Origin of the sequence: Azospirillum canadense (genome assembly GCF_025961225.1) — a bacterium.
GTDB lineage: Bacteria > Pseudomonadota > Alphaproteobacteria > Azospirillales > Azospirillaceae > Azospirillum > Azospirillum canadense.
Map to the genome: position 1 here is coordinate 502372 of NZ_JAOQNG010000003.1, position 55903 is coordinate 558274.

Here is a 55903-nt window from a genome sequence, read left to right on the forward strand (position 1 = left end):
CAGGCGGCGATCCGCCTCCCAATGAACCGGCTGCAGACCACCGCGCGCAGCACCCGCTCCACCTTCTCCTGGGTGCCGGCATCCCGCTTCCAGGCGATGACGACGAGGGCGCTGCGGTGTTCGACGCGCTCGACCGTGCCGGTCATGGTGGAGCCGTTCAGGCGGGCGAGCACCAACTGCCCTTCCCGGAAGTCATCCGTCTCGTCTAGATGGAAGGTGGCGTGATCCATGCCGACGCAGCGGCTGCGGGACGGCATGCCGTCCAGTGAGCCAGTCAGTGGAGCATGAACGCACTGGTCATGCTGAAGGGCGGGTCCGGAGAAGATCCGCGGGCGCTCCCACGCCCGTGTTTCCCTGGGCGGGGCGCCTTCGTGCAGGATGATCTTCGTCCAGAAACACGCGCGCAGCGTCATGTTGGCCAGCAGCAGCATGAACATTTTCTTTATGCATTCGAACACTCCCGTGATCCATTGCGCGGCCTTGCGCGCCGTCTACAAGCCGCAAACTAGCGGCAGGTCTTCGAGATCGGCTCGCGGATGGTCACGGTGAGTGGTGTCGAGCAGTGGTGTGGTGCCGGAAATAAAACGGCGCAGGTTTCCTTTTATGCCTCCAAACCTTTCCAACGCGCCCGAGACCAGGAACCGGATGCGAGCCGGAAAACAGTGATTTTCCGTGTTTAAGGACACGGAGGCCGTTTGCCCTGCCGAAGGTCCAACTCATGCTGCGCCGCTCAGCCATTGCTCCACCATTGCGACCACACGGACCGCGGGCTGATAGCCACGGGTGATCGCGGAGTATTGGTTGCTGACGCCGACACCGGCAATGAGCGTCGGAAATCCGGTGATCCCCGTCTGGTGGGAGATCCCGTAATCCCGCCATGTCTCTTGCTTTGCGTCCTCGCTGTCAAACGCTTCGAGAAAGCCGTCGCGTTTGACGCCGATCTGCTGCGCAATATTGGCGAGCACGGCTTTGTCGGTGACGTCACGGTTGTGCGCGTAGAAGGCCGCTTGAACGAGGCCGAGATAGTCGAGGGCCTTCTCCATGTTGCCACGGCGGACCACGACCACCGCCCGCGCGGCCGGGTCCGTGTCGTAGACGAATCCCTCGTGGTCGAAGAAGGAGAAGTCGAAAGGTTGGCCGGACGCTTCATGGACATGTTCCCAGTGTGTCCGGGTCGATCGTTTGGCGGCTTCGTCCATGGGCTTGGTGGTCTGTGGACGCAGCCCTCCCATCACAAGCCGGATGGGCAACGTGTCGGCGAACCGGTGACGGATGGCCTCGATCACCGGCGAAAAGCCCCAGCACCAGGAGCACATGGGATCAGCGAAATAGACGAGGTGCGGTCCGGCCATGTCTGCCTCCTATGACTTGTGGGTGGATGTGTGTCATCCGTTCGGCATCCCGTAAAGAAGCAAACCCTCGCGTGCGACCGTGTTTGACATCGTGCCGGAAACAGCCCGGTTGGCCTCGAAGGTGGAGCGCCGGCAACCGCGGACGTCGAACAGAACGCCGTGCTCGCGGAGGTTCTGCTGAAGGCGCTGGAGCGCGGCCGGCTGCGGCATTCGGTCGTCGGCCACGACAACAAATAGGTCGATGTCGCTGTCCGGCTGGGCGTCACCACGTGCCAGGCTCCCGATCAGGTAGACGGCCTTGGCCTCGGTTTCGGCGACGATCGCGCCCACCGCGGCGTAGAGCAGGTCGTCACTCGGAAGAGTGTCGTGCTGCCAGCCCACGATCGGAAACGCCCAGCGCTGAACATCCTCGTCGGGCTGCGGCACGGCATCGGCTGGCGCGCTCTCGAAAGCGGCCTGCCGAACGCCGCGCAGCAGGGCCAGGTAGCGCTCGACCATCATGATCCAACGGTCGCCCTCATCACGATCAACCATGGACCAGCCGGTCTCAGAGCCGCTCAGCGCGTATGTCTTGCCGTGGACGCGCACCGCCACGGCGAACTCGTCGGTTCCGAATCTCGGGCTCGGCACCGGTGCGATGGCGAGAACCTCGATGTCGGTTGGTGCAATCGGCATCCTGGTTTCACGCGACAGCGCGCGGGCGATGCCGACGACCTCGAGTTCGGACAACGAAGGATTGGTTTCAGACACGATCGTTTTCCCCGGTGCCGGAGAAGTCAATGTACGACGGCGGCACCGTGTCGGTCAGCCAGACACCGTTCGCCGATCGGTAGAACGCGTGTCCGGCTTCGTGCATGGCCAAGGCATTCACGATCAGGATAATCGGCGTGCCCCGACGGCGCCCGACGGCCCCGGCGGTGTCGCGATCGGGTGACAAGTGGACGTGGTGGCGCTTGCCTTTGATCAGCCCTTGCGAGCGGATGGCCCGCAGGAACGTGGCAATTGTGCCGTGGTACAGCCACTGGGGAGGGAGCACAGGCATCAAACCGAGGTCGACATCCACAGAGTGGCCCTGATTGGCCCGGATGCGTTGTTCGTCCGGCGAGAACGCGTAGCGGCCCTTGGCGTCGGCCGCGACGAGCGCGCGCAGGTCCTCCAGCGTGAGATGGTGTCCGGCCTTTCCGAGCCCCTCCAGCACATCTTGCACAGGCGCCCAGCCTTTCGGGTCAAGCGTCAGGCCCGCCGTTTCCGGCTTGTGCCGGAGGATCAGCGCCAAGTAGCGGCTCGTCCGGCTCATATGTTCCCCCCGTGGTGGTTCTGGTCAATGCGCCCCGTAAGAACAGTCGGTGCGGGGCCACATCCTGCAACACGGGCCTGGCTCGCGTGGTTACGAGACCGTGTGCGGCAATGTCCGGAAAAGCTTCTTGTCGGACGGAAATGTAACTGCCGGGGCCGCCGCGGGCCGGCAACCGCTCGTCTGCGGCGGAAGTGCGCTCCTGGAGGGGATGTGGGGAAGGTCTGAGGGTCAGGAGGTGCCCACCGATCCCAGTCCGAGACCACCAATCCTGGCGTCGCCCGTCCAGCGATCCTGGGCCGAAAACCAGTCGTTTTCCGCGATTGCGGGCCCGAGTCCAGTGATCCTGGAAAACCGACAACAACGACAGGGTCAATCCGCGTTAGAGCGCTACCGATAAGTCGGCGTTATCGGAAGCCAGCTGCCGTGCCTCTTTAAATACGTCAATGCACGGTTTAGCGCTTCAAATTGAAGCGCCCATCCACAGCGACGGCCGACACGTTCAGAGTACCGTCCTGGTCAGGGTCGAAGGCGTGTAAGGTGACAGGGCAGTCTCCGGTTAAGGTGATCCCCAGATTGACGAGATGACGCCCCCGGGCAACATATTCTCACCGCAAGCGTGGCGGTTCGGAAGGGGATATGTGCCGTTTGGACACGGAGGCTCGCATGACCGTGCACAGCCTGCGCGCCGGGCCGGCCACTGCCGCTGCCTAAGGCGTCCTGCTGTACCAAACCTTGGAGTCGTTGAGTTTCTTGGCCGTGCTCGGAGGTACCGCCAAAGAATGCGTGAAACCTAAACCGTTTTCGGGCGATCAGCAAGGAGAGCTGTGGGCGACCGGACCTCCGCGCTTGGCGTCGGATTTTCTGAATGGCTGCCGACGACGTGACGCCCGCCACGAGCGGTGATGTCCCATCCCGAGTAAGGCCCGGCGGCAAACCCTCTCACACGCGGGTTGTGATCAACCGCGTCAAACACGTCCGCCACGCTCATTCCGAGCACTTCGGCCACGTCGCCGGCCGTCAACTCCCCAGCGTTCGGTTCGGCATAATGGGCAAGAATGTAGTTGGCAACCACGTCTGGTGAGGGTTTGGGGGACTGGTCCATGACGGAACGACCTCGAAGCATCGAAGCAATGAATGCCTCATTATAGGCGAGCCCGTGCCTGGATTACACTTTTTGAGCGCGCACGATAGCGTGAGCCGGTTTTCCGTCCCGCGACGATGCGAACCGGTTGCTGGCCGACCAACGAGTCAGGCGTCTGCGCGGTCTGGCAGGCCTGGGAGTGGCTGTCCTGTCCCGCGGGACTGATGCATCCGAAGCCGCAGACCCGGCATAGGTTGACCGGGGCCTTGTGCCCGCTGGGGAATGGGCGCGATTGGATCGCACTTCCGTGACGCGCCAAGAGCGGACGTGTGGGCTCCGCCACAGCGGCGGGGGATAGGAGCACGCAGGATTGTGGTGTCCACATCGCCAGGAGCCGCCACCATGAGCGTCATCCCGTTTGCTCGCACCCGGTTCACCCCGGCCGACATTGCGGCCTTTAACGAGATCGCGCTGCCGCGCCTAGCAAGCGGCCACTGGAGACACTGTTGGTCACACCGCGTGCCGGCGTCACGCGGCTGGGAGTACTGCGGCGGCTGGGAGCACTGCGATCAGGCGTGACTGGCGCGTCCGCGCCAACGGTTGCTCGCGCAGCCACGCATCCACACGCGTGAGGTTCAGGGCCGCCGCGGTGAAGACGTGCTGGAGGTGGGTTTTCGCCTGCCCGAGGTAGCGGCCGTGGCGCAAGCCGAAGCCGCGAATGCCCTGGGACAAGGTGCCTTCGATCCCGGCGCGACAGGCATAGCGTTTCTTCCAAGGCTCACTGGTCTGTTCCCGACGGCGCGCCTGCAAGGCCTCATGCGCCCGCTGCTCCAGGACCCGCAGACGCCGGGCGTTCGCCCGTCGCCCGGGGTGCGCGGCGGGAGCGCAGGCGTCGTGGTGCGGGCAGCCGCCACAAACCTTCTGGGAAAAGCCGATGTGCACGACAGCAGCGCCCCGCTCATCCTGACCTTCTTTCCAGCTCGCGCTGATCTGGCCAGCCGGGCAGCGGGCGACGCGCTCGGACCAGAGGATCGTGAAGGCGCTGAGGTCAAAGCCTTGCCCGGCGTGAGCCTGCCGGCTGCTGTCCGGCAGCGCCGGGCCGAGCAGGTCGATACCATGATCCGCGTGGCTGGCCACCAGCAGGCCGGCATCGACATAGCCGCTATCGACCACGTGGGTGCTCGGCAGCAAGCCGCGTGCGGCCAAGGCGGCTTGAACCGTCGCGGTCATCGCGACATCGGCCAAGCCCGCGGCCGTGGTCTGGACATCGGTGATCAGGTGCGGCCGATCGGCGTCGCATGTCTCGGTCAAATGGACCTTGTAGCCGATCCAGCCGGTGTCGCGCTTCTTGGCGTAGCGGGCGTCCGGATCATAGGGGGAGTGCAGACGGTCGCTCACCGGCGGCTGGTCGGCCGGCTCGCGCAACCGGACGCGACCCTGGTCATGGTAGAACTGCTGAATCCAGACGAGCCGCAGCACCTCCACCGCGGGCAGCCGGCACAGCCAAAAGCAGTCCCGGTCGGCGAAGAGGGCGGCCAGCACCTCGTGGCCATCCGCGCCGATGGCTTCGGCCAGAGCCTGACGCGCGCTCAGGCTCTTGGGCAGACGATACGGCTCGACCCGCGGGCCATAGCGCTCGGCCCACGCCGCCCGGCCATGCTCGGCCAGCCAGGTGGGAGCGGAGAGAGCAACGGCGTTCAGAGCGGCCCGCATGGTCTCGCCGATAAACTCCAGACGATTGAGGGTGCGGACCGCCGCCAGGACGTGCGTGGAGTCGGTGCGTTGCTGGCCGCGTGCCTTGATGAGGCCGCGCTCGCGCAGGCCCTCCAGCATGGCATCAAGCAATCTCTGTTCCTGGCCGCCGGCGAGCAGGCGGGCGCGGAACTCACATAGAACCGAGAAGTCGAAGCCCGGATCGGTCAAGTCCAAGCTGAGAGCATACTTCCAATCGATGCGACTACGCACCGCCTCGGCGGCTTGGCGGTCGGACAAGTTTTCGAGGAACTGAAACAGCGTGACCAGGGCCAGCCGCCACGGCGCAATCGCCGTCTGCCCGCGGGCATCGTAAAGACCGGCGAACATCGCGTCCTCATACAGAACCCCAATCTCATCGCGCACCCGCATCAGCAGGGTGCCTTTGCGGAAGGCCGCCCGGGCAACCCGAGCCGTCTCTTCGGGGACAGGGGCAATCGGGGACGGATGCATCGCCATGGAAACCTCCAGCCTTTCCAGGGCTCAACATTCCGCCACGCAGTGTGACCAACAGTGTCACTGGAGCGCGGTTGCGCGCCACTCCTGCGATTGGAGCGACCGCATGGCGATCATGGTTGCCGGCCGACAATCGCCTCTTTTCACGTTCGAGCGCGACACGGCCGGTCGCTACGCCTTGTACTTCCATGACCGGGAGGGGGCCGTGCGCATCGGCACCGCCGACAGCGCGGTGGCGTGCCTGGCGATTTGGTCCAGCACGCCCCGTCGCCGCACTAAGTCCAGAGGAGCGGCCTGAGGCGGAGAACAGCGAGCTGTTCCGTTGTGGCACGGGCTTTGGGCATGGGCAGACGCCCCCCAAGCGGTAAGGAACGGGGCGAACCCGATCAGGCGTTCGGCGCCCCGCGATCCTGCTCCAGAGCTTCGCGGATCAACTCCATTTCGATGCCGGCCGCTTCCAGGCGGTCGTGCAGTATCTTGGCCGTGTGGGGAGCCTCGGCGACCGCCGTCAGATAGGCCGCGCTGAGCCGGAGCATCGCGCTTTCCAAGCGGTGCAAGCGTGTCTCGTAGGCGTTGGTGCAGCGAGGTTCGGGATTGCCGGTCCTGGGTCATCGTGTAGAAGGGCGCGTCTCTTGATTACCGGATTGGTCAGCCTCGGCATGCCGAACAAACACAACGACGCGCGGCGCCATCACATCCCGAAGATGCGGTTCAAAGTAACGAATTGGGCGTCGTACGAAGCCGGACTGCGCCGGCGCGGCAGTCTGACGCTGTGGGTCAGCGACGCGGCGATCGCCGCCTGGCGAGCGGCGCCGCGGACGACGCCCGGTGGGCAAGCGCGCTACTCGCAGACGGCTATCGAAACAGCCCTCATGGTCCGCTTGGTGTTTCATCAGCCGCTGCGCCAGACCGAGGGGCTGCTCGGCTCGTTGCTGGATCTCCTGGGCGTGGACCTGCCGGTTCCCGACCACACGACGATCAGTCGCCGGGCGGCGCGCTTGACGCCGGTGTTGGCCACGGCCCTGCCGACGGGCCCGGTCACGCTGGTGATCGACAGCACCGGCTTGAAGGTCTACGGGGCCGGCGAGTGGCACCGCGACAAGCATGGCGTGCGCGGGCCGCGGACCTGGCGCAAACTCCATCTCGCGGTGGATGCCGCCAGCAGCGCCATCGTCGCGGCCACGCTGACCACCACCAGCGACGGGGACGCCTCCCAGGTCGGACCGCTGCTCGACCAGATCAGTGGCCCCATCGACACCGTCATGGCTGACGGCGCGTACGACGGCGAACCGATTTACCAGACCATCGCCGCCCGGGATGCCGGGGCTCGGGTGATCATCCCCCCGCGCGCCACGGCGGTCGTGAGCGAGGCCGCCACAACCGCCCCGACCCAGCGGGACCGCCACATCCAGAGCCTGGCCGAGCACGGGCGCTCAGGCTGGCAAAAGCAAACCGACTATGGCGAGCGGGCGAAGGCGGAAACCGCGATGGCGCGTTACAAGCGCATCCTCGGCGACCAGCTGCGTGCACGCACGTTGCCCGGCCAACGAACTGAAGCCGCCACCGGCGTCATCATCCTGAACCGGATGATCGATCAAGCACGCCCGAACTCCGTCCGCATCGCCTGATCAAAGGTCGTGTCAGGCTTCACTGCGTCTGTGCGGACCTCGCTGCACCAACACCTGCAGGACGCGCTCATCAAGGGCGAGACGGTGAAGCTGCCCGGCTTCGGGAAGTTCGAAATCGCCGAGCGCGGCGAGCGCACCGGCCGCAACCCGCAGACCGGAGCCGAGATCACGATCGCCGCCTCCAAAGCGCCGAAGTTCTCGGCCGGCAAGGCGCTGAAGGACGCTATCAACAACGGCAAGGCGGTGTGACCGTCGTCCGCTGAGCGGACGGCGCGGGGGCCGTCGGAAGGCTGCCCCCGCTTTGCTGTGTCCAGAGGGCACGCTCGCGCGCCGAGAGACACCGGTAGCCCACGGCCGAACTTGTCCAACCATGCAGCCTCCGGGGATCGCCGTGAACCGCGCCGAACCCCGCCGTGGCCGTGCTGGAACCTGAGAACACGGTCGTTTGTTGAAAAACCGGCTGCGATCTTGCGCGACCGAGTGCGCCAGGTGAAGGATCGGAGTTGTGCCATGGGCTTGTCAGCCGCTCAGCGGAAAGCCTACGAGACAGGTGTTGGTGCAGCGAGGTCCGCACAGACGCAGTGAAGCCTGACACGACCTTTGATCAGGCGATGCGGACGGAGTTCGGGCGTGCTTGATCGATCATCCGGTTCAGGATGATGACGCCGGTGGCGGCTTCAGTTCGTTGGCCGGGCAACGTGCGTGCACGCAGCTGGTCGCCGAGGATGCGCTTGTAACGCGCCATCGCGGTTTCCGCCTTCGCCCGCTCGCCATAGTCGGTTTGCTTTTGCCAGCCTGAGCGCCCGTGCTCGGCCAGGCTCTGGATGTGGCGGTCCCGCTGGGTCGGGGCGGTTGTGGCGGCCTCGCTCACGACCGCCGTGGCGCGCGGGGGGATGATCACCCGAGCCCCGGCATCCCGGGCGGCGATGGTCTGGTAAATCGGTTCGCCGTCGTACGCGCCGTCAGCCATGACGGTGTCGATGGGGCCACTGATCTGGTCGAGCAGCGGTCCGACCTGGGAGGCGTCCCCGTCGCTGGTGGTGGTCAGCGTGGCCGCGACGATGGCGCTGCTGGCGGCATCCACCGCGAGATGGAGTTTGCGCCAGGTCCGCGGCCCGCGCACGCCATGCTTGTCGCGGTGCCACTCGCCGGCCCCGTAGACCTTCAAGCCGGTGCTGTCGATCACCAGCGTGACCGGGCCCGTCGGCAGGGCCGTGGCCAACACCGGCGTCAAGCGCGCCGCCCGGCGACTGATCGTCGTGTGGTCGGGAACCGGCAGGTCCACGCCCAGGAGATCCAGCAACGAGCCGAGCAGCCCCTCGGTCTGGCGCAGCGGCTGATGAAACACCAAGCGGACCATGAGGGCTGTTTCGATAGCCGTCTGCGAGTAGCGCGCTTGCCCACCGGGCGTCGTCCGCGGCGCCGCTCGCCAGGCGGCGATCGCCGCGTCGCTGACCCACAGCGTCAGACTGCCGCGCCGGCGCAGTCCGGCTTCGTACGACGCCCAATTCGTTACTTTGAACCGCATCTTCGGGATGTGATGGCGCCGCGCGTCGTTGTGTTTGTTCGGCATGCCGAGGCTGACCAATCCGGTAATCAAGAGACGCGCCCTTCTACACGATGACCCAGGACCGGCAATCCCGAACCTCGCTGCACCAACGCCCTCCATCGGCGCTTCCCCGCGACAACAGTGTCTGCCCGCTTCCATTCGGCTCGGCTGTGCCCGGACATCGACCGCCCGTGGAATTCGCCAGCGGTATCGAGTTTGCGGAAGGACCAGTTTCTCACGTCGCCTTGTATGTGGGCATCAAAGTCAAGGGGTTTGCAATATTTCCTCCATTCCTTTGTTCGACCGCAACGGACCATTCCTTCGTCCCGACCTAATTTCTCGACAGCACCGCGCGCAAGGGCGGTCAAGGATGCCCGTAGGGCACCGCGCAGCGGCGCGAAGCGTTCTTGACGGCCCTGAGCACGGTGCTGACCTCCCTTCGGTCGGGCGGGACGCGGCAATCCGGGGGAGCCGGGTTGCGGTGACCGGGGAGGGGCGGATGGGTGTCAGCAAGGCCACGCAGCACCTCTCCTTCTTCGAGACGTGGTTGACGAGTCCGGCCGAACGATGCGAAACCGAGATGGAGCCTTTCACCGACGGGCGCGGTCCTCCCGCGCCACAACCTTGTATCCGGCGAGCCTGAAAGCCCGAACCCATGATGCGCCCATGCGCATCGGCGGCGAGGCTCCGAGGCGACGAGCCCCATCTGACAAGCGGCACGGTGGCCATGGCGACGTACGGGCTGCGCCCCCTCGGATCGTCATCGGAACTCGGCCGCACCGCCGCCGAGCTTCGAAACCGTTGACGGAACCGGATCAAATCGCCTGCATGGTGACGCCTTCCGGAGTCTGTCCGGTCGTCGCCAAGCGCCACAGGTCGACCAGCAGCTTGCGCGCCAATGCCACGATCAGCGTCTTGCGCACGCCGCCCTTGGCGCCGGTGGTGCGCCCGCGGCACCACGCGGCCAAGGTGCTGTCTTTCTGAAACAGGAGCCAGCGCCACGCCAGTTGGATCATGCCGCGCCGCACCCGGGCATTGCCCGCCTTGGAAAGTCCCTTCTCCCGCCGCCGCGACCCGCTCTCGTCGGGCGTGCCGGTGAGCCCGGCGTAACGCGCCACCGCCCGCCGATCCCGCAGATTCCGCCCCAACACCTCGCGCACCAGCATGGCGGCGGTCTCGACGCCAACGCCGCGCACGCGGGCGAGCAGGTGCACCATCGCGTCGGTTCCTTCCTTCGGCGCCTGCGCGAGCCGGTCCAGACGCGCCGCCTCAAGAGCCGCGATCTGCTCTTGGATGACGTGGCATTCGACGCCGCGCACGCCCAACCAGCGCGCCAACCAGAAACCGTCGCGGCCCGCCTCGTAGGCGACGAGGAGACGCGCGATTGTCCTTCCGGCGTGAGCGGCTTCGCTCGTCCAGCGCCCGAACAGGCGCAGCAGCGCGTCCTGATCGGGCATCAGCTTCTGCAACGGCCACCGCTCGACGCCCGGGACGACGGCGGCAACAAGCCAGCTCGATTGGCTCATCTCAATGACGGCAACAAGCGTGCTCTCGTGATCGAAGGCAACGGGAGGCTGGGTCGAATCCAACGGCTTGGCCATGGTGCGCTCCTCCGTTTGTTGGCGCTACGATGGTGCCACGATCTCGTCGTTACCCAACGCCCCCATAGCATCTGACACAAGCGCGGTGGTCGGGGAGCAGCGCACCGTTCTGTTCGCGGCCGACGCCCTGCTGAGCCGCTGTCGGCGCTGGCGCGCTACGCGCCTGGGACCGACGCCGCAGGACGTTCGTTGGTCTGCACAAAGCGCGGGTTCCGGTGGCCCATTGGGTGGCGGTGCGGACGCCTTGGTTATGGATGGACGGCCGCGCGTGCCGCTGGGCGATCAAGCAGGCCCGAGTATGGCCCCTTGAACGTTGCCTCCGATCTGTCGCAGCCGCGCCGAAGTGTCCCGGCCGGAACGTAACGCTGGCCGTTTCGCGACGTTGCTGGCCGCCGTCCTCCCGGGTGAACGCGCTGCACACCTCAAAAGACCGGGGCGTTCAGACGCCATGGTGAGGCGGGCCCGTGTGAGCGGACCAGGAAGGGAAGTCGTCACCGGTGAGGAATTTGCCGGTCGGGAACCGCAGCGGAGGCGGCGGGTCGCGCTCGCGAACCCCTCACCGGTGACGAATCTGTGGACACCGCGCCGCACCAGGACGATTTCGCGCAAACACACCCTCAAAGGTCTTGACGGGACCCAGAGCTCTGCGGCACACCAGCCGGACCGAATTCGCGCCGAGGACCCCAACAATGGCTCCTGACCGCCAGAGAACCAAGCGATTGCTGCATTTGTCGCCAAAGGGAGGATCCGGGAAATCCGGCCTGTCGCGGCTGCTGATGTCAGCGGCGATTCGTGACGGGCTGCGCGCCATCGGCTTGGACGCCGATCCGCAAGGTACCTTCGCGGGCTGGATGAGCAAGCGGGAGAGATACCGGAAGAAGGCTCCCGAGGTTCCCTACGCAGAGGTGCGGGTGGCGGCGTTCGCCGACGCCGCCCGGGCGCTGGACGAGATCGCCGCCGACTTGGTGGTGGTCGACACGCCGACGGCGCTGGAGAACGATCCGGTTGCCACCAAGGCGCTCATCCTGGCGTCCGACCTGGTCCTGATTCCCTGCCAGCCGCTCGACGACGACGTCCGTTCGGTGAAGACCATCATGCTCACCGTCCAGGAGCTTGGGCGGCCGGCCTACTTCGTGCTGAACAAAGTGAAGCGCACGGTCAAGGAGGCCGAGAGCTCACGCCGGGAACTCGGAAAGGTCGGCCCCGTGATCGCGGCGAGCATCCCCGACAGCATTCAGATCGCGCGCGCCATGGCGCACGGCTTGGGCGTTGTCGAGACCAACGGCACCGGCGCCGACGACGTGAGCAGTGTGTGGGCCGAGGCGAAGCGCCTGCTGGCCATGACCTGACGACGAACCCCGAGGAGAGAAACGAGATGGCGAAGAAGCTCAGGCTCGCCGACAGCTTCGACGGCAGCGAGGACGACGGTGCGCCGGCGCCGGCGCCGGCGCTGAGCCGGGTTGGCACGGAGCACCGGGACACCCGCGGCTTGGCCGTCGTTGAGGCGGTCGTGCCGCTGTCGAGCCGCGCGGAATACGTCCGGGAGATCTCGGACCTGTGGAGGCGGGCGCAAAAGACATTCGTGGACATCGGTCGCCACCTGAACAACGCCAAGGACCGCATCCCGCACGGCGACTTCATGGACATGATCGACGCTGAGCTGCCGTTCGGCGACCGGGTGGCCAACAAGCTCATGGCCGTGGCCCGCGCGATCGACGCCGCCGTGTTCCCGGTCGAGCGCCTGCCGCCGCACTACTCGATCGTCTACGAGCTGGTGCAGATGCCGGAGGATCTGCGGGGCACGGCGCTCCGCGAAAATGTCATCCGGCCGGACGTGACCCGCCAGGAGGTCATCGCGTTCAAGCGCCGCTGGATCGCAAAACCTTCCGCCCCCCCCAGCAGGGCGCAGCTTCGCAAGCGGCTCCAGCAGCTTCTTGAAAACCGCAGGAAGCTCGATGAAGTGATCGCGGCCCTTCAGGACGAACTGGGTGAGGCGTAACGCGGCCCAGGAAAGCCGGGTCAGGGGCGGGCGGCGCCCCTCCCGGAGCCCACGGGCGCCGGTGTTCACCACGGCCCGCGCGCGTCGTCTCGCCTTGGCCAGCCGCTCCACGGCCACGGACCTTGCACAAGCGCCGGCTGGTTTCTCCCGTCCCTGTTGGCCACGGCGGCCCGGTGTCCCGCAACCGCCGCCACGGTCCGGCGCACGGTAAGGCGCGGCCAGACGGGCAGGGGAGGGCAGCCTCGCCCGAACGCCTCCCCCTCGAGGTTGCGGTGCCGTGGGTCGCCGTCCATGGCGACTTCCCAATCAGGCGCGGGAAGCAGCACCATTGCGCGTGCTGGGACACGCGCCTGAAACGTGTGGTCCGGCAGCGCCGCACCGGCGGGACCCGCGGAACAGGCACGCCAGCTTGACACTGGGAGCGCGGCACCTCCACCGGAATCACAGCCACCAGCCGTGCTTCCGCTTGGTTTTGTGATGCTCGCGTCCGGTGACGGGGAGCGCGACGGCCGCCCATTCACCCCCGACCGAAGCGGTCGGGCCCCGTTTGGTGACCCGCAAGCATCACGCCAGGAAACGACACAGCCGGCTCACCCAACGGCTCCGCCGGGGGTGAGTCCTCCATGAGCGTTGACGCCGCCCGTGTCACGACGGTTCCTCAATCGCCTGTAGTGCGGCGGTCCCTCCCTGTGGGAGGTCAGGCCGTCTTCACAGACGGCGCCTCCTTGCTGCCGGTCGGCAGCGCCCTCCGCTCCCGCCTCACCGCGTTGGCGGTCACCCGGTCCAGAACGATCGGCCGACGGGGGCGTCCTTGCGCGTCAACATCGTCCGGTTTGGCAAGTCGCTTGAGCGACCGGGCGTTCTGTTCGGCGATGGCCTTGCCACGGCGAATCTGCTCGCAGAACGCGTCGGAAGGATGGAACGCGTACAGCACATCGACAATTTCAGAACCGCTGCCGTACTCCGGTTCCTTGTCGTAGCCCGCCAGCACTCCCTGCGTCACCAGCGCCTCCACAGCCACCCGGATGGCGCGCAGCGTGTCGCGATGACGCTTGCTGCGATTCATCCCGGAGTTGGTGATGATGTCGCTGGCCCGCATCTCCACAGGGTCCACGCTGGAGGTCGTGTGGTAATGCAAAGACAGGCGCTTGTAGAGCCACCAGCTGACCGGGTTCCTGATCTTCATCAGCATCTCGTAGGAGATGCTCTGGAATTTCAAGGAGAGGATGGCCATTGCCACCAGCGGGTTGAATTCGAGATAAGTTTCGGTGTTGCCGCTCACGTCGTCGCCATCGTCAAGCCGGACCGAGCCACCCTTTCCACGCATGGCTACCACCGGGAAAGGGTGTTGGTGCAGCGAGGTCCGCACAGACGCAGTGAAGCCTGACACGACCTTTGATCAGGCGATGCGGACGGAGTTCGGGCGTGCTTGATCGATCATCCGGTTCAGGATGATGACGCCGGTGGCGGCTTCAGTTCGTTGGCCGGGCAACGTGCGTGCACGCAGCTGGTCGCCGAGGATGCGCTTGTAACGCGCCATCGCGGTTTCCGCCTTCGCCCGCTCGCCATAGTCGGTCTGCTTTTGCCAGCCTGAGCGCCCGTGCTCGGCCAGGCTCTGGATGTGGCGGTCCCGCTGGGTCGGGGCGGTTGTGGCGGCCTCGCTCACGACCGCCGTGGCGCGCGGGGGGATGATCACCCGAGCCCCGGCATCCCGGGCGGCGATGGTCTGGTAAATCGGTTCGCCGTCGTACGCGCCGTCAGCCATGACGGTGTCGATGGGGCCACTGATCTGGTCGAGCAGCGGTCCGACCTGGGAGGCGTCCCCGTCGCTGGTGGTGGTCAGCGTGGCCGCGACGATGGCGCTGCTGGCGGCATCCACCGCGAGATGGAGTTTGCGCCAGGTCCGCGGCCCGCGCACGCCATGCTTGTCGCGGTGCCACTCGCCGGCCCCGTAGACCTTCAAGCCGGTGCTGTCGATCACCAGCGTGACCGGGCCCGTCGGCAGGGCCGTGGCCAACACCGGCGTCAAGCGCGCCGCCCGGCGACTGATCGTCGTGTGGTCGGGAACCGGCAGGTCCACGCCCAGGAGATCCAGCAACGAGCCGAGCAGCCCCTCGGTCTGGCGCAGCGGCTGATGAAACACCAAGCGGACCATGAGGGCTGTTTCGATAGCCGTCTGCGAGTAGCGCGCTTGCCCACCGGGCGTCGTCCGCGGCGCCGCTCGCCAGGCGGCGATCGCCGCGTCGCTGACCCACAGCGTCAGACTGCCGCGCCGGCGCAGTCCGGCTTCGTACGACGCCCAATTCGTTACTTTGAACCGCATCTTCGGGATGTGATGGCGCCGCGCGTCGTTGTGTTTGTTCGGCATGCCGAGGCTGACCAATCCGGTAATCAAGAGACGCGCCCTTCTACACGATGACCCAGGACCGGCAATCCCGAACCTCGCTGCACCAACGCCTCAGCGAGGCGAATGACGAGAGGATCAAGGCCGGGCTCGGAACCGTCACGCGGCCTGGAAGTTGAGGCGAGCAGAAAACTTGCGGAGGGTGGCCCATGCCGAGCGAGACTGTCTGTCCCTTGCGCCTTGCGGCGGCGCTGGCCGCTTGCTTGGTGCTGGCCGGATGCACCGGAAACGCCACCGGCCTCGGGCTGAACCTTGGGTCGCAGGAGCAACTCGTTGATCTCGGTCGGCAGGACTGGCAGCGCCTGTTGGCGACAACCCCGACCTCCAACAACCAATCCTATCAGCGCCGGGCCGAGCAGGTGTCGATGCGCCTGCTGCGCGCCGCCGGCCTCAACGCCGGTGAGTGGGAGGTGCGCGTGCTCAAGGACGACCAAACCAACGCCTTCGCCCTGCCCGGCCAGAAGATCGGCGTCTACGAGGGCCTGTTCCGCTACGCCAAGACCGACGCACAGCTGGCCGCGGTCATCGGGCACGAGATCGCCCACACTCTGGAAGGTCACGCGGCCGAACGCGTCAGCACCCAGATGGCCACGGAGGCGGGCACCGGGATCCTCGGTGCCGTGCTGGGGGCAAGCGGCCTCGGCGGCAGCGCCCTGATCGCCGCGGCTCTCGGCACCGGGGCTCAGTACGGCCTGATCCTTCCCTATTCCCGCAACCAGGAGCTGGAGGCCGACCGCATCGGCCTGCTGATGATGGCGCGTGCCGGCTACGACCCGCAGGCGGCGATCGAGCTGTGGCAGAATATGAAGGAGGCAGGGGCCCAACCGCCGACCTTCCTGTCCACGCACCCCGGCACCGAGGACCGCATCGCCGCGCTGCAAAAACTGATGCCCGAAGCGAAGGCGGCCTACAAGCCAAGCTGATCGGATCAAGGACGCCAAGATCACATCCACCGCGTACTGCGTTGAGGAGGATTGCTGGGTGGCGGATTTCCTGAAGCGGCGCCTCGATGCGAAGCGGGACTTTCTGTTCGGTGACCCGCAGGCAAAGACCAGGCTGGTTTGGTACGTGGACTACACCTTCGAGCCTGCTCGTCGCGCCCGTGACATCGTGCGCCGCTCGGTCCACCGTTTCGGCCGCGAAGGAGCGGTCATCGCCATCCGGCAGAACCCATTGCCGCACCGAGCGCCCGAAAGCGAAATCGCCGCTCGTGCCGCTGTCGCGGCCGGTCGGCAAGGCAAGTTTACGGAGATGCACGATGCCCTGTTCGCGCATGAGCACGCCTACAACGAGGCCACCGTCACCGCCCTCGCGGAGCGCATTGGCCTCGATCTTGAGCGCTTTACAGACGATTTGAACGCGCACGAGACCGTGGAACGCGTCGAGCAGGATCGTGCCTCCGTGGTCGATGCGGGATACCGGTCCGCCCCGCTCCTCTTCATCAACAATCGTCTCTACAAGGGTGCGTGGGACGAAGACGCGTTGATCGAGGCTTTGGAAAAGCCTTTCGGTGTCAAGCTTCGGCTGGCCAGCACCGACTTCTTCGAATGGGCCGCGTCCGCCGGCGTTGTCCTGGTGCTGGCGACCATCGCCGCATTGGCCTTCGCGAATCTCGGCGGTTACGGAGCGTACGAGCACATTCGCGGCACGCCGGTCGGGCTGTCGTACGGCGAGCGGGTGTTCACCCTGCCCGTGATGACGTGGGTCAACGATGGCCTGATGGCAATCTTCTTCCTCGTCGTCGGCATCGAGATCAAGCGCGAGTTGCTCACGGGCGAGTTGTCGGACCCGCGACGCGCCGCACTGCCGTTCATCGGCGCGGTTGGCGGTATGGCGATGCCGGCACTGATCTACACGGCGTTCGACTGGGGGCGCGGCACGATCGGTGGGTGGGCGTGCCGATGGCGACCGACATCGCGTTCACCCTCGGCCTCATGGCGCTGCTCGGCCGCCGCGTCCCGACTTCGCTGAAAGTCTTTGTCTCGGCGCTGGCGATCGTCGATGACCTGGGTGCGATCATCGTGATCGCGCTGTTTTACAGCGAAGGTTTGCACGCCTCCGCTCTGGTCTGGGCGAGCGGCATGTTTGCCGTCATGCTCGGCCTGAATCGGGCGCGCATCTACTCGTCCACCCCCTACCTCGTTCTCGGCCTGCTCCTCTGGGGCTTCATTCACGAGTCCGGCCTGTACGCCACGCTCGCCGGCGTCTTGACTGCGTTTGCCATTCCCTCCCGACGCAGCGGCGACGTGCGCGGCATCGCCGCGCAGACGGCCGTCATGTTCGATGCGGAGCTGCGTCGCACCGATGCGGGGCAGCATGAGCCGGCGACGATTCGTCCGACGACCTTGAGAATTCTCGAAAATGCCCTCACTCGGCTGCGTGAGCCTGGTTATCACCTCCAGCATCGGCTGGAGAACTGGTCGAACTTTTTGATCCTTCCGCTCTTCGCCTTCTTCAACGTCGGCATTCCGATCACCGGCTCCGGCATGAGCCTGAACGCTCCAGAGGCGTTCGGCGTCATCGCGGGGCTGGTCGTTGGAAAGCCGCTTGGCATCCTGCTTGTGTGCTGGCTCGCGGTTCGGCGGCGCGTTGCAGCCTTGTCGTCCGAGATCGGTTGGATGCAGATGCTGGGTGCCGGGGCACTGGCCGGAGTCGGCTTCACCATGTCGATTTTCATTGCGGCGGCCACCTTCGAAGGGGCGCAGTTGGACATGGTGAAGCGTTCCATCCTTCTTGCTTCCGTATTGTGCGCGGCCATTGGTGCCGCGATCTTGTTCACTGCGGCTAAGGCGTGACCTTGTGCTGAAAGCTCCCTGTACTCCGGCACGAGCACGAGGTGGCGAGTGCCCCTGTTTCGATGGCCACCAGCACGGCGGTCACGGACGGACGGTCACCGTGGCGTTGGTCGGCGCCAAGCGGACTTGGCTTCCGGGGGGCCTAGAACCGACAGGCATGTCCATCCGCACCGGTGCCGGCTCGGCGGAGGAGAGGTCTACAGTTCCGTGCGGACCCTAGGTGTGCCTGTGCTGATCCGGCTGGGAGGGAGCGATGCACCGAGCAACCCAATACCGCCAAGGCGATGTTCTTCTCGTCGCGGCCACTGTCCTGCTGCCCGGCAGCCGGCCCGTGGAGGCGGCCGACGGGCGGGTGATCCTCGCCCGTGGCGAGGTGACCGGCCATGCCCACAGCATGGCCGCCGAGCGCGTGCGCTATTTTCGCGAGGATGAGACCGGACGCGGCTTCATCCAGGTTCACGGCCCTGGCCCGGTCGCGCTTCGGCACGAGGAACACGCCCCGGTCAACGTCGAACCGGGGCTGTACGAGGTGCGCCGCCAGCGCGAGTACCGGCCGCGCGCCCAAGCCGGCCTGGTTGCCGACTGAGCGATACGGCCGAAACTCGGCATGAGCGGTGGATTACCCGGACCCGACCACCATGGATGATGGGCTTCCCGCGCCTTGGCCGTTGCTGCCAAAGGGCGATCGGGTCAAGGCGGAGCAGAGCATCCGCGACGTCTATGATGCCGCGGGGCTGGCGGCGCCGCGGTTCATCGTGTGGCTCGCCGGCCCGCGCGACGCCTACCGGGTGCTCGCCTGGGTCACCTGGCGTCGGTGGGTGCTGTCGATGGCTCTGGTTTTGGGATTGGCCGTCAGCGTGGCTCCGCTGCTGACAACCAGCCCGGCAGGTCTGGGAGAAGCTGCGTCCTCATCCACCCGCGTCCCGTGGATTGGCAGCGCCATGGTCCTGGCGCTCGCAGGCCTGATTGGCGGCTTGGACTGGCGCTGGCGGGACGTGCGGCACAGGGTCCACACCGCGCGGGGAGCATGCCTCCTCATTCTCCTGGGTGCGGCGACGGCAGCCCCTTTCGTTGTTCCCCAGCTGTCAGCCGTCAGCGCGGCGGGTGGCGGAATCGCCACCCTGGCTCTGGGCGGTCTCGTCACCCCTCCACCCGCCGGATCCGCGCCCCTGCCCCACCGCTTCGGCCCGCTGCTCAACGCGCGTATGAGCGATCTGCTGAAACGAGCTTCTCCTGGCCCACGGCTGCCGGACACAGCGTTGCACGCCGTCGTGCGATGGCTGCGCGGCCGGTTGATGCCGGCTCCGTTGTGTCCCGCCGAAGCGTGTTTCTCCGGTCAATCCACGACGGCCCGGGCCTGTCCACGCCCGTCCACAATGCAGCGGGTGGCGATTGGTTTGCTGAACCATGTCGGTGCCCTGTGGATGTATCGGAACGTGGCCCTCGTGTTGGCGCCACCAACCGAGTGCCACGTGAACGGCGAGGGCGCTCTGCACAACAGCACCGGGGCGGCGGTGCGCTGGGCGGATGGCACGGTGCTGCTGGCCATCGACGGCGAGGTCGGAGGCGATCTCGATCTGGACCTGGATCGCCTGTCGGCGGAGGCCGTTCGGCAGGAGCCCAGCCCGGCCTTGCGCCGCGTCCTCATCGAGTGCTTCGGCCCGGAGCGTCTGATGCGTGCATTCGGTGGCCACAAGATCGCTGAGGACGCCGCCGGCCAGCTCTGGTGCGCGCCGCAATTCGATGGTGAGCCGCTGGTGATGGTGCGGGTGCGGAACGCCACGCCGGAGCCCGACGGGCAACGCCGGGTCTATTGGCTGCGGGTGCCGCCCACCACAGCCACACCGCGTGAGGGCGTCGCGTGGACCTTCGGCCTGGATGCCGACGCCTACCGGCCGACGCGCGAGACATGACGCGGACGGACGACGCACACATCCCTTGGGGTGCTCCCGGCCGGTGCCGATGTCGGCCGTGCCGGGCCGCGCCCAGAAAAGCCGACATCGGTCCCACGCCGCCGTTGGCCGCCCATTCACGCCGTCTTGGCGGCGCTCAGTGCCTCACGCGGCGCGCGGCGCAGCACCAGCCAGCCGGCAAGCGCGGACAGCAGGGAGCCGCCGAGAACACCGACCTTCACGGCGTCCGCCAGCTCCGGGGACGTCGGAAACGCCAGCGCGCCGATGAACAGGCTCATGGTGAAACCGATGCCACAGAGCAGGGCCACGCCATAGAGTTGCCGCCAGCTGGCCCCTGCCGGCAGGTCGGCCAGCCCGCTCCGAATGGCCAGCCAGGAGGCGGCAAAGACGCCGCATTGCTTGCCGACAAACAACCCGAGCGCGATGCCCAGAGGCACCGGCCCGACGAGCGCCGACGGATCCATGCCGGTGAACGACACCCCGGCGTTGGCGAAGCCGAAGATCGGGACGATGCCGAACGCCACCCAGGGGGTGATCGCATGCTCCAGACGGTGCAGCGGCGAGGTCAACTCGTCGCGCCGCCCCGGCGTGGCGCGCACCGGGATCGTCAGGGCCAAGGCCACGCCCGCCAGGGTGGCGTGCACGCCGGACGCCAGAACGCACGCCCAGAGCGCCACGCCAACCGTCAGGCACGGCCACAGCCGGGTCACCCCGAAGCGGTTGAAGGCGATCAGCACGAGCAACGCCGCCGCCGCCAAGCCGAGCGCGCCCAGCGAGAGGTCGGCGGTGTAGAACAGCGCGATGATCACCACCGCGCCCAGATCGTCAAGGATCGCCAGCGCCGCCAGGAACACCTTCAGCGAGGCCAGCACCCGCGGCCCGATGAGCGAGATGAGGCCCAGCGCGAAGGCGATGTCGGTCGCCGCCGGGATGGCCCAGCCGCGCAGGCCGACCGGGTCGCTCGCGTTCACCGCCGCGTAGATCACCGCGGGCGCCAGCATGCCGCCGGCAGCGGCTAGGCCGGGAAGCGCCCGCCGCGGCCAGGAGGCCAGCTGCCCGTCCAGCATCTCGCGCTTGATCTCCAGCCCGACCAGCAGAAAGAACACCGCCATCAGGCCGTCGTTGATCCAATGCAGCACAGCCAGGCCCGCCACCGGGGCGTGGAGAGCGGAAAAGTATAGGGGAGCGAGTGGGGAATTCGCGACCACGAGGGCGAGGGCCGCGGCGGCCATCAGCAGGAGGCCGCCGGAGGCCTCGCTGTCCAGGAAATCGCGAAGGAGGGACAGAGGGCGCATCCGCCTCCGGCCTTTCTGGTGTGTCATGCGGCGCAAGATCCTTTTTTTGTTGCAACAGCACGTGTAAGGGACTTTGGCGCACAAATCGGCGTGGTGGCGGAGTCCACCGTTGGGCCGCGGTGATCAGGCGGTCTTGCGGGAGATCGGCAGACCCAAGCGGGTCATGATGTTCATGACCTTGCAGCCGACGGCGGCCTCGACCTTCTGGGCCGGCAGACACCGAGCGCGCAGGCTGCGCCCGATGAGTTGCTTGTCGCGCATCATCGCCACCTCGGCTAACGACCGGCGGCCGTAATGAACAGCCCTTTGCCAGCCGAGCCGTCTGCGTTGTGCGATCAGTTGGATATGGCGGTCGCGTTGACTGGGGGTGCTCCCGGCCGTGTCGCTCGGCACCGCGGTCGCGCGCGGCGGGATGATCACCTCGGCGTCTGGCGTGTGTGCACTCACCGCACGGTACACGGGCTCGCCGTCGCAGGCTCCGTCCGCCAGCAGCGTGCCGATCGGGCGGGTGATCTGATCGAGCAGCGGGCCGACCAGAGAGGCATCGCCTTGCTCCGTGGTCGTCAGGTCCGAGGCAAGGATCTCGCCGGTATCGGGAATGACGGCCAGATGCAGTTTGCGCCAACTCCGGCGTGCTTGGCCGCCGTGCTTTTCCAGATGCCACTCGCCCGTGCCGAACACCGTCAGCCCGGTGGAGTCGATGACCACCGCCACCGGTCCGTCCGTGCTGGTCAGCGCCGCCGCGACCGCCAGATCGGCGCTGCGCCGGGAGAAGGTCGTGTGGTCGGGAACCGGCAGGTCCAGGCCGAGCAGGCGCATCAGCGAGCCCAGCAAGCCCTCGGTTTGGCCCCACGGTCGACCAAACGCCAGGCGCAGCATCATCCCTGCCTCGATGGCGATGTCCGAGTAGAGCGCTGATCGGCCGCGCCGTCCCGTGGCGGGCGGTGTCCAGGCGGCGATCGCCTCCGGCGTCACCCAGAGCGTCAGGTCACCGCGCCGGCGCAGCGCCGCATCGTAGGACGCCCAGTTCTCAACCCGGTAGCGGGCGTGTGGGATCTTGTGACGTCGGCTCTGGTTGGCTTTGTCCGGCATCGGAAACTCGGCTTCTGCAAAGCCGCTTCTCTAACCGCCAAGGTGCCCTACGCCAACCATCATCCGGTTTGTGCGCCAAAGTCCCGTGAATGGGCACCACATCCACACCCGCCTGCCATCCCGCGCACGTTTGGTGACATAGCGGCACCGGACCGGGGCCGCGCGTCGGGTTTGCACCGTTCCGCTGGAGGCCTGCGGTGCGAGGGGAGAAGCCAGCGCCGCGTCGCTGCCGGCACATGCACGGCGGCTTGCCCGTTCCAGCCAGCCGCCGTGCCGGAAGCCGAACGTCAGGCGGCCTTCTTGCGCCGGCCCTTCGCGGGAGCGGGTTCATTCGGCGTCACCGCCGCGGCCGTGACACGCTTGTTGGTTCCAAGACCGGACTGCTTGGCGAACGCGCTGCGCCTGGCAGCGTAGTTGGGCGCCGTCATCGGGTAGTCGGGCGGCAGGTTCCACTTGGCCCGATATTCCGCAGGCGACATGTTGTAAGCAGTGCGCAGGTGCCGCTTGAGCATCGTCAGCTTCTTGCCGTCTTCCAGGCAGACGATGTAGTCCGGCGTCACCGACTTCCTGACCGGCACCGCCGGTTCCTGCTTCACCGCCTCAACCTTCGGCTGGCCAGTGCCGGCCAGGGCGTCGAACACTGCGTTCACCACCAGCGGAACATCGCTGGAAGCGACCCGGTTGGCGCTGACATAGGACGCGACGATTTCGGCGGTCAACGCGACCAGCTTCTCACGCTCCATCACACTCTCCTGACTGTCCTTGCGCGACCCTTTTGCTGCGGGGTCATTGGTCCATGTGGCAAATTTCATCGTCTCTCATACGGGTTTTCGAATAGTCAGGCAACCCTCGCCGATGCCATATCTTGAACCGCTTCTTCGTATTCCGATCACCAAAGGCCTCGGGACTTGGGCCAATGTGCGTTCATTGAACAAGCACTGGAGCCTCTCCGCACGTGGTGGCATCGGGGCAATGCCCCGCCCAGGCGCAGAGGTTTCAGCGACGAACAATTTTCGAAGTTCAGACCTCACGCTCATCAGGGTAAATACAAAGAGGGGTTTTCATTCCAACGCCGTGCTCCACATGTCAGGCAATGAGACGGCGCTGACTGGACCGAGGCAGACATGACAGAAGACCGCGACGCGCGCATCCGGGAGCGGGCGCACAGCCTCTGGGAACGCGACGGCCGCCCAGAGGGCATGGCGGAGGTTCATTGGATCCAGGCGCGCCGGGAGATCGAGGCGGAGGAACAGGCTGCCGACGCAGCGCAAACCGCCCCGGTGGCGAAGCGCCGCCGCAAGGCGGCAACGCCGGCCCCAGCCGCCGCTCCGCCCGACAAGCCGCGGCGTTCACGCAAGACGAAGACTTCGGAGAACACGCTCACGGACGCCGCTCGCCAGATGGGGCGGATGGTCGCCGAGACGGTGAGCGACGCCGTCGCCGCGGGAGTGGAAACCGTGTCGGACGCCGTGGAGGCGATCGCTCAGCCCAACAAGAAAACACGACGGACAACGGCGGCTGCGACGAAGACCGACACGCCAGCCAAGGGTCGCAAGGCGGCGTGGTCGCCAACCGACGTCGCGAAGGCAGCAGCCAGTCCGGCCAAGGGTGAGCCGGCCGCGAAGCGGAAGACAGCGGCTGCGACCGGTGCGACCAAGGAAAACGGAACATCCTCGCCGGTGACGCCCACGGCCACGGCGCGCCGTGCCACCGGAAAGCGCCGCTCGTCCGCAAGCGTGCATTGACGGACTCCGACCAGAACGCCCGGTGGCGCAAAGCGGCGGCGCGTTCGGGTCAACGTCCTGAACATCGGTCTGGCCGACACACGAGCCCGAACGGCTGCCTGATCACATCGGCCGTGCCCATGGCCCATAGACCTCGGCGGCCGTGCACGGCGGCACCGTCAGTCCGCTATCATACCGGTCTCCGCATCGGCCAGAAAGGGGCGGACGACCGCCAGAACCTCCTCGAGCCGGTCGTGGTGCAGCCAGTGCCCCGCGTCGGCGATCGTCACCGCCCGTGCGTTCTGAAAATGCGGCAGGAGGCCGAGGATCTGCGGATCGGCATGCCGGCTCGTCGCGCTGCTGAGCAGGAGCATCGGGCCGATGAGGCGCGACCACAGCGCGATCACCTCCGCCGTGGGAAACCGGTTCGGCGCGCCCGGATGTGGGGGCCAAACGTCCAGCTGAGCGTGCCGTCCCCGTTCCGCCGGATCCCACGCACCGCCAGAGGCCACACCTGCTTGACTGACGGGTGTGGGTTCGCATGGGGCGCGTCCGACTCCTCCACGCTGTCCCAACGGCTCGACCCAGCCGGTCACCCGTTGCTCAACGGGGTGGTAGGAACGCAGGGTCAGGGTGGGATCAAGCTGCCGGGTGTCTTCGATGGCTGCGAGCCTCGGCAAACCGGCCGGCGTGGAGCAACCAAGCCATGCGAGGCCTCACCGCGTTCGACGATGCCGGAGGTCGCCACGCCGGTGATCTCGGCGCGCGACGCCAAGCGCTTGGCCCCCAAGGGCGTTGCCATCGAGCCCGGCACCCGGCTCTCGGCCGCGACCACGCGTCGGTGTGGGCATCCCTTCCGCCACCTGGTGGTGAAAGCGTCCCAGAACCACGCCGCTCTGCGCCATGCCCGTCTTTGGTCAACCGACCGGGAGAAAGGCAATGGGCGCTGTGAGGACACTTGGCCCGTCCGCGAAGGCGAAACGACGCCGACGCCGGAAGAGGACGGCGCAGCTTGCCAAGCTGCCGGGGTCCTCTCACGGAGCGCCGTGCGACCGCTCGGTTCCGTGTCGCGGCGGAGAAGGCGGAAGCGGCCACGGCCCAAGCGGTCGCGGCAGGCGCCAGCCAGGCGTCACCGCATCCTCCGGATCGCTCCAGCTGTCGGCGCCCTGCCCGCGCCGGCCTGATCCGCTCGGCCGGCCCGAACGACCGCCTGAAGCCGCTCGGCCAACGCGCGCTCTCCCGTGCAGAGAGCGTCGCACAGATCCCGCATCTCCGCGATGGACGGCCGCCATTTTTTGGACCGCCGCCACTGCCGGGCCGCGGCGTCGATGGCCCAGGCCGGGTATTCGCCGAGATCCTCGGCCCAATCCAGAGCTACCAGACGCTCGACATCAGGGGTCATGGCCTTCGACGGGAAGTGGCTCAGAAGCGTGAGGACGCGGGCGAGGACGTGGTCGGTGGGGGCTGGAGGCAGCGCCGTCATCCTCAGGTCGTCCAAGGCACGTTGCGCCAGGGCGGCGTGCTGGACCGTAACGCCCACCGGCGGCGACCAAGTTTCGGCCATGCCATCGAAGCCGTTGTCGGAAAACCGCGGGCGGCGTTCGGTATGGCCGGCGGCCAGCAACTCCTGAAGGGGGGCTGGCAACGCCCCGACCAAAAGCGTTCGGCCGCGGGCATCGCCGGGTTGAACGGCAGTGGCGACCGTGTGCTTGGGACTGCTGCGATGTTGCGCGCTGGCATGCCGGTCTTCCTCACGACCAAGGTGACGGTGTGGCGGCGCGCTGGCGCAGTTCGGCAGCTGTGGCCGCCCACGCGTCAACGCGCTGCGCCGCGCTGTCCCGGGCGCGCCGTGGCTGACCGGCTGGCGTGTCGGTCGCGGACGTGTTGCGCAGGACCGGTGCCTTGCCGGCGGCAACGTCCTGAGCCAACCACGCGCGCCATGCCGCGGACACGTCCCGATAGCGATAGCCATGAGCTTGGCAGCGCAGGACGAACGCCTCGACATGGCGGCTGAGATCAATGTCGGTGTGCCTAACCCGGGCCCAGGCCATGTCGTCGGCCGTTGGCATCCAGTCCACCGGTACCGTGCGCACCGGAGCCTGCGCGCAGGAGGCGAGCGAGTCTGGAATCTGTTTAGGATGGACCTGTTTCTGACTCGGTGGCGGACAGGGGGCGTTCGTGGCTGAGTCATCCCTGTCGGCGGCCCGCCTAAGGCCAGAGGCGGTCGCCGCCGGCTCCTCCCCCTCTCCCTCCGGGACGAACCGCAGGCGGTAAAGGCACGACAGGCGGGCGCCGTCGCGGCCGCGGCGATGCTCGATGCTCACCAGGCCGATGTTGCTGAGCCCTTGGAGGATGCGGTTGATCGTTGGCCGCGAGCGCTTCAGCTTGGCGGCCAACGTCGACTGCGATGGCCAGCACAGTCCGGTCTCGTCGGCGAAGGTGGCCAGGGCGGCCAGCACGGCAAAGCCGTCGGCGTCCAGGTCCGGGTGCTCCAGCCACCAAGACGGGATACGGCCCCAACGCCCGGTGTCGGGCAGATCGGCAACGCTTGCGGTCGGCATCGAGACACTCCCCAACGTGTGGTGCCGGACAGGCCGGCGATCGTGCGGAGCAGGATTCCCGAGCGGATGGCGGACTCCCAAGCGCGCGCGACTCCTCCATGGAGGGGTGGCGCGCGCTCCCGGAGGATTGGTGCGCGCCTCTGGAGGAAGCGCGCGCGGCGTCTGGAGGATCGGTGCGCGGTGTGGAGGATCGGTGCGCGGTGTCCGGAGGATCAGTGCGCGGGAAGACCGCGAATCGGATTCTTGAGGAATGGATCGCGCCCTCTGGAGGAACGGTGCGCGCCCTGGCCCTCAGAAACCGGATGTCCCGCCGTTCTGGAGGAACGGTGCGCGGGGCGGGGACCTTTCAAGGCGCGCACCCGTCCTCCATGGTCGCGCTTGGCCGGGGAGCGGGGGGCAAGGGTGAAGGAGCGGTTCGCGGCCATTCGGCGGTCCATCGCGAACAACCTGGAGGAACGGTGCGCGCTTTGTTTGTTGCCGGCGGAGAACGTCGCGGCCCGCGGCGGCTGCCGGTCTCGGTGCTTCCGAGTCGGGTGGGCATACGGCGCGCCGGGGCAGGCCCGCGCACCGTTCCTCCAGGGCCGCGAACCCGTCCTTCATGGGAGCGCACCGTTCCTCCATAGAGGCGAGCCAAACCTCCATAGGGGCGAGCCGTTCCTAACCACCCAAATGGTCGTCCTGGCGGAACGTCGTTGTCGGCAAGCGACGCACGCCGGTACTCTGGATGGTGAAGGAGATGCCGATGAGCACAGACGTGGCGACGGGCCAGCAGGGATCGACCCTGCAGTTCGCCCTGTGGGAGCACGAGCCCGAGCAGGACGACGACGCCCGGCAGACGAACGCGGTGGGGTTGTACGATCTGGCGCCACGGTTTGTTTTCGCGTCCGGAGAGCGCGGCGGCGACGAAAAGCGCGACATCACGCATGTGGAGTCGGTGACACGTTCGTTCTTCTACAACGGCGAGCCCTACGTCATCACCCTTGACCCGGCGCGCATCAAGCGCCGCGTGCGCGTCGACAGCAACGGGGACGGGGTCTCCAAATACAAGGTGATGCGGGTCGAAGCCCTGCCTGGCGAGCGCGAGCAGTTGGTCGAAGAGGTCATCCGGCGGCTGGCGACCGAGCGGGCGCGGCTGGTGCTGGTGGACGGCGACAGCTTGCGCAACGCCAAGGTCCAGATGCGTTTTTCCTTCTACGAGATCCAGAAGGAACTCGCTCGGGTGCGCCGCACGCTCAGCATCTCGGAGATCCGCGAAGCCCGGCGTTGGTGCAGCGAGGTTCGGGATTGCCGGTCCTGGGTCATCGTGTAGAAGGGCGCGTCTCTTGATTACCGGATTGGTCAGCCTCGGCATGCCGAACAAACACAACGACGCGCGGCGCCATCACATCCCGAAGATGCGGTTCAAAGTAACGAATTGGGCGTCGTACGAAGCCGGACTGCGCCGGCGCGGCAGTCTGACGCTGTGGGTCAGCGACGCGGCGATCGCCGCCTGGCGAGCGGCGCCGCGGACGACGCCCGGTGGGCAAGCGCGCTACTCGCAGACGGCTATCGAAACAGCCCTCATGGTCCGCTTGGTGTTTCATCAGCCGCTGCGCCAGACCGAGGGGCTGCTCGGCTCGTTGCTGGATCTCCTGGGCGTGGACCTGCCGGTTCCCGACCACACGACGATCAGTCGCCGGGCGGCGCGCTTGACGCCGGTGTTGGCCACGGCCCTGCCGACGGGCCCGGTCACGCTGGTGATCGACAGCACCGGCTTGAAGGTCTACGGGGCCGGCGAGTGGCACCGCGACAAGCATGGCGTGCGCGGGCCGCGGACCTGGCGCAAACTCCATCTCGCGGTGGATGCCGCCAGCAGCGCCATCGTCGCGGCCACGCTGACCACCACCAGCGACGGGGACGCCTCCCAGGTCGGACCGCTGCTCGACCAGATCAGTGGCCCCATCGACACCGTCATGGCTGACGGCGCGTACGACGGCGAACCGATTTACCAGACCATCGCCGCCCGGGATGCCGGGGCTCGGGTGATCATCCCCCCGCGCGCCACGGCGGTCGTGAGCGAGGCCGCCACAACCGCCCCGACCCAGCGGGACCGCCACATCCAGAGCCTGGCCGAGCACGGGCGCTCAGGCTGGCAAAAGCAGACCGACTATGGCGAGCGGGCGAAGGCGGAAACCGCGATGGCGCGTTACAAGCGCATCCTCGGCGACCAGCTGCGTGCACGCACGTTGCCCGGCCAACGAACTGAAGCCGCCACCGGCGTCATCATCCTGAACCGGATGATCGATCAAGCACGCCCGAACTCCGTCCGCATCGCCTGATCAAAGGTCGTGTCAGGCTTCACTGCGTCTGTGCGGACCTCGCTGCACCAACACCGCCTTTACCTGCCTCAGACCTGGGCGGACGATCCGGAGCGGCGGCGCACCGCTGGCGTGCCCGCGGCGATCGGCTTTGAGACCAAACCGCAGCTCGCGCTCGGCCAAGTGCGCGCGGCCCTGGCCAAGGGTGTGCCCTGCGGGCTGGTGCTGAGCGATGCCGGCTACGGCATCGACACGGACTTCCGCACGGAGCTGACCGAGCTTGGTCTGCGCTACGTCGTCGGCGTGCAATCTTCGATCAGCCTGTGGCCCCCCGGCCAGGAGCCATTGCCAGCCAAACCGTGGAGCGGTGTGGGCCGGCCTCCCAAGTTGAGGCGTCGGGATGCGGAGCACAAGCCCGTCTCGGCCTTGGACTTGGCCAAAAGCCTCTCGGTTCAGGCGTGGCGTACGATCACCTGGCGCGAGGGCACAAACGCTCCTCTGGCCTCGCGCTTTGCCGCGGTGCGCGTCCGGCCGGCGCATCGGGACGACTGGCGAAGCGACCCGCACGCCGAGGAATGGCTGCTGATCGAATGGCCCAAGGGGGAAAAGGAGCCGACCAAGTATTGGCTGTCCACCCTGCCCAAGAGGACCACGCGGACTGAGTTGGTGGCCGCCGCCAAGGGGCGGTGGCGCATCGAACGCGATTATCGCGAACTCAAGCAAGAGGTTGGGCTCGGCCATTTCGAAGGGCGGGGCTGGCGCGGCTTTCATCATCACGCCAGCCTGTGCATCGCCGCCTACGGCTTTCTGGTCGCCGAGCGATGTCTTTTCCCCCCTGAGCACCGCTTCCAGCCCGGGCCGCGCCCGACACCTGTCGTTCCCGCAGAGTACAGGCCCCGAGGAGCTCGTGCGCCCTGAACGCCACGTGCCAACCTCGATCGCCTCCGTCCGGCGCCTTATCTCAGTCGGCTTGGCCCGTCGCCTGCCCAGATGCCCGTGTTGCCTTCAGGCCTGCTCCCTGCAAAAGCACCGTTTATGACACAGTAGTACTATATGGCCACTCTCCGCGTAACCACGACGCTACATGCTAAAGGTTGAAGGCATTGTCGCATTCAACCGCCGATTGGCCACATAAAACTTTCAAGAACCCGGATTTCGATAGCGCAGTCACCACGAATTGCACCACATGAATGGAGGGCGCTCGGGCAATTGGGAGGGCGCGGAGATGACTGTTCCGAAGAACGCGGTGCTGCTGCGGATCTTCATCGGCGAGGACGACCGCCACGACGGCAAGCCGCTCTACGAGTGCATCGTCACGAAGGCGCGCGAGATGCACCTCGCCGGAGCCACCGTGCTGCGCGGCGGCATGGGCTTCGGGCACTCCAGCCGGGTGCACACCACCAAGATCCTCCGGCTCTCGCAGGATCTGCCGCTCGTCGTCGAGATCGTGGACAGTGAGGACAAGGTGAGCGCCTTACTCCCGGTTCTCGACAGCATGATGACGAGCGGCCTCGTCACGCTGGAGAAGATCCAAGTGCTCCAATATGGCCAGGAAACCATCCGCGAGCCGACGCGCCTGACCTGAGGCCAGCGAGCGGTTGATTTCCAGGCGAAGCCGGGTACCCTGCTTGGCGATGGGGATGGGGTCCCCCGAAACCGCCCGCGAGGGCCGATGACTCCTGCTGCGCATGTCCGCGGTAGGAGACTGCCTGAGCCCCGCTGTTCCGGCTCTTCCCGCGTCCATGCGTCCACTCACGAGGAGACGTCGCTTGGTTGCGCATTGGACACCGGCCCATCCGTCTCATCGTCGGCGGCAGAGTCCTCCCACCCACCATCCTCCGTTTCGTCCGAGAAGAACAATGTTCCTGACCTACTCACTGGTTGCCCTTGGCGGCGCCATCGGCAGCGTTGCTCGCTTCTGGTGCTCCGGCTTCGTCGCCAACGCCCTCGGGCCAACGTTCCCCTGGGGCACCCTGGTGGTGAACATCGTTGGCTCGTTTGTCATCGGCTTCACGGCCACGCTGACCGGCCCAGATGGTCGCCTCTTCGTTTCCTCGGACGCACGTACCTTCGTGATGGTCGGCATCTGTGGGGGCTACACGACCTTCTCGTCCTTCTCCCTCCAGACGCTCAGCCTGATGCAGGACGGCGAGTGGCTCCAGGCCGGGTGGAACGTCGTGCTGTCGGTCGTGCTCTGCATGATCGCGGTCTGGCTCGGGCACATGGCCGCGGCCAGCCTCAATCAGCTGAAAGGAGCCTGATTCATGCGGCCTCAACCGAGGCCGTGCTGCTGCGCGTCCACACCAGCGAGCAGGACATCTGCGGCGGAAAGCCCTTCTACGGGTTCCGTTGCAAAGTTTGACGGTTGGTGCGGAGAGCCGCGGCGTCCGTGTCGTCAGCCGGCAACACCGAACAGACCGGCGATGAAGGTCGCCTGGGCGGGCATGTCGTTGGCGGGAATGGCGGCGACTTGTCCTTTGCGCACCATCGCCATGATTTCGTAGCCGGTGATCGTCCGACGCGGCATGTGGAAGCCCTGAAACCCGAGCCCCGACCGAACCAGCCGCTTGATGCGCCGGTGATCTTGTTCAACAATATTGTTAAGATACTTCACTTGACGGAGCTTGGCGAAGCGCCACAGCTCGCCGTCCTTCTTCATCGCCATGGTCGCGCTCGGATAGGCAGCGTTCTTGCCGACGGTGATGGTGCGCGGGTTGACCGTGTGGGCCTGCCTCAGGGCTTTGCGGAAGAAGCGCCGCGCGGCCGCGTCATCACGCTTGGCGCTGAGCAGGAAATCGATGGCCTGTCCGCGCCCATCGACGGCACGGTACAGATACACCCACCGCCCCTTCACCTTGACATACGTCTCGTCGACCCGCCACGAGCCGGTCGTCATCCGCAGGTGCGGGCGGAGGCGCCGGTCCAGTTCCGGGGCGTAGGCCTGGATCCAGCGGTAGAGCATGGTGTGGTCGACCGAAACGCCGCGGTCGGCCAGCATGCACTCGAGATCGCGGTAGCTGATTGGGAACTGCAGGGACCAGCGCACCGCCCACAAGATGACGTTGGACGTGAATTGCCGTCCTTTGAACGGGTTCCTCTTCGACCGCATCACCCTGTCACCCCAGCTGCCGAACCGGCCAGGGTTCTACGCGATCTGGCCTGCGTGGCAAACCCTGCAACAGAACCGACCTCCATACCCAAGACCCGTAGGCACGACCAGGCAGTACGATGATGCGGGAGAAATCGATCGTGTTTCAGCGGCCCATGTGCCAGTGAGCGGTTGATCATCGCTCACCGGCGGGACGAACCAACGCGGGTGAGGGGGCGAGGTCCTCAGCCCGAACGGGCCAAAAGGGGCGTGCGCCACGGGCCAAGCTCAGTAACAGCGCCCACCCCTAAAGGGCCAATGTTACGGCATTAGGCCGTCCGGATGGCACCGAGGAACCGCTCCACCTCACCCCGCAGGCGGTCCGTCTCGGCGGTGACGCGGCCGGCGGCGTCGGTGACCTGCCCGGCGGCGCTGCCGGTCTGACCAGCGGCTTGGCGCAGGGTGGCGATGTTGTCCGAAACCTCCTGCGTGCCACGGGCCGCCTGCTGGACGTTGTCGGCGATCTCCTGGGTGGCGGCCCCTTGCTCCTCGATCGCCGCCGCGATGGCCGTGGCGATCTCGTTGAGCTGGCCGATGGTCGCCGCGATGCCCTGCATGGCCTCGGCGGCCCCGGTCGTCGCCCCCTGGATCTCGCTCACCTTCGCCTGAATCTCCTCGGTGGCCCGCCCGGTCTGGGTGGCCAGAGCCTTGACCTCCGAGGCGACCACGGCGAAGCCTTTGCCGGCCTCCCCGGCTCGCGCCGCCTCAATGGTGGCGTTCAGCGCCAGCAGGTTGGTTTGTCCGGCGATGGAGTTGATCAGACCGACCACCGTGTCGATCTGCTGGGCAGTGTCCGCCAGGGTGCTCACCAGCCCGTCGATGCGCCGGGCGTCCTCCACCGCTCGCGCCGAAATGGTCGTGGAGGTGGTCACTTGGCGCCCGATCTCCTGGATGGACGCGGCGAGTTCCTCGGTGGCCGCGGCGACCGTCTGCACGTTCGACGAGGTTTGCTCAGACGCGGCGGCGGCGTTGTTGGCCTGCCCGCTCGTGTGCTCCGCCGTGCCGGACATGGCGTGCGAGGTCTGGGCCATGGTGGAACTGGCCGTGCCCAGCGCCAGCAACACCGCACCAACCACCGCCTGGAAGTCGGCCACTGCCGCCTCAAGGGCCTCCCGCCGCCGCTCGCGCGCCTCGGCCGCAGCCGCTTGCTCGGCTTCGAGTTCCTGGCTGTGCAACGCTTGCCGGCGCAGTTGCTCCAACGCGAGGCTCATGCGGCCAAGCTCGTCCTCGTAGCCGGTGGAGGGGACGGGGGCGGTGTAGTTCTTCCGTGTGAGCTGGTCGACCGCGTGGGTGAGCGCACCGATGGGCCGGCGGAACCGGCGGACGAGGAACACGGCCGTCCAACCGGTGATCAGGACGGCCGCCAGCAACAGGCCACTGGCGATGAGCAGGCGCGTGCGTGCCTCGGCGACGTCCTCGTCGGCCAGACGGCCCACCTCGTCCAACGCACGGGCGCCGATCTCCATGAGCGGGCCCAGGGACGACGTGCAGAGCTTATTCCACGCATCGGCTGCCATCGCCGGCTGGCCCGACCCATCGAACTTGGCGAGGACAGCGTCCTGCGCCGCCCGGTTGGCCATCACTGATGTGTAGGCCGTTTCCAAAAGGCCGCGCACCGCCATGGGGGCGCCGGGACGGCTCAGCAGATCCTTGAGCTTGTTCCACGACAGGTCGGCCCCACCGCGGTTCGCCGCAAAGGCGCGAAGCTGGTCGGTGCTCAGCGGCTTGCTGGTCACGACATTGCCCCGCACCTGCGAGCACTCACGGCCGGTGAAGTCGCGCGCATCCCACGCGGCTTGGCGCACCAGAATCATTTCCGCGATGCGCGGGCTTTGCATCCGGGTCTCGTTGGCCATGGCGAGCGACGCCGCGGCGATCGCATCGATGACGCCGCCCATCGCCTTGTACCAAGCGTCGGTGTTCTTGATGTCCCGCTGCGTCTTCGGTCGATCCGCTTCGGTGAGAATGGCTTGGTAGGTGGAAGCGATGGCGCTCCAGCGGCTTTCGATCTCACGGCCGAGTTGCGGTCCGTCGGGCAATCGAGCTCCGGCAATGGCCTCCACGACGGCGCGCATGTCCGCTTCCGAATCCTTGTGCACCGTCTCAAGTGCACCGCGTGGTGTGTCGCTGGCGAGCAGCAGGTTCTGGACGTCCCCCCGGCGCAGGCGGATCTTTTTCATACGGTCGAATGCGGCCCGATCGGCGGCTGTCAGCTCCTTGGCCCGCTGGCTGTGCCCCCAATCGGAGGCGGCGTCGACGATCGCGTAGCCGAGTACGGAACACAGCAAAAGGCCGATAGCACCCACGCTGGCGGTCATCACCGTCGTAAGGGATTGTCTCATGTCGCTTCCCTATGATGTCGCTGCTCTTTTTGGTGGCAGCTCGTTTCCCTTTGAAAAACAAATGGCCACAAATTTATAACGAATGATTACCAAATTTGGGCAAAGGAGCGATGTCACGGCCATCGCATGCCCGATGCGAACGTGCGAATCCTGGCAGTCTCTGTTGACCGCCATGGCCCCGTGGCGCCACGTGGGCTGCTCCCGCACGACCCGACACGGCATCGTCACATTAACTTGAGCGATGCCGTGAAAAGGCGTGCAGCGGAGCGGTGGCCGTCCTTATGCTGCGGTGCGAGCACACGTCTCCTCTTTCCAGACAGCGAGAGCCCCGGCGCGGTGTACACGATACTCGGCCGCACCCATCCGGTGTCGGCGAGGGTGGGAGTGCTGGTGAATGGGGCCATGTGCGGAGAGAAACTGCTGTGCTTGCCGAGGTGACTTGAACGTTTCATCCGTCGCTCGCGTAGCCGGGGCGGCGGATGCGAGTGCTCGCCCCGGGGGATGAGTTTGGCCTTGGCGGCTCCAGACGATTTCAGGCCGTCGGTGATGACGCCCCGCGGCACGTCGAGCAAGCCCTTCAACAGCTTCGTGAAAAAGCGCTTGGCGGCTTTGGTCGTGCGCCGGCTTTGCACCAGGATGTCGAGCACCGCGCCGTCCTGGTCGACCGCACGCCAGAGATCGTGCTGGACGCCGTTGATCCGGATGAAGACCTGATCCAAGTGCCAGTGGTCGCCGGGTTTCGGCCGCCGGCGGCGCAGCCGGATGGCGAAGGTCTGGGCAAACTTGCGGCACCAGGGCCGCACCCTCTCGTAGGAGACCTCGACACTGCGCTCGGCCAGGAGCCGCTCGACATCGCGGAAGCTGAGCGGGAACGTGTGGTACAGCCAAACGGCGTGCGCGATCAGCTCGGCGGGAAAGCGATGGCGGTAGTGGGGATCGGGATCACGTCTCATTCCGTCAGCATGCCCAACCCAGACCACGATCGCCATCCCCGAGGTTTCCGTGACAATGCCGCGCCAGCTTCGGTCCAGATCGCGTCGACCGCCTGCTGTCCGCGGCCATGGCCGCAAGCTCGGTCATCGCCTCATCCACGAAGGCATCGACGTCGGAGAACGCGTCCCACGAGGCCGGCGTGGTGCTTGCGGGATGAACGGCGGTGCCCATAGACTACGTTTCCAAGAGGTCAGAACGAAGCCCGCAGAGCTACCAGACCGCTCCGCCACCGCACCACCCTGTTCAGCTGAAAGTAGCATACTGCTCCGCGCCGGCCAGGATCCCTCGGCTACAAACATGTTCTCAGCGCCAACGCGACGAACCGGATAAACTCTTCCTGAAATGCCGCTTAAATGAGTCCGGCATCCTCATCTGGGAACCCTTCAGGCGCCGGCCGTATCACCGGCATCGACCTCGTGCAGGCGGTGTGGGCGCGACTGGGACCGGCCATGCCGGGGCTCATCCTGAGCGGCGACACTGGGCTTGGTCGCCTTCTCGCCATGAAGGCGAGCGGCTGCCATCTCCTGCACAAGCCGCTTTACCGGACCAGCTGCGGGCGGCCGTCGAGGAGGCGCTCACGGTGGTGCCGGCGGGCGCGGCTCCCGACCCGGTGCCGTGACCCTGTCCGCCGGCCGCCCTTGGCCACGCGATCGGAAGAAGGAAACGACACCATGACGGTGTGGCATCCAATCCGCACCCCTGGTGGCCGTCCGGGGGACGGGGCCTGGACGCGCCTGGGGAAATGACAAACCGAGGTCTTCCGCTGTGAAAGCTCGCCGGAGGAATGGTGGTGGGAGGCGCTGCAAGACGGTGACCGACGCGTGATGATGGGACGGGCGCACACGCGTGAAGCCGCGCAGGCGTTTGCGGAAGGTAGGATCCGTTTGCAAGGGCCGTGATGCTGCTGCGGACAGCGTGCGGCGCCTGCACGACCCGCCGTGAGTCGCTTGCCCGAACGGTGGCGCGGCTGGCCGCTGCGGGCCAGCCGCCGTGAGGACTCAAAAGTCCATGTCCCCCATGCCACCGCCGGGCATCGCCGGAGCGGCCTTCTTCTCCGGTTTCTCGGCGATCATGGCCTCCGTCGTGATCAGCAGGCCGGCGATCGAGGCGGCGTCCTGCAGCGCGACGCGCACCACCTTGGTCGGGTCGACGATGCCGAAGCCGAACATGTCGCCGTACCGGTCGTTCTGGGCGTCGTAACCCCAGTGCGCTTCGCCGCGGTCGAGCAGCTTGCCGACGACGATCGAGCCGTCCACCCCGGCGTTGGTCGCGATCTGGCGCGCTGGGGCTTGGAGGGCACGCCGGACGATGTCGATGCCGATCCGCTGGTCGTCGTTCTCCGGGGCGAGGGAGTGCAGCGCCTGAGCGGCGTAGAGCAGAGCGGCGCCCCCGCCGGGCAGGATGCCTTCCTCCACCGCCGCGCGGGTGGCGTGCATGGCATCCTCGACGCGGTCCTTGCGCTCCTTCACCTCGACCTCGGTGGAACCACCGACCCGCACGACCGCCACGCCGCCGGCCAGCTTCGCCAGACGCTCCTGCAGCTTCTCGCGGTCATAGTCCGACGTCGTCTCCTCGATCTGCGCGCGGACCTGCGCGGTGCGGGCCTGGATGTCCTCCTTGCGGCCGGCGCCGTCGATGATCGTGGTGGTCTCCTTCTCAATGCGCACGCGCTTGGCCCGACCGAGCATGACGATGGTCACGCTCTCCAGCTTGATGCCGAGTTCCTCGGAGATGACCTGACCGCCGGTCAGGACCGCGATGTCCTCCAGCATGGCCTTACGGCGGTCGCCGAAACCCGGCGCCTTCACGGCCGCGACCTTCAGGCCGCCACGCAGCTTGTTCACCACCAGTGTAGCGAGCGCTTCGCCCTCGACGTCCTCGGCGAGGATCAGCAGCGGCTTGCCCGACTGCACGACCTGCTCCAGCACCGGCAGCAAGGCCTGCAGGCCCGACAGCTTCGTCTCGTGCAGCAGGATGAAGGCGTCCTCCATCTCCGCGATCATCTTGTCGGCGTTGGTGACGAAGTAGGGCGAAAGATAGCCGCGATCGAACTGCATGCCTTCGACGACGTCCAGTTCGGTGCCGAGGCTCTTGGCCTCCTCCACCGTGATAACGCCCTCGTTGCCGACCCGCTGCATGGCCTGCGCCAGCATGTCGCCGATCTCGCGGTCGCCGTTGGCCGAGATGATGCCGACCTGGGCGATTTCTTCATTGGTGGTGATCTTGCGGGCCCGCACCGTGAGATCGGCCACCACCGCCTCCACGGCCCTGTCGATGCCCCGCTTCAGGTCCATGGGGTTCACCCCGGCAGCCACCGCCTTTGCCCCCTCGCGTACCATGGCCTGGGCGAGCACGGTCGCGGTGGTGGTGCCGTCACCGGCCTCCGTGCTGGTCTTGGAGGCCACCTCGCGAACCATCTGGGCGCCCATATTCTCGAACTTGTCGGGCAGCTCGATCTCCTTGGCGACGGTCACGCCGTCCTTGGTGATGCGCGGCGCGCCGAAGGACTTCTCGATGACGACGTTGCGGCCCTTGGGCCCCAGCGTCACCTTCACGGCATCGGCCAGAATGTCCACCCCGCGCAGCATCTTCTCGCGGGCCAGCGTGGAGAACTTCACCTCTTTGGCAGTCATGGCTCAACCCTCCCTTGGCAACGCATGGACCGCGACGCTCAGGCGGTTATGACCGCCATGATGTCGGTCTCCTTCATGATGACATTATCCATCCTATGGAACTAATTGGAAAGTGGCCGTGGTCTCTATCCGGAAGTGCAACTCTTGTATCAGTACAAGAGCTTACCGGCTTCGGGGGTCAGGATGGGCACGCACTCTTCCCACATCGATCTGGCGGAACAGCGGCGCCTTCAGAAGATGCGTGATGCCAAGGTGCCGGTGGCGGTCAGATCAACGAGGGGTCGGCGCGCTCGATGAGGCGTTTGCCATTGTCGCGCGCAACAGTGAGCGCTTCTACGAAGCGGAACTGCACCGACTGCAGGGCGGGATGGTTTCCGCTGATGCGGCTGCGGCGTGCTTTGCCGAGGCCCTTGCCGTCGCCCAGCGCCAGCGCGCCCGATGTTTTGAACTCCCGACCGCAACGACGTTCGCGCAACGGGGCGACGCGGTATCCGCGGCTCATTTGGAGGGCATTCTCGCATGGTTCAACGAAGGATTCGAGACCGCCGACCTGACCGAAGCCAAAATCCAGCTAAATGAGGGCATAGCGCCCATTGTCAGATAAACAACGCCAAGGCCGACTGATTCAGGAGCATGGAATTACGCGACCAGCTGTTGTGCATTGACATTAAGCGGTCGGACACTGTTCTCTTATGCGGGCTGCGGGGTCAAGTCCTCCGGGATGCCTCGGCTTTGCGGGTTGGCGTGAACTGACCGGTTTCAGTGTTCTCTCCGCGGTCGGCACAAGGCCGCCGCATGACGCCGTTCCGCTGGCCGAAGCGGAACTCGACGGATCCACACGCTCATGCCGCGGCTCCTTCCTGTGACCAGTGGAACTCCGAGCCGTCCGTCCACATGCGGTGCGGCACGATGCGACGTTGTTGCAGCGAGGCGGAGATTGCGGGTGGCGGGACGGCATCGTAGGAGAGGGGCCGCGGCTCACTCCAAGTTCTGATCCGACCGATGCCGTTCGAAGCCAGCACCGCTCGCCGCCACCACATCCCCAGGCAGCGGTACCGGGTTCGCAACTGGAGGGAGTGTGATGCGGCGCTGCGGACGCGTGGCAGCCTAACCGTCTGGTTCAGCGACGAGGCCGTGGAGCGTTGGCGTGCCGCGACGCGAGCCACACCGGGCGGGCAACGTACCTACTCCGACCTGGCGATCCTCACGACGTTGATGCTGCGCGCGATGTTCCGCCCCCACCAGCAACAACCTCGGAGCCGGTTCGCCTGTTGGTCGACAGCACCGGTGTGAAGCTGTGCGGCCGCGGTGACTGGCTGGTCGAGAAGCACGGCACGCGCCGGCGCCGCGCGTGGCGGAAGCTGCACATCGGCCTGGACGCCGCCACCGGGCGCATCGGCACCGCGACACTGACCGACCATGACGTGGACGACGCCTCACAAGTCGGCCGACTGCTGGACCGGATCCACGAGCCCCTCGATGCTGTCATCGCGGACGGCGCCTACGACCAGAGCGGCGTCCATGCGGCTGTGAACAAGCGGCATCCGGAAGCGGTCGTGGTCGTGCCGCCGCGCTCCACCGCGGTGCTGAGCGATACCGCGCAGAGCGAGCCAACACCGCGGGATCGGCATCCGCAGGCCATCGCCGAAGGTGGCCGCAGGGCATGGCAGGCGACGTCCGGCTACAACGTGCGCGCGCTCGTGGAGGCCTTCTTCAGCCGCTACAAACACGTGATCGGGGAGGGGCTCCGCTTCCACGCCGACGACCGGCAGCAGACCGAGATTGGTGTCGCCGTCCTGGTCCGGAACCGCATGCTCGACCGTGGACGTCCGGACTCCGTGCGCATCGCGTAATCAACAGCGCCAGCCACACCGTCAGAAGCTCCACCGCCTCGATGCACCAACGCCCCTTGGAGGCGTTCCAGCGCGGCAGCGCCTGACCGGAGGGCCGGAATCGGACGCAATCAGCGGGGTTTGGGGTGCGGCGTGTCGCGCAATCCGCGGATGGACTGCATCCGCTGCTCCAACTCCTCGGTAACGATGCGCGCGTCGTCCCGGTTACGGACGACCCGGGGCGTGATCAGGACCAGCAGTTCGGTGCGCTCGGCGGTCAGATCGTTCGATTTGAACAGGTTGCCCAGGACGGGGATGTCCGACAGGATCGGCAGCCCGCTGGTGCCGTTGCTCCGCCGGTCGCGGATCAGCCCGCCGAGCGCGATCGTCTCGCCGCCATGCACCGCGACGGAACTCTGAAGCTTGCGCTGCCGGATGGTCGGGGCGTCGATGTTGGACGTGGTGGTGGGAACGACGTCGCTCACCTCCTGCACGATGTCGAGCGTCACAAGGCCGCCGGTGTTGACCCGCGGCGTGACGCCGAGGATGACGCCGGTGTCCCGGAACTCGATGCTGTTCACGATGGGTGCGTCGGGGCTGATCACGCTGCGCGACGACTGGACCGGGACGGGAACCTGGTCGCCGACCTGCAGGGTCGCCGTCTGATTGTTGAGCACCATGAGCTGGGGCGACGAGAGCACGTTCACGCCCGTGATGCTTTGCAGAGCGTTCAGCGCCACCTGGATATTGGCCGCGCTGTAGAAGTAGGAGAAGCCGGGAAAGGCCGGGCTGACAGCACCATTGCCGTTCGGCGTCAGGCGGAACTGGCTGCTGCCGCTCTTGAAGAACCATTGCAGGCCGTAGCGCAGCTCGTCGTTCAATGAGACTTCCAGGATGGTCGCCTCGATCAGAACCTGCACCGGCACGACGTCCAGGCGCCGGAGGGCCGCCTGCACCATGCGGTATTCCCCCGCTCGGGCCAGGATGAGCAGCGCGTTGTTCGATTCGTCTGCGACGACCCGGATCGAGCGGCCCCCCGACGGCTGACCGCCGGTCGCGTTGGAGTCGCCCAGTTCCAGGTCGTCCGCGGACGGGGCGGCTGTGGATGAAGACGCCGATGGGGACGGCACAGCCGGCGCGGGCGAGGACAGGTCCGTCCCGCCGGACGAACGGGTGCTCGACGACCGCAGGATCTGGCTGCGCCCCATGGACGACGCGGCGGCCGAGGGGATCGACAGGGTCGACGGCGTCAGTCCCGGCGCCACGGCCGCCGGTCCGGTGACGGCAGTCTCGGCGGCGAAGATGCGGCCAAGGGCGCGGGCCAGGTTGGCGGCCCGGCCGTTCCGGACCGGGTAGACGTGCAGGGCGTATCCGGCGTCGCTCGGCTGGTCGAACTGGCGCACCCACAGCAGCGCCTCATCGAGGTAGGACGGCTGCCGGGCGATGACCACGACGGCGTTCAGCCGGTCGATCGGCACGAACCGGACCATGCCGCCGTTCGGCCCGGACTGGGGCGTGCCGAACATGCCCGACAGGTCCCGGGCCACCGCCGACGCCTCCGCCTCCTGCAGGGGCTGGAGTGCGAAGGACATGCCCCGCATCCAGTCCACGTCCAGCACCCGGACGAGGTCGCCGAGGCTGCGGATGTCGTCGGGGGAGCCGGTGAGGAACAGCAGGTTGCGCTGCTCGTCGGCCACGATCTGGACGCCGGCCGGCGACAGAGACTGCATGATCTTCTGCACGTCGCCGGTGGTCACGAAGCGAAGCGGCACGGCGCGGGTTCCGAAGCCGCCCAATGTGGCGCCGGACCGCAGCGACGCCTCGCGCGCGGCGCCGTCCAGGGGCACCACCTGGACCATCGCCCCGTCCTGGAGGAGCGTCGCCCCGTTCATCTTCAACGCCTGCTCCAGCGCCGGCAGCACGGCCTCGCGCGCCAGCGGCCCCCCGGTCTGCAGCGTGACCGTCCCCTTTACCCGCGGGTCGATGATGTAGCCGAGGCCCATAACGTCGCCGAGGACGCCGCGGGCGACCTCCCGCACGTCGGCATCCACGAAGTTGAGCGTGACGTCGCCGCCGTCCAACCGGGCAACGGCTGATCCGGCGGCGGGGCCGCCCGCCGGGGCTGGGGTGGAAGCGCCGGGGCCGCGCCGCACGAAGGGTGCGGGGGTTTCCCGCCGGATCGCATCGCCCTCCCGGCTTCCCTGGACATCGCCTGTCAGAGGCATGGGGGGGCGCCCGGCCGTTTGGAATTCTTCCGATTGACGGGCCAGCAGCCGGTCCGGGGCAACGCACCCCTCCAGCAGCAGCGGCGCCAGGACGAGCGGCAGCCAGGCGCGCTTGCTTCTCATCCGGGCACCACGTCCGTCCACCACGTCCGCATGAGGGCGCAAGCGTTGCTTTGGCGGACGGGGAGCGACGCGGATGGTGCGGTGAAAGCCAATCCGTGCTCCGTTACTCGGCGGAAGCAGGACGCGTGGCACCGGACTTTAGTACTAGGACAGATGTGTCGCCCTTGTGGGAGAATTTCACCCGGTCAGCGGCAATATCCGTTACCATCCAGCCCTCGATCTCTTGCCCAAGGCGCAATTGAACGTTAGCTTGGTTATCCAGGCGCTTCAACACGGCAATCCGAATATGCGGATCCAGGATCACTCCCGTTAGTGCTACCGGGGGCGTCCCGGCCGTGGTCGGTCCGGCTTCCTGCGCCTGGAGATCGGCGGGCGTGGGCCGTCGGCTGCGGTTGAACAGCGGCCGTTCGAGAGTCTCGGACAGCGCGGCGCGGTCGGGGATCGACGATCCGGCCGGCGCAGCCGATGGAGCACCGGGGGCGGCGGCATCGGCCACGGCCATGTCCGCCCCGGCGGTCTCCCGCGGCGCCTCCATTTCCAGCAGGAGGACCCCCGCGGCGAGGGCGCAGGCCAGCGCGAGGACGGCGTCACGCAGGGGAAGGGCTCCGATGGGCGGCCTCATGGTTGCTCGCTCCGCATGTAGCCGTACAGGCTGAAACGAACGACGAGGTCGTCGGAGGAATTGCCATCGCCGCCGCGCACGATCGCTCCGACATCGACGTCGTCCACGAACAGGACCGGCATGCCCGCTTCGAGGTCATAGAGCATGTCCTGCAGGCTCCGCAGGCTGAGTTGCGCGTCGGTGCGGATGGTGACCCGCTCGAACTTGCCTTCGATCCCCGAGGGAAGGGTCTGGATGCTCGCAGGGCGCCCCCCGACGCTCGCCAGAAGGTTCTGGAGACGGTCCTGCAAGTCGGCCGCGACCAGCGTCGCGTTGCGGCCGTCGAGCAGCGCGCGGCCGTCCCCCGCGCCGGCGACCGTGAGACGGTCCAGATCGGCCTTCAGGGCCGCCTCGTCCCTCTCCCGCGCCCGGTACTGGACCAGCAGCCGGCTCGACTGCGCGATGGAGTGGCGGGCGGACCTGTAGCGGTCGACGATCGGCGCAACGACCGCGGCATAGGCCGTGGCCAGCAGGGCGGCCAGGATGAGCACGGCGATCCCCTGGCGAAGCGGGCGGCTTGGCGTCGTCATGGCGCACCGGTCCGAAGGGTGGCGGCGATGGTGAAGCGCTCCAGCCCCGGCTCGCCGTCCTGGACGACCGGTGCCTGGAATCGGGCCTGACTGAAGACCGGCGAGCCTTCGAACCGCGCCAGGAGCAGCGCCGCCCGTTGCGAATAGCCGGAAAACTCGCATTGCCCGTCGGCGATCCGCAGGCTGGCCAGCCATGTGCCGTCGGGCATGACGCGCGTGAGTTCCTCCAGCACGACGAGGATCGGCGGTGTCTTCCGTCGTCGCTCGACGAAGATCTCGGCGTTTTCCGCCATGGTCGCGAGTTCGGTGCGCAGCCCTTCCACGCGCTCCGCCCGTTCCCGCGCGGCCGCGACCTCGGCGGAGAACGCCGCCGCCTGCCGTTGCAGGCGGACCAGGGGGTAGAGCGTCGCCGCCGACGCCAGAAGGAGGCAGAGAGCCGCCAGCACGGCGGTGCGGACCGCCGGCCCCCGCCGCCCCGGCCCCTCCGCGGCGAGGAAGTCGATGGGACGCTTGTCCGCCCTCTGGCTGGCGACGCCGACGCCCACCGGCATCAGCCCGAGCGCGTCCGCCCGGCGCAGGGCCTCGGTCATCGTCGCGCGCGGCAGCAGCCACAGCGTGACGACGACGCGGTCCGCTCCCGCGCCGCCGGACTCGACGCGATGGTCGAAGGCGACCTCGTCGGCCCGGAACGGCGTCAGGCGATCCATGTCGAAGCGCAGCACGCCGCGCAGGTTTTCCGCGGCGGCGGCGGGCAGTGTGACGGTGCGGGCCAGGACCAGACCATCGGGCACGCCTAGGACGACCGGCAACCGCTCGGCCCCGGCGGCGCGAAGATGAGCCCGGACCGCGGTCCGCGGCTCGCTGCCGCTGGACAGGTCCACCGGTCCCAAGTCCTGCACGTCCCGGCGCCGCTTCACGGCGAATGACGGACCGCCATCATCCGACAAGTCCACCCACAGCCGGGCCGAATCCTGGTCGAGAAGGCGCAGGAGCGGTTGCGGAAGGAGGTCGCGCAGTTCCCCCACCCACCAGGCCAGCAGGGCCTTCGCGCCGGTGCCCAGGGAAGCCAGATGAAACGAGGCCGCCATATTGTTGTCCTCGCCACGGTCAAGGCCGGATGCAGGCCCGCGGCTGCGCCGCCATGAAGCAGGGGGAGTCGCCGTCGAGCATCGGCGTCGCCACGAAGTCCGGCCAGAGACGCCCGTCGCCGGCCGGGAAGCTCACGGACACGCGGATCAGGCGGGGGAGGTGTGCCGGGTCGGGCCAGGCGTCCCACCATCGCGCCTCGCCCCCCTCGCCGGACGCGCCGAAATAGCGGAAGCGGAGGCCGCCCACCCGTTCGATGAGCGTCCGATCGCCCGGCGGTCCCGGGGAGGTCAGCGGTGTCCAGCGCAGGAGAAGGCGGCGCCCGGAGCCGGCATCCCCCCCGGTATCTGTGGTCCGCAGTTCGATCACGCCGTCGCCGTCGCCGAGCACCGAGGGGAGGGTGGTGACGAAGGCCAGCGCATCCGGGCGTCCGACGAACGGGACCGGGGCGGACCGCGGAGCGCCAGATGGTGGAGCGGCGGCCGGCGGCCGTGCCCCTTCTAGGCTTCGGCGTAGGAAGGACTGCGCCGCCTCGATGGTCATTGTGGCGTCGCTGTGAGCCGACGCCGCCTCCCAGGTCCGCGCGCTGAATCGCAGGCCGCCGTACATCACGGTCGTTAGCAGGCCCAGGAGCGACAGGGCGATCAGCAGTTCGAACAGGGTGAAGCCGCGCTGCCGGTCCATCATGTTCCGGCCCCCAGGCGGACGGTGGCGAAGACGATGGAGCGCTCCCGCCACGCGTCGTTCCAGGCGACCGTCACGACGACGTCGTAGGGGACCAGCGCCGGCCGCGCCCGTCCACTTACGACGGGGCCACTCACGAAGGGGCCTCTGGCGAAGGGCAGGGGCGGGGCGGAGGCCGGGGCGATGGCGACTTGCCAGCGGTACCCCTCGGGCGTGGCGCCGGTCCACTGGCCGGCGGCCAGCGGCCGGACCGTGCCGACCTCCGCGATCCGGCTGCGGGCGACGCCGGTGGCCGCGATCATGCGGTCGGCGGCGCTCGCCACGCCGAGCCCGTCGGCGAGGACGCGAAGGACGGCCCCGAGGACCAGCGCGAGGATGGCAAAGGCCACCAGCACTTCCAGCAGCGTGAACCCTTGCTCGTCATGCCCGCGCATCCGCCGTCACTCCCCGACCGACACGCGGCCGCTCAGCCAGTCGATGGACAGCGAAGCGCCGCGCGATCCCTGGCGGAGGGTCAAGCTTCCCCCGGTCGACATGCCGTTGGGGAAGAAGCGGATAGCGCCCGTCCGGGCGTCCAGCCGCTCCTCCGCCGCGGAGACGATCGTCATGGTCGTATCCGGCGGCAGGCTGCGGGAATCGGCGGCACCGGCGACGCCGAAGCGCCCGGCATCGACGTCGAAGGCGACCACAACGTCCCGGTTCGTCGCGATGGCCTGGCTGCGGGCCTGCCGCAACACGGCGGCGATCTCCTGCGCCGACGCGCGCGTCGCAACGCCGCCCAGGCCGTGCGGTCCGAAGACCGGCGCGAAGCGCAGCAGGATCGCCAACACGGCTAGGACGACCAGAAGCTCCAGGAGGGTAAAGCCAAGTTCGGATGAGGCCGACTCATCGGGACTTGATATCGGCGGCGACCACCGCCGCGCGGGCTCGTGCCCGCGGAGCCAAGCCGGCGGACGCCGGCGCCGGCGATTAAGGCCCGCTGATCGGTTACGATCAGCTTGAATTGATATAATATCCCGCTCCGCCATGGCGCTCACCAGTTGGTCAGGTCGGTGTTCTCGTCCTCGCCGCCGGGCGTGTTGTCCGCGCCGAGCGAGTAGAGGTCGTAGGTCTTGTGCTTGCCCGGGATCACGTAGACGAACGGCTTGCCCCAGGGGTCGACGATCGCCTCGCGCTTTTCTAGGTAGGGACCCCGCCAGTTCGGGGCGCTGCCGGGCCGCTCGACCAGCGCTGCCAACCCTTCGGACTGGAGCGGGTAGCGGCCCACGTCCAGCCGGAACAGGTCGAGGCTGGTGCGCAGCTGCTCGATGCTGAGGCGGGCGGTGTCCGCCTTCGCGCGCCCGAGATAGCCGATCAGCTGCGGGCCGACCAGCGTGGCCAGGAGCCCAAGGATGGACAGCACGATCAGCAGCTCCAGAAGGGTGAACCCTTCCTCTCGCCGGCCCCATCGCGGGATGCGGTGTGCCTTCGGCATTGCGACATCACCTCCACTCACCAGAACGGCACTCACCAGAACGGCACTCACCAGAACGGCACTCACCAGAACGGCACTCACCAGAACGCCGGATCAGAACGCCAGCTGGTTGGCCTCCATGATGGCGGCCAGGATCGACCCCATGACGAACGCGATGATCAGGCCCATGCCCAGCGTCACCAGCGGAACGAGCAACGACAGCAGGCGCTGGACGGCGCGGCGGACCTCCCGATCGTGGATGTCCGCAACGCGGTTCAGCATGGTGGTCAGCGCGCCGCTTTCCTCGCCGATGCGCACTAGGCGCACCGCGAGGACCGGAAAGTTGCCGCAGGCGGCCAGCGGCTCGGCCAAGCCGCGGCCCTGCTTGACGGCCTCGGTGACGCCGGCCACGTCGGCGGCCAGCGCAGCGTTGGTGAGCGTCTCCCGCGCCATCGCCAGCGCCGAAAGGAGGGGAATGCCGCTCGCGAGCATCGCCGCCAGGGCGCGGGCGAAATGGGCGACCTCGGCGCGGGCGATGAGGCCGCCGATGACCGGCAGGCGGAGCAGCCGGCGGTGCAGACGCACCCGCGCCGCGGCGTTCCCCATGCGCAGCCGCAGCGCGGACAGCGCGCCGACGAGGACGAGCGGGATCGTCCAGCCGTATTCGCGGATGAAGGCGCCCGCCGCCAGAAGCCAGCGGGTGGACGGCGGCAGCCGGTGCTCGGCCGCGGCGAACAGGGGCTCGAACTGCGGCAATACGTAGCCCAGCATCAGCACCAGCGAGACCACGATGCCGACCAGCAGGAAGGCCGGGTAGATCAGGGCGGAGCGGATGTCGGCGCGGAACTGGGCGCCGCGGTCGCGAATTTCCGCGAGCTGGGCCAGCGATGCCTCCAGTGTCGCCCCCACCTCGCCCGCACGCACCAGCCCCACATAGTGGGCCGGGAACGCCGGCCCCTCTGCCACGAAGGCGTCGGCCAGCGTCGCCCCGCCGCGCAGCCGGTCCAGGACACGTTGCAAGAGCGCGCGCAGGGCCGGGCGGTCGGACAGCTCGGCCAGCGTCGCCAGCGCCCGGTCGACGGGCAGGCCGGCTTGCAGGAGCATGCTCAGCCCGTGCGTCAGCATCGTGATTTCGTCCGTCCCGATGCGCCGCCGTGGCGAGGAGGGGAGGCGGGGCCAGCCGACGCGCAAGGCGGTCCGGTCGGCCCGGATCACCAAGCAGCCGAGCTTTTGCAGGTGGGAGACCACGGCCCCCTCGTCTGGAGCGTCCATCTCCCCCTCGATCAGAGCGCCGCCACGGCCGAGGGCCTTGTACCGGAACCGCGCCATGTCACACGCTCCGCGTCACGCGCAGGACTTCGTCGAGCGAGGTGACCCCGGCGAGCGCCTTGGCGACTCCGTCCTCGTACATGGTGCGCATCCCGCCCTCGGCGGCGGCCTTCTGGATCTCCCCGGCGTCGGCACGTTGCAGCACGAGGCGGCGCAGCCGGTCGTCCATGACCAGCAGCTCGGTCAGGGCGATGCGCCCGGCGTAGCCGGAGCCGCCGCAGCGGGCGCAGCCGACGGGCTGGTAGAGCCGGACCACGTCGCCAGGGGCCGGGGCGGCGAGGCCGGCGCGACGCGCCAGCTCGGGCAGCACGTCGTGGGCGCGGCGGCAGTCCGGGCAGAGGCGGCGCACCAGGCGCTGGGCGACGATCCCGTTGATGGTGGAGGTCAACAGGAAGTCCTGGAGCCCCATGTCCAGCAGCCGCGTCACCGTGGCCGACGCCGTGTTGGTGTGCACCGTCGCCAGCATCAAGTGACCGGTGAGCGCCGCCTGCACCGCGATCTCCGCGGTTTCGAGATCGCGGATTTCCCCGATCATGATGATGTCTGGGTCGCCGCGCAGGATCGACCGCAGGATGGACGCGAAGGTTAGACCGATCTGCGGCCGGACGGGGATCTGGGTGATGCCGCGAAGCTGGTATTCGACCGGATCCTCGACGGTCACGATCTTGACGCCGGGCCGGTTCAGCCGGCTGAGCGAGGCGTAGAGCGTCGTCGTTTTGCCGCTTCCCGTCGGGCCGGTCACCAGCAGAATGCCGTTCGGCCGCTCCAGCAGGTCGAAGTAACGGTCCAGCATGGCCGGATCGAGGCCGAGGTCGGCGAAGTCCAGCGAGACGGTGTCGCGGTCGAGCAGGCGGAGCACGACCCCTTCGCCGTGCAGGGTGGGCAGGGTGACGACGCGCAGGTCGATGGGCTTGCCATGGACGACCATCTTGGAGCGCCCGTCCTGGGGCAGGCGCCGTTCTGCGATGTCCAGATGCGCCATGATCTTCACGCGCGACACGACGGCGGCGCGCAGCTGGGCGGGCGGCGCCTCGACCTCCTGCAGCACGCCGTCCACGCGGTAGCGCACGCGCAGGCGGCCTTCGAACGGTTCGATGTGGATGTCCGACGCGCGGGCCTCGACCGCCCGGCGGATCAGCGTGTTGACGATCCGGATGACCGGGGCCTCGCTCGCGAGGTCGCGCAGCCGCTCGATGTCGTCGGCGCCGGTCTCGTCGTCGGCATCGTGGCCTCCGTCGTGCCCTTCGGTGGACTTGGTGCCTTGTCCGCCGCCGTAGAGCCGGTCGAGCGCGGCTTCCAGCTCGGCCGGGATGGCGACGCAGGGCAGCACGGGCCGGCCGAGCGCCATCGTGGCGGCCTGGACCGGAAAGCGGTCGAGCGGATCGGCGACGGCCAGGCGGACCCCGTCGCCCGTGTCGGCGACCGGTAAGGCCAGGGCGTCGCGCAGGAAGCGGGCGCCCAGCCGGTCCTCCAAAAGCGGCGTTTCCGGGAAATCATCGGCCGCTATCTGCGGAAGGCCGGTCACGGCGGCGAGCGCTCCGGCCATGTCGCGCTCCCCCACCAGGCCGAGGCGGACGAGCATGCGGTGCAGGGGCGCCCCGGTTTCCGCCGCGGCCCGCTGCGCCCGCGCCAGACCAACGGGGTCGATCAGGTCGCGATCCAGCAGGCGCCCGGCAAGCGCGGCTGCGGGACCTGGTCCGCTTGATGTTGTTTCGTTCTGTGGACTCGAGAGTCGCGCCATTCCGCCTCCCCTTCACCAGGGGGCCAGGGGGCCGTACAGCCAGACCAGCCAGAGGCCCCCCGCCAGATAGGGGCCAAGGGCGATCCGTGCCGTGACTTCGGGCAGGCGGCGGGTCAGCAAGGCGCCGACCGCCGTGGAGGCCAGGGCGCCCAGCGAGGCGATCAGGACGACGCTGGGCAACCCGGTCCAGGACACCCAGGCCCCCGCCGCGGCCAGAAGCTTGGCATCGCCCAGCCCGATCCCCTCCCGGTTCCGGAGCGCCCGGTAGGCCCGCGCGATCAGGACGATGGCAAGGTATCCCGCCGCAGCCCCCGCTCCGTGGTCCGGCCCACTGGCCGGATCGGTCCATGCGGCGAAGGCCAGGCCCGATAGGATCAGCGGAAGGGTCATGGCGTCGGGCAGCCGTTGGCAGCGGGCGTCGATGAACGCCGCCGCCAGCAGCGTCCAGCCAAGCGCGCAACCGACCCAGGTGTACCCGCCGGGCAGCGCCCAGAGCGACCACAGCGCGACCACCAGCGCCGCGAGTTCGATGGTCGGCGCGAAGGCACCAATCGGGGCGGCGCAGTGGCGGCATCGTCCGCGCAACGCCAGCCAGCTCGCCAGCGGCACGAGGTCGCGTGGTCCCAACCGATGCCCGCAGCAGGCGCACAAGGACCGGCCGAACAGGATGCCGTCGCCGGATGGCCAACGGCTGACGACCACGCCGAGGAAACTGCCGACGAACGGAGCGCAGAGCAGGAGGAAAACCAGGTCGGGGCGCGTTGCGTAGGCCATGACCGCGAAGCCTCGCCGCTGTGACCGTGCAGGATGGCGGATGGTGGCGGCGGGTTGCCTCCCTGCCGGTGGCAACCCGCCGAGGCCAGTGTGGCGTTTCCTTATTTGACTGCCGCACCGATGCTGACGCCGACGTCCACCTCCTTACCGCCGCACTGCACGTGGCCGAAGCCGCTCGGGCTCGTGCCGCTGGCGGCGCCCATCGGCACCAGGGCGGCCACCTGCGATCCCGACGAGGCGGGGGTGATGTCATAGATGATGGCGTCGTTGTTCTTCGAGCTGGGGCCGCCCGGCACCGAGCCGAGCGCAAGCGCGTTGCGCACGCGCCACGCGACGTTGTGGTCGGCGCAGGAACTGTCGCCGCTCACGCCGACGGCGCCCAGCACCTTGCCACCCTTGTACAGGGCCAGCCCGCCGCCGAACACGTTGACGCCCCCGATCTTCTTCCCGACCATGGGATCCTGCTCGGTTCCGAAATTGTCGTTGCTGCCGGTGTAGGCGACGACCGGATCGACCGGGTTGCTGAACTGCAGCCCGTACAGGCTGCCGCCCGGCTGGTTCGACGCGTAGAGGTTCGCCGTCGAAAGAGCGAAGGCGTCCAGGCTGAAGGCGTTGGCCGTGTTGGCCTTCTGGGCGGAGATCACCCGGCTGCCCGGCCATTGCGAGCCCCGATTGCTGCCCGAGAACGCGACGGCGCACACGATGCCGTCGCGGTCCACGATCGTGGCCCACATGTTCAGGTCGAAGCCGCCGTTGGTCGGCCCGCCGGTCGGCTTGATGCTCTTTTGCAGCGCCGTTTTGAGCGTGCTGTAATTTGGAAGTGCCGAGCAGGCGGCCGAGGCCGCAGCCGAAGCGGTGGAGCTGCCCAGGCCGATCAAACAAACGGCTGCGCTCATAGCAATCACGCTGTATGCTTTCATGGCGCCCTCCCTTCTGGTATGTTCAAACCGATTTTGAACGGATTTATTATTTGTAATGCAAATGGACGCTCGATGATTTTGACTTTATGGTTTTAGCGTTCCGATGAAGTGATCCAATTTTTTAGGTGTGCGAACATGGATCATTTACAAACGCATTTTCGGTCGACCCAGGAACGTTTCCGATAATAGAATCGCAGAAGTCGCAGGGCGTTTTCTCCAAAATCGGTAAACTGCGGAAAATGAATGCATACGAAGAAATAAGATTTCCGACGCTATGCAATAAAACTGCGCACTTGCCCGCGTTACGCAAGGCGGCTATAATATGCGGCCATTCCGGAAAGTTGCAGTGTTTAGGCGGGTACGGGAATGCCTGAGTGGAGTATCCCCGTTGGTCAAGTTACCAAGATATTTCTTGCTGTAAAGTCCCTGTGCCGAAATTTTATTAGTCCGCGCCATCGCTTTTGGCGGCCTCATCATTGCACGCTGACGACACCGCCGTTTGCCCAGAAACGGGAAGGCGGATTTGCTCTGCTGTCGGTGTTGTGGATGGGGTCTGCGCTGGCTTTGATCGCCGTGAGCTTTGTCTACACATCGCAAACACAAGCACAGATTGCTAAGAATGTCATTGAGGCGGAGCGGGCGGAGGCGATGGCCGACGCGATGGCCTTCCATACAATCGGAGCCCTGCTCGCGTTGCAGTCGGCGGCGGGCGGGAACGCGGACGTCCGGGCCGACGGGTCGCCCCACCGGATTCCTCACCCCCTTGCCGACGTGGTGGTGACCGTCCAGGACGAAGGGGGGCTTGTCGACCTCAACAGCGCGGCTCCGGATCTTCTCGCCGGGTTGTTCAGGACGGGGGGACTCGATGCCGCCGCGGCGAAGGCGCTTGCCCAACGGATCGCCGCCATGCGCACGGGCGGTTCCGGCGGCCGGATGGCGGCCGAGGCAAGCTTCGTGCGGCCGGCATGGCTGCCGCAGGATATGACGGATCGCCCCTTCGATCGTGTCGCGGCGCTCAAACGTTTGCCCGGCGTTTCGGATGACCTTTACAGCCGCGTCTCTCCCGCACTTACGGTGCTGTCCGGATCGACGGGGATCGATCCCCGGCATGCGCCTCGGCATGCGTTGCTTGCCGTGCCCGGCTTCGATCCGGCGATCGTGGATTCCATCATCGCCGACCGCGCGGTCGCAACGTGGAGCTCCCGCACCAGCCGGCGACCGCTGCTGTCCGCCGCTGTGTCGCGCCGCTTTCTGACCGAATCGACCGGCCGGGTTTTCCGCGTCCGAGCCAGTGTGCGCACCAAGGCGGGCTCGGCCTTCCTGCGCGAGGCAACAGTCGAGTTCACGGATTTCCCGGAGCGGCCCTACGCCATTCTCAACTGGGACCAGGGATGCATGGACTGCCGCCGGTAAAAACCGGAGGGCCCGCAACAACGGATCCCCGCATGCGTCACCACCACACCGTTTTCGCCTTTGCCGGAGGGGTGACCACAATGCTGACCGGACTTCTGGGCTCGACGTTGGCGGTCATGCCGGCCCACCCCTGGGTTATCAACCCAACCCGCCCATCCGCCCCGACCACATAGCCCGACAGCGTGTTCTCGGCGGACACGCCATCTTCATCCGTACAGCGGACACCGGACACCCAGACGTCGGCCCGTTGCGTTATGGGGTTGTATTGCGCCCGTCCCAGAACGACGCAATCGGCCAGAGGCCGGCCGGACACGGTCAGGGACTTGGGGGCCAGGCGGATCAGGACCGGCATGTCCGATAGGCTCGTGTTCCGCGGCAACAGCATCCCATGCGACAGATGGCCGGAAAGCGTGGTCCCGACAGGTGGCTCGATCCAGAAAGGCTGAAACACCGTGCAAGCGGAAAGAGCGACCGCCGCAATGGCCGCAAGCAGACGACCCCAGCTCAGCGTTCCCATGTCGGCCACCGGAACAATGCGTTCAGGGCACGTTACTGCGCCCTTGCTATCTCCGCCATGTCCCTTTCGGACCCACCGTCGGGGCCTGAGCTGCCGCGTGGTCATCGAAGCGCCGCACCGGCAGCAGCATAAGGGAAAACGCTATGCGGTGCGCGTCGTCCTGAGCGTTCGACAGGCCAGCGTGGTGCATCGAGGCGAGTGTGGGCGGAATGAGCCCGTGTCCCCGATCTTTTCATGAGATGCGGACATAACTCGGGCGTGCCAGGCCAAACATGTGGTTGAGCAGGTTGCCGGCGATGATGAGCTCGGTATGACGCCCGTCATCGCTGTGGGCGCGCAAGCGATCGCCAATGACCTGTTGGCAGCGGGCGATCGCAGCCTCCACGCCAGCCCTCTTGTTGTATCCGCTGGTCCGCTGCCACGTCATCGGCCCGGTCTCGGCAATCGCCAGACGGTGGCGGTCGCGCTGGGTGGGCGCGGTCTGCGCGGTGGCACTGAGCACGGCATCAGCGCGTGGTGGAGCGACCACCGCCGCGTCCGGGTGGCGGGCCGCCACGACCTCGTAGACTTCGGTCCGGTCGTAGGCGCCGTCGCCGATCGGCCGCGCCACCGGAACCGTGACCTGCTCGAGCAAGGCGGCGACTTGTGAGGCATCGTCGACATCGGGCGAGGTGCGTTCCATGGCGACGATCTGCCCCGTTGTGGCATCCCCACCGACGTGGAACTTGCGCCAGGATCGGCGCTTCTTGGAGCCATGTTTCTCCACCACCCATTCTCCCGGCCCACTGGGCTTGAGGCCAGTGCTGTCGACCAGCAGGAGCAGCGGGCCGATGGTCAGCGCGCGTGGCGTGATAGCCAAGCTCTGGGCCCGGCGGCTCAGTGTCGTGTGGTCCGGAACCGGAAGATCGAGCTGGAGCAACTGCATCAGCGAGCCGATCAGCCCCTCGGTCTGCCGGAAGGCGAGGCGAAACGGCGCTCGCCGCGTCAGGGCCGTCTCGATCGCCACAGCCGAGTAGCGCGGCTGCCCGCCGCGCGTGGTGCGCGGGGTGGTGCGAAGCTGATCTGCGGGCGCAAGCGCCACCTCGTAGTCGATGTCCTCGGCCTGGTGCTCGCCGTCCAAGTCCATGCGGCCAACATCCAGGACCGCGATGGCGCCCGCGCTCTCTTGCCCCAGCTGGGCGCAGCGTTTCCCAGCATTCTGCGCCTCTGGGCCGACGGCGGGTACGCCGGCAAGCTGGCCGAGTGGGTCACCACGGAACTGCAGCGTACCCTGGAAATCGTTAGGCGCCCGCGCGAGAAGAAAGGCTTCGCTGTGGTGGGCTGGCGGTGGATCGTCGAGCGGACCTTTGGTTGGCTCAACCGCTCGCGCCGACTGAGAGCTTGTTCGTAGCTGTCATGCGTTGACGGTCTCGGCAGCGAGCCGTTTGAGGCGGCGTGAGAGGATCGAGACGAAGGCGATCTCGATGAAGGCGACGAGGTGCTCCTTCGTCCGCTCGACGACCGTGTTCAACCGGCGGTAAAGGGCGAGCCATCCGAAAGAGCGTTCCACCGCCCAGCAAATTCCGGCCGGAATGAAGGTCCCGTTCCGACCGCGAGCGACCGGTTTGACGGTGATCCCGAGCGCCTCCCCGGCTTTGGCCAGGCGCTCGCCGCGGTAGCCGAGGTCACCCAGAGCCGGCCCCTGGAAGCCGCGCCCGGCCAACTGGCGCAGCACCGGCACGATGCCCTTGGTGTCGTGCACATTGGCCGGTGAAGCGTCGATCGCCAATGGGGTGCCGTACTTCTCGACGGCGATGTGGAGCTTCACGCCGCGGACCTTCTTGCCGCCATCGACACCGCGGGCGAAACAACTCGGGGCCGAGCGACAGGTCCGGCTGTCGATCACGACGGTGCTCGGCTCCGCCGTGTCGCCGCAGGCCAGCCGCCACGTCCGGCGCAGCCGGTCGAGCAAGCGGCGCCACAGCCCAAGCCGCGTCCAGCGGGCGAACAGCGTGTACAAGGTGCCGAAGGGAAAGCCGGAGAGCTGGCCGATGGCGCGCCATGGCATGCCGCAAAAACACACGCACCAGATCGCCATAATCGCCTTGCGCAACGCCGGCCCGGTCAGCGCCGGCTTCGGCCCGACGCGGTTGGGTCAAGGGCCATCCGCCGTCACGGTGGCCAGTTCCGCCAGGACCTCATCGACGAAGGCATCGACATCGGCGAATGCGTCCCAGGACGCCGGAGCGGTGCTTGCGGGACGAACGGCGGTGCCCATAAACTGCTGCCCTGATGGCGGTGGATGACGGCCACAGCCCTACCAAACCGTCCACCCAGCGCAAATCCCCTGTTCAGCTTAAAGTGGCGTTTTGGTCAGCACGGGGTGGCGCGGCCCCGCTACAAACAAGCTCTTAAAATCCCTCGCTACGAGCGTGCGGGTTCGAGTCCCGCCGCCCGCACCACACACTTTGGCCACCATCACGCTCCCCGCTGCCGATTCCTGCGCAAAGCGGAATGGAGCCTCTACGCCGGCGACATCGCGGCTGCGGGAATCGTTGTTTCCGGCGTCCACAGAGATTTCGAGTCAAAGAAGGACGCCGCGCAGAGCCGGCCATAGGTGCGCAAGCGATCGATGTGCTGCGCGTCTCGGTCGAGCTTCGACGGGTAATCCAGGCCGGGCAAATCGAGACCGACGATGCGGATGGCGATCGGCTTATAGCGGGT

53 protein-coding genes, 4 pseudogenes and 1 riboswitch (2 of these 58 running past the window's edge) are annotated in these 55903 nt (G+C 67.4%); of the genes and pseudogenes, 18 read left to right on the top strand and 39 right to left on the bottom strand.

The window, feature by feature from the left end; all coding sequences use genetic code 11:
* The 6 genes from M2351_RS20520 to M2351_RS20545 form a co-directional block, all read right to left on the bottom strand.
* Positions 1 to 431, bottom strand: partial view of a hypothetical protein gene (locus M2351_RS20520; protein ID WP_264657916.1) — the 5' portion only. 1 nt of this gene lie to the left of the window's left edge; only the first 431 of its 432 coding nucleotides appear in the window; its start codon is at positions 429 to 431; the stop codon is cut by the window's left edge — 2 of its three bases fall inside, at positions 1 to 2.
* Between the two features lie 285 nt (positions 432 to 716).
* Positions 717 to 1352, bottom strand: coding sequence for a DsbA family protein (locus M2351_RS20525; protein WP_264657917.1), 636 nt, complete (start codon positions 1350 to 1352; stop codon positions 717 to 719).
* Positions 1353 to 1385: 33 nt separating this feature from the next.
* A complete protein-coding gene (locus tag M2351_RS20530) occupies positions 1386 to 2102 on the bottom strand; it encodes a nucleotidyltransferase domain-containing protein (protein WP_264657918.1) in 717 nt (238 codons plus the stop codon).
* The gene (locus tag M2351_RS20535; RefSeq protein ID WP_264657919.1) at positions 2095 to 2649 is read right to left on the bottom strand and encodes an RNA 2'-phosphotransferase; all 555 of its coding nucleotides are present in this window, start codon (positions 2647 to 2649) and stop codon (positions 2095 to 2097) included. The genes M2351_RS20530 and M2351_RS20535 overlap by 8 nt, the downstream gene beginning before the upstream one ends.
* Before the next feature lie 790 nt (positions 2650 to 3439).
* Entirely contained in the window at positions 3440 to 3751 is a 312-nt protein-coding gene (locus tag M2351_RS20540; RefSeq protein ID WP_264657920.1) for a hypothetical protein, read from the bottom strand.
* A gap of 507 nt (positions 3752 to 4258) precedes the next feature.
* Positions 4259 to 5941: an IS1182 family transposase gene (locus tag M2351_RS20545; RefSeq protein ID WP_264657921.1), complete on the bottom strand. Its 1683-nt coding sequence runs from the start codon at positions 5939 to 5941 to the stop codon at positions 4259 to 4261.
* A gap of 103 nt (positions 5942 to 6044) precedes the next feature.
* Between M2351_RS20545 and M2351_RS20550 the strand changes: the two genes are divergently transcribed.
* On the top strand, positions 6045 to 6236 hold the full coding sequence (locus tag M2351_RS20550) for a hypothetical protein (protein WP_264657922.1): 192 nt from the start codon (positions 6045 to 6047) through the stop codon (positions 6234 to 6236).
* Positions 6237 to 6324: 88 nt separating this feature from the next.
* On the opposite strand, the gene M2351_RS20555 is transcribed toward M2351_RS20550, so the two are convergent.
* Complete coding sequence (locus M2351_RS20555; protein WP_264657923.1) at positions 6325 to 6474, bottom strand: hypothetical protein; 150 nt, start codon at positions 6472 to 6474, stop codon at positions 6325 to 6327.
* 123 nt (positions 6475 to 6597) lie between these two features.
* Here M2351_RS20555 and M2351_RS20560 point away from each other — a divergent pair, with 123 nt between their 5' ends.
* Both M2351_RS20560 and M2351_RS20565 read left to right on the top strand, forming a co-directional pair.
* The gene (locus M2351_RS20560; protein WP_264657924.1) at positions 6598 to 7566 is read left to right on the top strand and encodes an IS5 family transposase; all 969 of its coding nucleotides are present in this window, start codon (positions 6598 to 6600) and stop codon (positions 7564 to 7566) included.
* A 9-nt stretch (positions 7567 to 7575) separates the two neighbouring features.
* A complete protein-coding gene (locus M2351_RS20565; protein ID WP_406567415.1) occupies positions 7576 to 7815 on the top strand; it encodes an HU family DNA-binding protein in 240 nt (79 codons plus the stop codon).
* A 355-nt stretch (positions 7816 to 8170) separates the two neighbouring features.
* On the opposite strand, the gene M2351_RS20570 is transcribed toward M2351_RS20565, so the two are convergent.
* Positions 8171 to 9139 carry an IS5 family transposase gene (locus M2351_RS20570; RefSeq protein ID WP_264657924.1) on the bottom strand — a complete coding sequence of 323 codons (969 nt, stop codon included), beginning with the start codon at positions 9137 to 9139 and terminating at the stop codon, positions 8171 to 8173.
* 791 nt (positions 9140 to 9930) lie between these two features.
* On the bottom strand, positions 9931 to 10716 hold the full coding sequence (locus M2351_RS20575; RefSeq protein ID WP_264657925.1) for a transposase: 786 nt from the start codon (positions 10714 to 10716) through the stop codon (positions 9931 to 9933).
* A gap of 689 nt (positions 10717 to 11405) precedes the next feature.
* Between M2351_RS20575 and M2351_RS20580 the strand changes: the two genes are divergently transcribed.
* Both M2351_RS20580 and M2351_RS20585 read left to right on the top strand, forming a co-directional pair.
* The gene (locus M2351_RS20580; protein ID WP_264657926.1) at positions 11406 to 12065 is read left to right on the top strand and encodes a ParA family protein; all 660 of its coding nucleotides are present in this window, start codon (positions 11406 to 11408) and stop codon (positions 12063 to 12065) included.
* Between the two features lie 26 nt (positions 12066 to 12091).
* Positions 12092 to 12715, top strand: a complete 624-nt coding sequence (locus tag M2351_RS20585; protein ID WP_264657927.1) for a DUF3102 domain-containing protein — start codon at positions 12092 to 12094, stop codon at positions 12713 to 12715.
* 697 nt (positions 12716 to 13412) lie between these two features.
* On the opposite strand, the gene M2351_RS20590 is transcribed toward M2351_RS20585, so the two are convergent.
* Together M2351_RS20590 and M2351_RS20595 are read right to left on the bottom strand one after the other, a co-directional pair.
* A complete protein-coding gene (locus tag M2351_RS20590) occupies positions 13413 to 14042 on the bottom strand; it encodes a hypothetical protein (RefSeq protein WP_264657928.1) in 630 nt (209 codons plus the stop codon).
* Positions 14043 to 14114: 72 nt separating this feature from the next.
* Positions 14115 to 15083 carry an IS5 family transposase gene (locus M2351_RS20595; RefSeq protein WP_264657924.1) on the bottom strand — a complete coding sequence of 323 codons (969 nt, stop codon included), beginning with the start codon at positions 15081 to 15083 and terminating at the stop codon, positions 14115 to 14117.
* 185 nt (positions 15084 to 15268) lie between these two features.
* On the opposite strand from M2351_RS20595, the gene M2351_RS20600 reads away from it, so the two are divergent.
* From M2351_RS20600 to M2351_RS20615, 4 genes and pseudogenes are all read left to right on the top strand, one after another.
* Positions 15269 to 16042, top strand: a complete 774-nt coding sequence (locus M2351_RS20600) for a M48 family metallopeptidase (RefSeq protein WP_264657929.1) — start codon at positions 15269 to 15271, stop codon at positions 16040 to 16042.
* A gap of 58 nt (positions 16043 to 16100) precedes the next feature.
* Positions 16101 to 17914: pseudogene (gene nhaA / locus M2351_RS20605) on the top strand (Na+/H+ antiporter NhaA).
* Positions 17915 to 18167: 253 nt separating this feature from the next.
* Positions 18168 to 18500, top strand: a complete 333-nt coding sequence (locus M2351_RS20610; protein WP_264657930.1) for a hypothetical protein — start codon at positions 18168 to 18170, stop codon at positions 18498 to 18500.
* A 52-nt stretch (positions 18501 to 18552) separates the two neighbouring features.
* Positions 18553 to 19827 carry a DUF6745 domain-containing protein gene (locus M2351_RS20615; RefSeq protein WP_264657931.1) on the top strand — a complete coding sequence of 425 codons (1275 nt, stop codon included), beginning with the start codon at positions 18553 to 18555 and terminating at the stop codon, positions 19825 to 19827.
* A gap of 116 nt (positions 19828 to 19943) precedes the next feature.
* Here the strand turns inward: M2351_RS20615 and nhaA (M2351_RS20620) are convergent, their stop codons facing one another.
* The 3 genes from nhaA (M2351_RS20620) to M2351_RS20630 form a co-directional block, all read right to left on the bottom strand.
* The gene (gene nhaA / locus M2351_RS20620; RefSeq protein WP_264657932.1) at positions 19944 to 21122 is read right to left on the bottom strand and encodes a Na+/H+ antiporter NhaA; all 1179 of its coding nucleotides are present in this window, start codon (positions 21120 to 21122) and stop codon (positions 19944 to 19946) included.
* A 123-nt stretch (positions 21123 to 21245) separates the two neighbouring features.
* Positions 21246 to 22214: an IS5 family transposase gene (locus M2351_RS20625; protein ID WP_264657933.1), complete on the bottom strand. Its 969-nt coding sequence runs from the start codon at positions 22212 to 22214 to the stop codon at positions 21246 to 21248.
* A 287-nt stretch (positions 22215 to 22501) separates the two neighbouring features.
* Positions 22502 to 22957 carry a MucR family transcriptional regulator gene (locus tag M2351_RS20630; RefSeq protein ID WP_264657934.1) on the bottom strand — a complete coding sequence of 152 codons (456 nt, stop codon included), beginning with the start codon at positions 22955 to 22957 and terminating at the stop codon, positions 22502 to 22504.
* A 381-nt stretch (positions 22958 to 23338) separates the two neighbouring features.
* Between M2351_RS20630 and M2351_RS20635 the strand changes: the two genes are divergently transcribed.
* Positions 23339 to 23959: a DUF2934 domain-containing protein gene (locus M2351_RS20635; RefSeq protein WP_264657935.1), complete on the top strand. Its 621-nt coding sequence runs from the start codon at positions 23339 to 23341 to the stop codon at positions 23957 to 23959.
* Positions 23960 to 24117: 158 nt separating this feature from the next.
* Here the strand turns inward: M2351_RS20635 and M2351_RS20640 are convergent, their stop codons facing one another.
* The 3 genes from M2351_RS20640 to M2351_RS20650 form a co-directional block, all read right to left on the bottom strand.
* Positions 24118 to 24345, bottom strand: coding sequence for a hypothetical protein (locus M2351_RS20640; protein ID WP_264657936.1), 228 nt, complete (start codon positions 24343 to 24345; stop codon positions 24118 to 24120).
* Positions 24346 to 25067: 722 nt separating this feature from the next.
* Positions 25068 to 25583, bottom strand: a complete 516-nt coding sequence (locus M2351_RS20645) for a hypothetical protein (RefSeq protein ID WP_264657937.1) — start codon at positions 25581 to 25583, stop codon at positions 25068 to 25070.
* Positions 25584 to 25689: 106 nt separating this feature from the next.
* The gene (locus M2351_RS20650; protein WP_264657938.1) at positions 25690 to 26499 is read right to left on the bottom strand and encodes a helix-turn-helix domain-containing protein; all 810 of its coding nucleotides are present in this window, start codon (positions 26497 to 26499) and stop codon (positions 25690 to 25692) included.
* A 742-nt stretch (positions 26500 to 27241) separates the two neighbouring features.
* On the opposite strand from M2351_RS20650, the gene M2351_RS20655 reads away from it, so the two are divergent.
* The 5 genes and pseudogenes from M2351_RS20655 (at position 27242) to crcB (ending at position 31057) form a co-directional block, all read left to right on the top strand.
* On the top strand, positions 27242 to 27808 hold the full coding sequence (locus M2351_RS20655; RefSeq protein WP_264657939.1) for a hypothetical protein: 567 nt from the start codon (positions 27242 to 27244) through the stop codon (positions 27806 to 27808).
* Positions 27809 to 27848: 40 nt separating this feature from the next.
* Positions 27849 to 28817 carry an IS5 family transposase gene (locus M2351_RS20660; RefSeq protein ID WP_264657924.1) on the top strand — a complete coding sequence of 323 codons (969 nt, stop codon included), beginning with the start codon at positions 27849 to 27851 and terminating at the stop codon, positions 28815 to 28817.
* Positions 28818 to 28868: 51 nt separating this feature from the next.
* A pseudogene (locus M2351_RS20665) lies at positions 28869 to 29714 on the top strand (IS701 family transposase); the annotation flags it as partial.
* Between the two features lie 307 nt (positions 29715 to 30021).
* Complete coding sequence (locus M2351_RS20670) at positions 30022 to 30381, top strand: DUF190 domain-containing protein (protein WP_264657940.1); 360 nt, start codon at positions 30022 to 30024, stop codon at positions 30379 to 30381.
* Positions 30382 to 30423: 42 nt separating this feature from the next.
* Positions 30424 to 30485: riboswitch (Fluoride riboswitch) on the top strand.
* 176 nt (positions 30486 to 30661) lie between these two features.
* Positions 30662 to 31057, top strand: a complete 396-nt coding sequence (crcB, locus tag M2351_RS20675) for a fluoride efflux transporter CrcB (RefSeq protein WP_264658099.1) — start codon at positions 30662 to 30664, stop codon at positions 31055 to 31057.
* A gap of 134 nt (positions 31058 to 31191) precedes the next feature.
* Here crcB and M2351_RS20680 read toward each other — a convergent pair whose 3' ends face one another.
* The 5 genes and pseudogenes from M2351_RS20680 to M2351_RS20700 all read right to left on the bottom strand — a co-directional run bounded on the left by M2351_RS20680 (position 31192) and on the right by M2351_RS20700 (position 38414).
* A complete protein-coding gene (locus M2351_RS20680; protein WP_264657941.1) occupies positions 31192 to 31905 on the bottom strand; it encodes an IS6 family transposase in 714 nt (237 codons plus the stop codon).
* Between the two features lie 308 nt (positions 31906 to 32213).
* Positions 32214 to 34286: a methyl-accepting chemotaxis protein gene (locus tag M2351_RS20685; protein WP_264657942.1), complete on the bottom strand. Its 2073-nt coding sequence runs from the start codon at positions 34284 to 34286 to the stop codon at positions 32214 to 32216.
* A 279-nt stretch (positions 34287 to 34565) separates the two neighbouring features.
* Positions 34566 to 35239: pseudogene (locus tag M2351_RS20690) on the bottom strand (IS6 family transposase).
* Between the two features lie 1038 nt (positions 35240 to 36277).
* On the bottom strand, positions 36278 to 37912 hold the full coding sequence (groL, locus tag M2351_RS20695) for a chaperonin GroEL (protein WP_264657943.1): 1635 nt from the start codon (positions 37910 to 37912) through the stop codon (positions 36278 to 36280).
* A 265-nt stretch (positions 37913 to 38177) separates the two neighbouring features.
* A complete protein-coding gene (locus M2351_RS20700; RefSeq protein WP_264657944.1) occupies positions 38178 to 38414 on the bottom strand; it encodes a hypothetical protein in 237 nt (78 codons plus the stop codon).
* Positions 38415 to 38914: 500 nt separating this feature from the next.
* Between M2351_RS20700 and M2351_RS20705 the strand changes: the two are divergent.
* Positions 38915 to 39765: pseudogene (locus tag M2351_RS20705) on the top strand (IS5 family transposase).
* A 110-nt stretch (positions 39766 to 39875) separates the two neighbouring features.
* Here the strand turns inward: M2351_RS20705 and gspD are convergent.
* From gspD to M2351_RS20765, 12 genes are all read right to left on the bottom strand, one after another.
* Positions 39876 to 42092, bottom strand: coding sequence for a type II secretion system secretin GspD (gene gspD / locus M2351_RS20710; RefSeq protein WP_264657945.1), 2217 nt, complete (start codon positions 42090 to 42092; stop codon positions 39876 to 39878).
* Between the two features lie 103 nt (positions 42093 to 42195).
* The gene (locus M2351_RS20715; protein WP_264657946.1) at positions 42196 to 42714 is read right to left on the bottom strand and encodes a hypothetical protein; all 519 of its coding nucleotides are present in this window, start codon (positions 42712 to 42714) and stop codon (positions 42196 to 42198) included.
* Positions 42711 to 43283 (bottom strand): type II secretion system protein GspM, encoded by a 573-nt coding sequence (gene gspM, locus M2351_RS20720; RefSeq protein ID WP_264657947.1) that lies wholly within the window; start codon positions 43281 to 43283, stop codon positions 42711 to 42713. The genes M2351_RS20715 and gspM overlap by 4 nt, the downstream gene beginning before the upstream one ends.
* Positions 43280 to 44371, bottom strand: coding sequence for a PilN domain-containing protein (locus tag M2351_RS20725; RefSeq protein WP_264657948.1), 1092 nt, complete (start codon positions 44369 to 44371; stop codon positions 43280 to 43282). The genes gspM and M2351_RS20725 overlap by 4 nt, the downstream gene beginning before the upstream one ends.
* A 19-nt stretch (positions 44372 to 44390) precedes the next feature.
* A complete protein-coding gene (locus M2351_RS20730) occupies positions 44391 to 45056 on the bottom strand; it encodes a prepilin-type N-terminal cleavage/methylation domain-containing protein (RefSeq protein WP_264657949.1) in 666 nt (221 codons plus the stop codon).
* Entirely contained in the window at positions 45053 to 45487 is a 435-nt protein-coding gene (locus tag M2351_RS20735) for a type IV pilus modification PilV family protein (RefSeq protein WP_264657950.1), read from the bottom strand. Before M2351_RS20735 ends, M2351_RS20730 begins: the two co-directional genes overlap by 4 nt.
* A 6-nt stretch (positions 45488 to 45493) precedes the next feature.
* On the bottom strand, positions 45494 to 46081 hold the full coding sequence (locus M2351_RS20740) for a GspH/FimT family protein (RefSeq protein WP_264657951.1): 588 nt from the start codon (positions 46079 to 46081) through the stop codon (positions 45494 to 45496).
* A 5-nt stretch (positions 46082 to 46086) separates the two neighbouring features.
* A complete protein-coding gene (gspG, locus tag M2351_RS20745) occupies positions 46087 to 46527 on the bottom strand; it encodes a type II secretion system major pseudopilin GspG (protein WP_264657952.1) in 441 nt (146 codons plus the stop codon).
* A 93-nt stretch (positions 46528 to 46620) separates the two neighbouring features.
* The gene (locus M2351_RS20750; RefSeq protein ID WP_264657953.1) at positions 46621 to 47835 is read right to left on the bottom strand and encodes a type II secretion system F family protein; all 1215 of its coding nucleotides are present in this window, start codon (positions 47833 to 47835) and stop codon (positions 46621 to 46623) included.
* 1 nt (position 47836) lies between these two features.
* On the bottom strand, positions 47837 to 49576 hold the full coding sequence (locus M2351_RS20755; protein ID WP_264657954.1) for a GspE/PulE family protein: 1740 nt from the start codon (positions 49574 to 49576) through the stop codon (positions 47837 to 47839).
* Between the two features lie 12 nt (positions 49577 to 49588).
* Positions 49589 to 50350 carry a prepilin peptidase gene (locus M2351_RS20760; protein WP_264657955.1) on the bottom strand — a complete coding sequence of 254 codons (762 nt, stop codon included), beginning with the start codon at positions 50348 to 50350 and terminating at the stop codon, positions 49589 to 49591.
* Between the two features lie 101 nt (positions 50351 to 50451).
* Positions 50452 to 51270 (bottom strand): GlcG/HbpS family heme-binding protein, encoded by an 819-nt coding sequence (locus M2351_RS20765; RefSeq protein WP_264657956.1) that lies wholly within the window; start codon positions 51268 to 51270, stop codon positions 50452 to 50454.
* A gap of 546 nt (positions 51271 to 51816) precedes the next feature.
* Between M2351_RS20765 and M2351_RS20770 the strand changes: the two genes are divergently transcribed.
* Positions 51817 to 52683 (top strand): type II secretion system minor pseudopilin, encoded by an 867-nt coding sequence (locus M2351_RS20770; RefSeq protein WP_264657957.1) that lies wholly within the window; start codon positions 51817 to 51819, stop codon positions 52681 to 52683.
* Positions 52684 to 52720: 37 nt separating this feature from the next.
* Here M2351_RS20770 and M2351_RS20775 read toward each other — a convergent pair whose 3' ends face one another.
* Both M2351_RS20775 and M2351_RS20780 read right to left on the bottom strand, forming a co-directional pair.
* Positions 52721 to 53200, bottom strand: a complete 480-nt coding sequence (locus M2351_RS20775) for a hypothetical protein (RefSeq protein WP_264657958.1) — start codon at positions 53198 to 53200, stop codon at positions 52721 to 52723.
* A gap of 232 nt (positions 53201 to 53432) precedes the next feature.
* A complete protein-coding gene (locus M2351_RS20780; RefSeq protein ID WP_264657959.1) occupies positions 53433 to 54326 on the bottom strand; it encodes an IS5 family transposase in 894 nt (297 codons plus the stop codon).
* Between M2351_RS20780 and M2351_RS45180 the strand changes: the two genes are divergently transcribed.
* Entirely contained in the window at positions 54261 to 54590 is a 330-nt protein-coding gene (locus M2351_RS45180; RefSeq protein ID WP_406567423.1) for a transposase, read from the top strand. The genes M2351_RS20780 and M2351_RS45180 overlap by 66 nt on opposite strands.
* A 3-nt stretch (positions 54591 to 54593) precedes the next feature.
* Here the strand turns inward: M2351_RS45180 and M2351_RS20785 are convergent, their stop codons facing one another.
* The 3 genes from M2351_RS20785 to M2351_RS20795 all read right to left on the bottom strand — a co-directional run.
* A complete protein-coding gene (locus M2351_RS20785) occupies positions 54594 to 55292 on the bottom strand; it encodes an IS5 family transposase (protein WP_264657960.1) in 699 nt (232 codons plus the stop codon).
* A gap of 42 nt (positions 55293 to 55334) precedes the next feature.
* A complete protein-coding gene (locus M2351_RS20790) occupies positions 55335 to 55457 on the bottom strand; it encodes a hypothetical protein (protein WP_264657961.1) in 123 nt (40 codons plus the stop codon).
* A 245-nt stretch (positions 55458 to 55702) separates the two neighbouring features.
* Positions 55703 to 55903: the 3' portion of a patatin-like phospholipase family protein gene (locus tag M2351_RS20795; protein ID WP_264657962.1), read on the bottom strand. It continues 801 nt past the right edge of the window; 201 of the gene's 1002 nt are visible here — the last part of the coding sequence; its start codon lies off the right edge, out of view; its stop codon occupies positions 55703 to 55705.

Excerpts from the sequence above, each read along its gene's own strand:
- M2351_RS20545 (WP_264657921.1), bottom strand. The coding sequence starts at position 5,941 with ATGGCGATGCATCCGTCCCCGATTGCCCCTGTCCCCGAAGAGACGGCT.
- gspG (WP_264657952.1), bottom strand. The coding sequence starts at position 46,527 with ATGCCGAAGGCACACCGCATCCCGCGATGGGGCCGGCGAGAGGAAGGG.
- M2351_RS20650 (WP_264657938.1), bottom strand. The coding sequence starts at position 26,499 with ATGCCGACCGCAAGCGTTGCCGATCTGCCCGACACCGGGCGTTGGGGC.
- M2351_RS20580 (WP_264657926.1), top strand. The coding sequence starts at position 11,406 with ATGGCTCCTGACCGCCAGAGAACCAAGCGATTGCTGCATTTGTCGCCA.
- M2351_RS20740 (WP_264657951.1), bottom strand. The coding sequence starts at position 46,081 with ATGGCGGAGCGGGATATTATATCAATTCAAGCTGATCGTAACCGATCA.
- M2351_RS20535 (WP_264657919.1), bottom strand. The coding sequence starts at position 2,649 with ATGAGCCGGACGAGCCGCTACTTGGCGCTGATCCTCCGGCACAAGCCG.
- M2351_RS20775 (WP_264657958.1), bottom strand. The coding sequence starts at position 53,200 with ATGGGAACGCTGAGCTGGGGTCGTCTGCTTGCGGCCATTGCGGCGGTC.
- M2351_RS20750 (WP_264657953.1), bottom strand. The coding sequence starts at position 47,835 with ATGGCGCGGTTCCGGTACAAGGCCCTCGGCCGTGGCGGCGCTCTGATC.
- M2351_RS20635 (WP_264657935.1), top strand. The coding sequence starts at position 23,339 with ATGACAGAAGACCGCGACGCGCGCATCCGGGAGCGGGCGCACAGCCTC.
- M2351_RS20610 (WP_264657930.1), top strand. The coding sequence starts at position 18,168 with ATGCACCGAGCAACCCAATACCGCCAAGGCGATGTTCTTCTCGTCGCG.
- M2351_RS20685 (WP_264657942.1), bottom strand. The coding sequence starts at position 34,286 with ATGAGACAATCCCTTACGACGGTGATGACCGCCAGCGTGGGTGCTATC.
- M2351_RS20770 (WP_264657957.1), top strand. The coding sequence starts at position 51,817 with ATGGGGTCTGCGCTGGCTTTGATCGCCGTGAGCTTTGTCTACACATCG.
- M2351_RS20575 (WP_264657925.1), bottom strand. The coding sequence starts at position 10,716 with ATGGCCAAGCCGTTGGATTCGACCCAGCCTCCCGTTGCCTTCGATCAC.
- M2351_RS20615 (WP_264657931.1), top strand. The coding sequence starts at position 18,553 with ATGGATGATGGGCTTCCCGCGCCTTGGCCGTTGCTGCCAAAGGGCGAT.
- nhaA (WP_264657932.1), bottom strand. The coding sequence starts at position 21,122 with ATGCGCCCTCTGTCCCTCCTTCGCGATTTCCTGGACAGCGAGGCCTCC.
- groL (WP_264657943.1), bottom strand. The coding sequence starts at position 37,912 with ATGACTGCCAAAGAGGTGAAGTTCTCCACGCTGGCCCGCGAGAAGATG.
- M2351_RS20600 (WP_264657929.1), top strand. The coding sequence starts at position 15,269 with ATGCCGAGCGAGACTGTCTGTCCCTTGCGCCTTGCGGCGGCGCTGGCC.
- M2351_RS20585 (WP_264657927.1), top strand. The coding sequence starts at position 12,092 with ATGGCGAAGAAGCTCAGGCTCGCCGACAGCTTCGACGGCAGCGAGGAC.
- gspM (WP_264657947.1), bottom strand. The coding sequence starts at position 43,283 with ATGACGACGCCAAGCCGCCCGCTTCGCCAGGGGATCGCCGTGCTCATC.
- M2351_RS20660 (WP_264657924.1), top strand. The coding sequence starts at position 27,849 with ATGCCGAACAAACACAACGACGCGCGGCGCCATCACATCCCGAAGATG.
- M2351_RS20525 (WP_264657917.1), bottom strand. The coding sequence starts at position 1,352 with ATGGCCGGACCGCACCTCGTCTATTTCGCTGATCCCATGTGCTCCTGG.
- M2351_RS20755 (WP_264657954.1), bottom strand. The coding sequence starts at position 49,576 with ATGGCGCGACTCTCGAGTCCACAGAACGAAACAACATCAAGCGGACCA.
- M2351_RS20540 (WP_264657920.1), bottom strand. The coding sequence starts at position 3,751 with ATGGACCAGTCCCCCAAACCCTCACCAGACGTGGTTGCCAACTACATT.
- M2351_RS20625 (WP_264657933.1), bottom strand. The coding sequence starts at position 22,214 with ATGCCGGACAAAGCCAACCAGAGCCGACGTCACAAGATCCCACACGCC.
- M2351_RS20725 (WP_264657948.1), bottom strand. The coding sequence starts at position 44,371 with ATGGCGGCCTCGTTTCATCTGGCTTCCCTGGGCACCGGCGCGAAGGCC.
- M2351_RS20550 (WP_264657922.1), top strand. The coding sequence starts at position 6,045 with ATGGCGATCATGGTTGCCGGCCGACAATCGCCTCTTTTCACGTTCGAG.
- M2351_RS20595 (WP_264657924.1), bottom strand. The coding sequence starts at position 15,083 with ATGCCGAACAAACACAACGACGCGCGGCGCCATCACATCCCGAAGATG.
- M2351_RS20590 (WP_264657928.1), bottom strand. The coding sequence starts at position 14,042 with ATGCGTGGAAAGGGTGGCTCGGTCCGGCTTGACGATGGCGACGACGTG.
- M2351_RS20655 (WP_264657939.1), top strand. The coding sequence starts at position 27,242 with ATGAGCACAGACGTGGCGACGGGCCAGCAGGGATCGACCCTGCAGTTC.
- gspD (WP_264657945.1), bottom strand. The coding sequence starts at position 42,092 with ATGAGAAGCAAGCGCGCCTGGCTGCCGCTCGTCCTGGCGCCGCTGCTG.
- M2351_RS20715 (WP_264657946.1), bottom strand. The coding sequence starts at position 42,714 with ATGAGGCCGCCCATCGGAGCCCTTCCCCTGCGTGACGCCGTCCTCGCG.
- M2351_RS20780 (WP_264657959.1), bottom strand. The coding sequence starts at position 54,326 with ATGGACTTGGACGGCGAGCACCAGGCCGAGGACATCGACTACGAGGTG.
- M2351_RS20630 (WP_264657934.1), bottom strand. The coding sequence starts at position 22,957 with ATGGAGCGTGAGAAGCTGGTCGCGTTGACCGCCGAAATCGTCGCGTCC.
- M2351_RS20790 (WP_264657961.1), bottom strand. The coding sequence starts at position 55,457 with ATGGGCACCGCCGTTCGTCCCGCAAGCACCGCTCCGGCGTCCTGGGAC.
- M2351_RS20680 (WP_264657941.1), bottom strand. The coding sequence starts at position 31,905 with ATGCGGTCGAAGAGGAACCCGTTCAAAGGACGGCAATTCACGTCCAAC.
- M2351_RS20735 (WP_264657950.1), bottom strand. The coding sequence starts at position 45,487 with ATGCGCGGGCATGACGAGCAAGGGTTCACGCTGCTGGAAGTGCTGGTG.
- M2351_RS20560 (WP_264657924.1), top strand. The coding sequence starts at position 6,598 with ATGCCGAACAAACACAACGACGCGCGGCGCCATCACATCCCGAAGATG.
- M2351_RS20730 (WP_264657949.1), bottom strand. The coding sequence starts at position 45,056 with ATGATGGACCGGCAGCGCGGCTTCACCCTGTTCGAACTGCTGATCGCC.
- M2351_RS20760 (WP_264657955.1), bottom strand. The coding sequence starts at position 50,350 with ATGGCCTACGCAACGCGCCCCGACCTGGTTTTCCTCCTGCTCTGCGCT.
- M2351_RS20555 (WP_264657923.1), bottom strand. The coding sequence starts at position 6,474 with ATGCTCCGGCTCAGCGCGGCCTATCTGACGGCGGTCGCCGAGGCTCCC.
- M2351_RS20765 (WP_264657956.1), bottom strand. The coding sequence starts at position 51,270 with ATGAAAGCATACAGCGTGATTGCTATGAGCGCAGCCGTTTGTTTGATC.
- M2351_RS20570 (WP_264657924.1), bottom strand. The coding sequence starts at position 9,139 with ATGCCGAACAAACACAACGACGCGCGGCGCCATCACATCCCGAAGATG.
- M2351_RS20700 (WP_264657944.1), bottom strand. The coding sequence starts at position 38,414 with ATGAGCCGCGGATACCGCGTCGCCCCGTTGCGCGAACGTCGTTGCGGT.
- M2351_RS20670 (WP_264657940.1), top strand. The coding sequence starts at position 30,022 with ATGACTGTTCCGAAGAACGCGGTGCTGCTGCGGATCTTCATCGGCGAG.